This window comes from Pseudomonas sp. A34-9 (assembly GCF_029543085.1).
In the GTDB taxonomy this organism is placed as follows: domain Bacteria; phylum Pseudomonadota; class Gammaproteobacteria; order Pseudomonadales; family Pseudomonadaceae; genus Aquipseudomonas.
Window position 1 is genome coordinate 890,172 of the sequence record NZ_CP119967.1, and the last position, 57,038, is coordinate 947,209.

Consider the following 57,038-nt stretch of genomic DNA (forward strand, 5'->3'; position numbering starts at 1 on the left):
CGAGTCCGTCAACGATTCCGCAGCGTTCGATGAGGTCATCGGGCAGTGGCTTGAGACAGCACCGACTACCGGTGATTTCAGCAGCGGCAATCAGCTGCATCGCGAAGATTTCGACCATCCGGCACTTAACCGGCAACTGTTCAAGTTGCTCGGGCATTTCGGCGCGCACAGTCGAATCTACGTCAGCGCGGGATTGGCACCCTAGCCCTCGCGGCAGGACAACAAAACAATAAAAAACAGGGAAGGAGGAACACATGATCAACACTCGATTGCGCCTGACCGGCGCGGCGCTCCCCGGTGTCGGCCTGGCCGGGCTGCTGCAACTGTGCGCAGTCGATGGCGCGTATGCGGTGGAGTTCAGCGTGCCGGACAAACAGGTCACCGGCTCGTTCGACACGACCTTGTCCTACGGTCGTTTGTGGCGGGTGCAGGGCCGCGACAAAAGCAACGACGACGTCAACACCAACGACGGCAATCGCAACTTCGACACCGGGCTGGTTTCCGAGGTGTACAAGATCACCTCCGAGCTTGAAGCCAACTATCAGAACTACGGTGTATTTGTGCGCGGCACCGCGTTCTACGACACGCAACTGATGGACAAACGCAACGACTACTACGACAACAACAGCCCGTCGCAACCGAGCCAGAGCTACCCGCAGGACGACCATTTCACCGGCCAGACCCGCGACATCGCCGGCAGCCGCATCGAGATGCTCGACGCTTATGTGCATGGCAGTTGGGACGTCGCGCAGATGCCGGTGACGGCCCGCGTCGGTCGGCAAGTGTTCAACTGGGGCGAGGGGATTTTCTATCGCGGCGGGATCAACACCACCAACCCGGTGGACGCCGCCAAGTACCGCTTGCCCGGCGCCGAAGTGAAAGAAGTGCTGGTGCCGGTCGAGGCACTGAGCTTCAACATCGGCCTGACCGATTCGCTGACCATGGAAAGTTTCTACCAGACCAACTGGAAGGAAACCCGCATCGACCCGGTTGGCACCTTCTATTCGCAGACGGACCTGTTCGCCGACGGCGGCAACACCGGCTACAACAATTTCAGCGGTACAGCGCTCGATACGCCAGTGCCGGGGTTTGGCAATGTCATCGGTTTGTACAGCGCATTGGGTAATAACCCATTGCTGAGCTCCGCCCTGCAAACCACTGGCCTGTATGCCAACGGCGTGACGCCAGCCTACGGCAACACCCTCAAAGTGGCGAGCGTCGGCAAGGACTACAACGCACGCAACGATGGCCAGTTCGGCTTCGCCTTTCGCTACATCGCTGAACAGCTCAACAGCACCGAGTTCGGTTTGTACATGGTCAATTACCACGCCAAGGAACCGACCATCGCTGCCGATCTCGGCGGCTACCAAGGCATCGACATGGATGCGCTGACCAACCTGCTGGCGGGCGTCGCCGGCAGTCAGGCCGGGGCGTTGGCCAACGGTCTGGCCACGGCTGATGTGATGGGCAATATCCAGGCGCATCGGCGTTATGCCGAAGACATCCGCATGTACGGTTTCAGCTTCAACACCACGTTGGGTGAGGCGTCGGTGTTTGGTGAAATTGCTTATCGGCCGAACCTGCCGATCGGTGTGGCGGCGACCAACGATCTGATCGGTGACCTGGCCAACGGTGCAGCGGCGGCAGTGACCGGCAAGTCGATCAACGTCGGCGGGCAGATGGTCAATCTGAATAGCGAGATCAACAACGCCGAGCGCGTGGAAGCGTTCAATACGTCGCTCGGCACCATCTACAACTTTGGCCCGACAGCGTCGTTCGACTCGCTGTTCGGCATCTTCGAACTGGCTTCCGAGCATCTGCGCGGCAGTAGCCTGCAATACACCGCGTATGACGGCAGTCGTCGCTACTACGCCGGCACCGGTAACTATTCCTATGTCTCCGGCGGTGATCGCGACGATCAGGTCAACCGCAATTCCTACAGCTACACGGCAATGCTCAACGGCACCTGGAACGACGTGTACGCCGGGGTCAACGTCTCGCCGTACATCGTTTACAAGGACGACTTCGAAGGCAACAGCTATCAGGCCGGCAACACCATCGAAGGGCGCAAGGCCTACACGCTGGGGATCAAGGCCAACTACCAGAACAAGCTCGAAGCCGAACTGCAATACACCGAGTTCTACGGCGGCGGGCAGAACAACGGCATCCGCGACCGCGACAACGTCGGTTTCAACCTCAAGTATTTCCTTTGAGTTTCATACGAGATTTCTGCAACACCTCATCCCCCCTGTGGGAGCGAGCCTGCTCGCGAAGAGGCCAACCCATTCAACATTGATGTCGACTGACACACCGCTTTCGTCGGAACGCCGCCCGGAGAAAGCTCGCTCCCACAGGTTTCGCATTCTGGAGAAAATCATGTTGCACACTTCACGATTGACCAAGACCACGCTGGCGCTCGTCATGGGGCTGGCGGCCAGTAGCGTTTTCGCCGCCATCACCCCGCAACAAGCCGAACAACTGAAAACCACCCTGACCCCCATGGGCGCCGAGCGCGCCGGCAACGCCGCCGGCACCATCCCCGCATGGACCGGCGGCATCACTCAAGCCCCGGCCGGCTACAAACCGGGCCAGCATCACCCCGATCCGTACGCCGCCGACAAACCGCTGTTCACCATCACCAAAGCCAATCTCGACCAGTACAAGGCCCACCTCAGCCCCGGTCAGATTGCTCTGTTCAACAGCTACCCCGACACCTTCCAGATGCCGATCTACCCGTCCCGCCGCTCCGGCTCGGTGCCGCAGTGGCTGTACGACAACACCCTGAAAAACGCCACCTCGGCCAAGCTGCTCGAAGGCGGCAGCGGCTTCTCCGATGCCTACGGCGGCGTTCCATTCCCGGTGCCCAAGGACGGCGTTGAAGTGCTGTGGAACCACATCACTCGCTACCGCGGCATCTACGTCGTGCGCCGCGCCTCCGAAGCGCCAGTCCAGCGTAACGGCAGTTTCGCGCTGGTGACCTCGCAGCAGGAAGGCCTGTTCAACTACTACCGCCCGGGCGGCCAGTTCACCGATCTGAAAAACATCCTGTTCTACTACCTCGCCTTCGTGAAAAGCCCGGCACGACTGGCCGGCGGTGCCGCCCTCGTGCACGAAACCCTCGACCAACTCAAGGACGCACGTCAGGCCTGGATCTACGACGCCGGCCAACGCCGCGTACGCCGTGCACCGAACCTCGCCTACGACACGCCCATCGCCTCATCCGATGGCCTGCGCACCGCCGACGACACCGACCTGTTCAACGGCTCGCCGGATCGCTACGACTGGAAGCTCAAGGGCAAACAGGAAATCTACATCCCCTACAACAACTACAAAGTCGCCAGCCCCGACGTTAAATACGCACAACTGCTGACCCCGGGCCACCTCAACCCGCAATACACCCGCTATGAGCTGCACCGCGTGTGGGTGGTGGAAGGCAACCTGAAACCGGGCTCGCGGCACATCTACTCCAAGCGCGTGCTGTTTCTCGATGAAGACAGCTGGGGCGCCGCACTGGTCGATCAATACGATGGGCGAGGGGAGCTGTGGCGGGTGTCGATGGCCTACCTGAAAAACTTCTACGACCTGCCGACGACGTGGAGTGCGCTGGACGTTTTCCACGACTTGCAGGCGCGCCGCTACTACGTGCAGAACCTGGATAACGAAGAAGCGGAGACGGTGGACTTCGCGCAACCGGTGCCGGAGGATGCGTACTTCATGCCGTCGGCGTTGCGGCAGCGGGGGACTCGGTAAACGACGGGAATCAGCTCCCTTTCTCCCTCACCCTTTCGAGAGTGGGCGGGGTGAGGGAGTAGCTCTTGGGGGAGCCAGCGCGCCGATGATTCAGTCATCAATTTACTGCGCAATAAAGTGTGACGAAGTAGCTGCTGAACCCAGAACAGCATCCGAGATAGATTTCGTCCTCGAATAAGATTGAAGGCGAAAACATGCAGCGCAATATGCCCGAATCAACGGAACCCAACGCCTCCAGAGCTGATATCACACCGATGCTTGGTGAGCTCGGCGATCAGGTAACAAATTTTCAAAACCTGTTATCTGCCTGTCATGACCCGATAAAGAGCGATGCTGACTTGCAAGGACGAATGGCGCTGATTGATGAGCTTTACTCGCATGCTGACAGTGAAGATCACGCAGCGGCACGATTTGCAGAGTTGGTGGCTGATCGTGTGTATGAGTACGAAGCTGAAACCGTTTTGATTCCTTATCCCTCTCCGTCGGAGATGACAGAGCAGCTGCGTATCGCTGCCGCCCAAAACTGCCATTCCATGGAAGACGGAGCGCGGCAGATTCTGGAGGACGCGTTGGCTACCGTTGATCGAGCCGGCGGGTTAGGTACTCGGATACGCAATCGATTCGGCGCCATGGGTGGCGTCGAACTTGATCTGCCATCACGTTCGGAAAACTTTAGCGGCTGATAAACACCGCTCACAAAAAGCCCGCCGCCACACTAAAACCAGTGTGGCGGTGGGCTGTTTACAGGGTGCAAAAAAATTGCGAGTGCACCGCACTCGCCACCTCCCGCATCAATCAGTCGGTACGACCTTGTCCAGCGCACGGTTAACGGCCATTTCGGCGATCATCACGATCTGGGCAATGCCTTGCAGGGTCTTGCGGTGGCTGCCCTCGACGAGTGCTACATGATTGTTGAGCATGACGGTGGCGGAGCTGAGGGATTCGCTGGCGTCCACCAGCAGGGATTCGGTGTCGGCTTCGGGATGAGCCTGATAGAGAGTGTTGGGTTTGTAGGGCGCGGCCATGATGTGGGCGCTAAGTGGGCCCAGGTGATAATCGAGGGCGCGTTCGGCGGCTTCGTTGAAGCGTTTCGAGCCGGGGCATTCGTAGGGGGATGCCGGATCCGGGATGATTGTGGGTTCGGTGAGCGGTGGGTTTGGCGTTACCTTGAACATTGGTGCTTACCTCTGATGAGGCCGCGTCCTTTTTACCGCTAAGCAAAAGGGAGGCAGCTGTGCGCAAGTTAGCGGTCCGGTAGCACCCACCCGGCGCATCCGAAGATGCCATGCGCACAGCCACCATCAAGTGCAGGCGAGTGCCTGACTGGATCGTACTTGTACAACCGTGAAATGCTTGCCGAGCCGCTAAGCTCAATCACTGGAAATCAGTGACGCAATCAAATTACGCAGCCAGCCCAAGGCGCACAAGCCGGCGGATTCTGGCGTAGCCGTAGGCAACGGCGCAAGGTTTTGTGGGCTTCGGGACGTATCACGGCGTGTCCTTAAACACCCATGACCAACCGTGTGTAATAGCGATCCAGAACTCGTCATCCAATTCCTGAAGATGGTCATTTCAGGACAAAAAAGAAGGGCAGCTTTTCAGCTGCCCTTCTTTGTACATCGGCTTTCGTGTGCAGGGTTTACACGCGGAAATGGCTCACCATTATCTCCGATGCCCCATCGTCTCGGGGTTCAAAGGTTTCCCGGAGCGATTTCCTTTATGTTCCGAATCTGTATTCATTGGGTGTGGACACTTTGTGGACGCTAGTTCTCCTTGGGGTCATTGAGCTTCCCAAGCTGAAAGCGAGGGTTCGATTCGCTTCACTCGCTCCACAATCTTCAAGGCCTACAGCGGTATCGAGGTAGCGTCAGACAAGACTGGTGACAGTTACTCAATTTGCGCGGAAGCGCCGGTCAGTATCCCCTCCCCAGCAACACCCCTGTTTTTGGTTGACCCACGGGGAAAAGCAAATTTTGGTAATGTCCTTTCTTGTCACTCTAAAAAGCCAGCAAAATCAAGTGCTTACAGGTACTCTTTAACAGTAATAATTGAGTAATAGATAAGTTAGAAAATTACTCATTCGTCTAAACACTTCTAAATTTTCGAGGGCGCCCAGCGTGTGAAAGCTTGATCGTTAGCCTTTTGCACCGATGACCTATCCTACGAAGATCGCAGAATGTAAATTATGCTGTTATTCGGCATGGATAACGGTAGGTACAAAAAGATTATGGAAATTTGGAACAGCGACTCACTGGAGGGTTTCTCCAGCAAATTCGGTATCATTTTGGGTGAAGGCGAAGACCTTCCAAAACAAATAAATGAACTCGAAATAATAAGGGGTGAAAACTTCAGCATCCAAATGGTTGCGCGATCGCACGCTAATGATCGTCCCGAAAGAAAGCAAATTCCTCTCGGCCTCGTTTATCGCTTAGACAATAGCGTCGCTATATCCGGCTATGTGGGGTCTGGAATAATACGAAGCTATTCTCAAACAAATGTTAGCATAAAGACTCTTAGCCCAAATCAAGATACAGCCACTGCAGCAACATATAGCATCGCAGAAATTGAGTATGCAAGCTCCGACTCTGAAGTAAACTATACAATTGATCAAGTTGCAAACCTACCGGAACACTATATTTGGTGTCATCGTTCTGAAAGTAAAAAACAGGCGAGCATGAAATTACTTTCCCGGGACAGCCTGAGATAAACATAAAAACCTCCCTACCAAGCAACACCAGCTTAACCACAGCGTGCGCTAGATTTAATTTCGACGAACACGCCGTTATTATTTGTTCAGTTAAAGACTCATTCATTCCTCTTGCAAACCGACCTGGATACATTTATTACAGTGGTCATCCAGACAAAGCAACCAGAGAAAAAATTCGGGCAAGTCTATCTTTCGCATTCGGATTGCCCTTAGTTTATTTCGGTTCTAAATTCTTCACAGAACAAGGAGGGGTTATAGGTTTCGAGGCGGTGACCCCTTCAACCATCAGCGGTAGAGCATGGGATATAGTGTCTCAGCCATTCTCGCCCATCACTTCCAATGGTACGAATTTATTAGATAGCTCACTCCTTCAAAAGATGGTCGCGGGATTTTACAAAAACTATGAGCTTCTTGATCTGCAGAAATTTATTTTTCGGCTATGGTATGCAGAAGTTTCGCCACCTTACATGAAGGCTGCTTATTACGGTGCAATGATAGAAACAATTCAAAAGCGAGAAATTGAAAGAAGCAATTCAAAGATTAGTCACACTATTGTCGAAAAAGCCCAGTATAGGCGTTCAATGAAAGTACTGGCGAAGTACCTTCAGAAGCAAGGTATCCCTCCTGAAGCGAAGGATCTTTTTCTTAAAAAAATACAGAATGGAAATATGGCGCCGCAACGAACTTTGGCGGAGCGTTTCTATAGTTCGCTTGGGCTTACACTTGGGGTTCTTGAAAATGGTGCGTGGGATAAACGCAATAATGCTGCGCACGGAAATGAAGAGTTATCTGTAATCGAAAGTATTCGTTCCACAAAAATACTTAGAATCATCCTCGGCAGGGTTATTATTAAGCTAACTGAGGGGAGCGAAAAATACATTGATTACTATACATTTGGTCATCCTGTGAGGGATCTGCGCGAACCAATCGTAGAAAGTGACTGACAACAGAATGGGCGAAGAATTCGCGAGGTTCCATGGAAATGATAGGCAATCGGTGTGAACCCCAAACCCTTGTATAAAGAAGGGTTCCAACCTTTAGGCTGAATGAAGATTCTTTCAAATAGTAGGATGCTACTTAGTAAATATTCAGTTTTTCGTGTTTTTTCAGTTCGCGTTAGCAAAGCTGGGCATGTAGCTCATATGGCTATTGGTTCCTGCTTTCTGCCGCTTTTGAAACTAAGTTGCAAAACCTTGCAAAAGGCTTCACAGATTGAAATTATCACCCCTGCACTGTCCCCTTGACGGGCCTGCTTGCCCAAACGGTTTGTATCACTGATGCGATTGCAAAAAACGAGGAGGTGAAGCCGCCGGCGGGAGGGGGACAAGTGCTTTCCGCTTTCTGATCGGCTCACGAGCGTCGCGTTTTTTTTGGATTTTTTGGTGCTTGCGAAAGTGATGGCAATACGATAGCTTTTGCGCTCGGCTTATGGGCAGATTTTTGGATCGCGGATCGCGATCAGTGGTAACAATGTCCGAAAGACTGCTCCTATGAGGCTCCTCTCTGCTTCAGAGTCCCTCCAAGTTTGCGAAGGAGTGCCCATAAGCCACCCTTTTTACTCAGCTTAGTGCCCAATATGAGAAAAATCGACGCTCTTCGAGCTGTACGGACAAAGCCTGAGCTTGCTCGGCTTTTAGGCGTAAGGGCATCTGAGCTCACATACGTCTTATATGTGCTGAAACCAGCTACGCAATATGTCTCCTTCAAGATCCCTAAAAAAAGTGGTGGTGAGCGTACTATTCACTCACCATCGGATCGACTAAAGGTTATACAGTCTTCCTTATCAGATCTCCTTCTGGATTGTATCGACGACATAAATAAATCAAAACCCGGAAAGCCACATCTGGATCGCTTTGTTAAAGGAAAAAAAGAAAAGCTGCTAGATAGTAAGAAACCAAAGCCTTTAGCATATTTATTCACGCCTACGCTTTCGCACGGATTTGTCCGGAATCGATCAATTATTACCAATGCAATGATGCATCTGCATAGGAAGAACGTTCTTAATGTGGATCTGCAAAACTTTTTTGACAGTTTCAATTTTGGGCGGGTCAGAGGGTTTTTCATATCAAATAGACATTTTCAGCTAGATCCGAATGTTGCAACTGTAATTGCCCAGATTTCTTGTTATGATAATAAGCTCCCGCAGGGAAGTCCTAGCTCTCCTGTGATAACCAATCTTATTACTCATGCTCTGGATATTAGTCTTGCAAAGTTGGCATTCGAGTATTCTTGTACGTACTCTAGATATGCCGATGACATTACATTTTCGACGCGGGAGAAAATTTTCCCCTCTCAGATTATGAGCGAGGAGAGCGGAAGTTATACCGCCGGAAGCCAATTGACGCACGAGATCGCCAAGGCGGGTTTTAGTCTGAATTCGAAAAAAACTCGTATTCAGTATAATTCTTCTCGTCAAGACGTAACTGGGCTTGTGGTCAATAAGAAGCCAAATGTCAAGTGTGAGTATTGGCGTACAGTAAGATCTCAATGCCATCTATTATTTAAAAGCGGTGGCTTTGTTGCTAAAGTTAACGATGAGATAGTTGCTGGTAATATTAATGAGCTGGAAGGTAGGTTGAATTTTATTGATCAGGTCGATTACTATAATCGTCTTCGTCAAAAGCCTGCGCTAAATCCGGAGTACGCGCTGTCAAAACATGGTATGAATACTCGCGAGTTGCTTAGCGGTAGAGAAGCTACGTTTAGCAGGTTTTTGTACTATCGTGCGTTTTATGGAAATGAAAAGCCGACTATTCTCTGCGAGGGTAAAACAGATAATGTTTATCTGAAGTCGGCGATTAATGTGCTTGTGTCTAATTATCCAAAATTAGCTAAGCCGAAGACAGCTACTACCGCTTATCAGTTGCTGGTTTCTTTTTATAATTATACGGAACGTACCAGGTTTTTGCTTCAGCTGTATGGTGGAACTTCATATCTTAAGTCGTTCATTGAGAACTTTGATTCTCAATGTGGTTATTATAAAGCTCCTAAACCACAGCATCCAGTTGTTATTGTTTTGGATAATGATACCGGGTTTGGAGAAATTAATGGTTTGTTAGCCAGAAAGAAAGCGGAGGCATTCAGTGCTACATCCGGTAAGGATGAGTATCGGAAAGCTGATTTTATACACGTTATTAGAAATCTGTATGTTGTATTAACTCCTCGTGACGCAGTAGGCGCCGACACGGCGATCGAAAATCTTTTCACTCAGGCAACGCTAGATGAAGAGGTCGGTGGAAAGAAATTCAAACCAGCTAACAATATTGATACAGACACTCAGTACGGTAAGGAAGTTTTTGCCAAAAAAGTAGTCTTGGCGAAAAAAGGCAGTATAGACTTTTCAGGTTTCAAAATTCTACTTGACCGAATTGTTCAGTGTTTAGATCACTACGACAAAATAAAATAGCTAGAGCGATTTTTATAATTTCACTGTTTTTGTATTTTTATACACTTGTTTCTTGTTCTTCGTTGGATCATCCGAATCCTTGACCCACTAAACCAGCTATTATCCGGCACGATCGCTCGGCCATTCGGCCATAACTGTTTGAACAACTTCCCACTGGTCACGGTTTCCACCCGCGCATTGATCGGGTCAGGCCGCTTGCCCTTTGCCCAGAACGGCGACCATCCCCAGCGCACCTTATCGATGCTAAGACCACCCTCGACGGGCCGGATGATTTCTACCCGAGTGATCGGCGCGTAGTTGTATCGATCAATGGCCCACAGGTCGTATCCGTTGATTACCAACTGCTGAGGGGCGAGTTCCTTTAGGTAGTGGTCCATTGACTCGTAGATCGAATAACGTCCGCACATAGTGTCTGAATCGTTTGTTTGGCCACAGGAGCTCGTTGGACGGAGGCGGCTGGTCTCAGTCGTAATCAAGTACGCGATGGGCGAGTGTTTTTCGCACGTACCAAATTATCCAGAAATCGCACGGTGCCGATCTCTGCACTGCTTGAGAAGCGATTGATTCGAGCTCTGCCATTCACGGCAGACGGCAAGACATATAAGTCGTTTGGGTGTATCGCAGAGGAGCTGGATTTGAAGTTGCCGAAAGGTCAAATGACCCACGTACTACGACATACGTTTGCAAGTCATTACATGCTGAATGGCGGCGATATTCTGACTCTGCAACGGGGGCGGGGACATGCGACTTTGGAGATGACGATGCGCTATGCGCATTTCAGTCCTGGGCATCTTGCGCAGGTTGTCAATTTGAACCCAATTGCTGGCGAGTGTGGACAGCTTGTGGACGGATGGGATGAGGAAGGGAAGCGATTGAGTGCTTGATGAATGAGCTACAAGCCTCTGCTTTTGAGGCTTGTAGCTGATTTTTGAAGTGTTTTAGGGTTAGACGCGGAAGTGACTAACCATCTGCTGCAACTGACCACCCAAGCGTGCCAGTTCAACACTCGACGCTGCGGTCTCATCACTCGCCGCCGCCGTCTGCTCAGATACATCGCGTACGTTGATGATGCTGCGGCTGATCTCTTCCGCCACGGCGCTCTGCTGCTCGGCAGCGGCGGCGATCTGCTGGTTCATTGACTGGATGTTCGACACCGTGCGGGTGATGCTTTCCAGCGACAGGCCAGCCTTGCGGGTCAGGGCCACGCTGCTGTCGGTCAGGGCGCGGCTGTTGCTCATCACGGCCGAGACTTGCTGGGTGCCGTTCTGCAGACCGGCGACCAGGCCTTCGATTTCCTCGGTGGATTTCTGTGTGCGCTGAGCCAGACCACGAACTTCATCAGCAACCACGGCAAACCCACGACCGGCTTCACCGGCACGGGCCGCTTCAATCGCGGCGTTGAGCGCGAGCAGGTTGGTCTGTTCGGCCACGGCCTTGATCACGTCCATCACGCTGCCGATCTTATCGCTTTCCTGTTGCAGCACGCTCATGGCTTCGGTCGAACGCACCACTTCGCTGGCCAGACGTTCGATCTGCGCGATGGCTTCGTTTACGACTTTGTCGCCTTCGCGGGCTTCGCCGTCAGCGGCGGCAGCGGCTTGCGAGGCTTCTTCGGCATTGCGCGCGACTTCCTGCACGGTGGCAGTCATCTCGTGCATGGCGGTGGCGACCTGATCGGTCTCGACTTTCTGGCTGTTCACACCGGCGCTGGTCTGCTCGGTGACGGCCGACAGTTCCTCAGCAGCGCTAGCAATCTGGGTAACGCCGTCGCGGATGCCGCTGATCAAGTCGCGCAAGGTCACGCCCATGCGCGCGATGCCTTGTTGCAGTACGCCGAGTTCATCGCGGCGGGTGACAGTGACGTTCTGGGTCAGGTCGCCGCTGGCGATGCGCTCGACCACGGCCAGGGTTTCTTGCAGCGGACGGGTGATCTGACGGGTGATGATCACCGCCGCAATGATGCCCACCAGCAGCGCCAGCAAGGTGCTGATCAACTGGAATGTCCGCGCCTGGGCGCTTTCAGCGTCACGACGATCGAGCTGGATCTGATACAGCTGCTCGCTCAGGGCGACGATGGTCGTGCCCTGATCGGTCATTTCCTTACGGGCCTGCACGGCGTCGGTGTTGGCGTTTTTATACGCCATCAACGCACTGCGGTAGTTGACCAATGCGCTTTCCAACTGACGCAAGGCGTCTTGCTGAGTGGTAGCGAAATGCACGTTCAGTGGCTTGAGGCTGGCGATGGCCGCGTCGAGTTGGCCGACAGCCTTCTGCTCGGTTTCGGCGTTGGTGGTGGCGGTGTAGCCGCGCACTTCGTAGCGCGCGAGGATGAACGCTTCCTTGGCGGCAGTGATCGCCTGGAACTGTTCGAAACGCTGCTCGCTCATGTCCATTTGCTGCACGCGTTTGCTGATCGATTCGATCAGGTTGTACGCGGTCTCTGCATTCACGCTCATGGTGTCGCGGGCGCTGTTGCCGGTGCGGTAGGCGTTGCGCATTTTGTTCAGCGACGTCTGGTATTCAGCGATGGTCGCGGCCTGCTCCTTGAGCAGTTTGACGTTTTCCGGGCTCTTGAAGCTATTGATCAGCTTCTGTTGTTGCGCGGCGAAGCTTTCCAGGGTGGTCTGCACATTCTGTGCAGCGGTTTCATCGCCATTGGTCAGCATGTATTGCAGGCGCACCACGCGCAGCTTGGTCAGACCGGCATTGAGCTGGGTGATGTCGCTCATCCAGTTGCTGCGATCGATCAGGCCGCCGAGGCTGGTCCAGCCTGTCAGGGCCAGCACGCAGGTCAGGGCCAGCACCAGGCCGAAGCCCAGGCCCAGTTTCATGTTCACGCTGATGTTGCCGAACCAGCTATTCATCAAAAATCCTCCAGAAACGTTGGGTTTCTTGTCGTCGGTTAGGCTGGAAGATTGTTGTTTTTTTGAGCCAGCAAGGGTGTTAGCAGGTTTGTATCGGCCGCAAATCCGAGAGCTGAAAGGATTTTGTCCTACGGAATTTGTAACAACGGATCCCAAGACTTTTTTCACATGGGTTTCACTGGCTGCCCACGCCCGCCTCTGTACCTTCACCGCATCGAATGAACCCGTGATGCAGAGTGACGAGGCGGTTTTTGTGGAATTGAGACTGAGTCTGTTCGGCGTCAAACGCTCGATCGATCTGAGCTTTTTGGCGCGGTTTCGCAACACCTGGGTGGTGTTGGCGGCATCGGTATTGGTGATCCCCCTGACCCTGTGGTTGCTGGCGCCGGCGGCAGTGCCGGACCTGGCCCACGGCAATGTCGCCGGTGCGCAAGCGTTGACGACCGGTTGGGCCAAGGGCGAGATGATCGTGCTGGTGCGTCATGTCGAGCGCTGCGATCACTCCAAAGCCGCGTGCCTGAGTGGCAATGACGGCATCACCGATCGCTCGCGCGGTGTTGCGGTGGCGGTCGGTGCCCGGTTCGAGCAACTGGGCCTGAACAACGCCGACATCTACAACAGCCCGTCGATGCGCACGGTGCAGACCGCCGGCTACATGTTCAACCATGCCGCCAGCGGCGACGACTGGCTGATCAACTGCCGGGGCCGCATGTTGCAGGATGCGCTGGCCCACAAGGTTGCCGGTCGCAATCTGGTCCTGGTGACCCACAGCGAATGCATGGCGCAAATCGAGAAAGACGTCAAAGTGCCGACCTCGGACATGGGTTACGGCTCGTCATTGTTTGTTTCCGCTGCCAGCCCGGCGGCTCCCAAGATGCTCGGCTTTATTGAAGCCTCCGACTGGCGCACGGTGAATACCCGATGAAATCCCGCTTCTACGCTTATAACTTCGGCATTCCATTGGCCTGCGCGGTGCTGGTGTTCCTGATGTTCGACATGACCAAAATCGACATCGCCTTCAGCAACCTGCTGTTCGATCCGCTGACGCAGTCCTTCCCGCTCGACAAGATTCATTTCTTTGAAAAACTCACCCACAAATGGGCGCGGATCATTCCGAACTGGACGGCAGAAATCGCCCTGATCGGCGCGCTGCTATCGGTGTTCTGGCCATTGGTCAATCCGCACAAACGGCCGCGCCTCGGTGCGCTGCTGGAGCGCAGCAAAGTCGCGCCAGTGCTGCGATTTGCCGCCGATCACCGTAGGGATTTTCTGTTTGTGGTGGTCGCGTTTGCGGTTTGCACCGGAGTGATTCACTTCCTCAAATCCCACACCAGCGTTTACTGCCCGATCGAGACCACGCTGTACGGCGGGAAAATGGCCCACATTGAGTGGTACAGCAACTTCCAACTGTTCCATGAAGCTGGCAGTGGCCGGTGCTGGCCGGGTGGCCATGCGTCGGGCGGCTTCACCATGCTGGCGCTGTATTTCGTGGCGCGGCGCTATCAATGGCGTTTTTCCAGTGCAATCTTGTGGGGCTCGCTGCTGCTGGGGTTCGTTTATGGCACTACTCGTGTCCTGCAAGGCTGGCACTACATGTCCCACACCTTCTGGGCCGGAATCTTCGTGTGGCTGGCGTGTTTGCTGACGGCGTTGGCCTTTTACGGACGCGCGCGGCTGGATCTGCCCGTGCTGAGCAAGCGCACACAGAAAGCTTTCAGTGCTCAGCCAGAGGTTTCTCTCTGAACCCGTCAGGATGAAATGAAAAAACCGCCAATCATCGGCGGTTTTTTTTATGCGGCTGCGCAGGCCTCAATAGCCGACGAAGTAATACGCCTGACGCCCGACCATCATCGTTTTAAGCACTTTCAAGGGAGGCGCGGGTTGGCTGTCGCCGGCCATCACCACGACATGGGATGGCGAGGCCGCGAGGAAATCGCGCAACTGCACTTCGGTATCCAGCCCTTTGAGTACTTGCTGGGTGTAGAAGACCGTGGCGCCACCGACCCGCTCGTTGGCCTGAAACAGCGCGACTTGATGCCCGGCGGTTTGCAGCGTCTGGATCTCTGCGCTCAATGGCAGGAACGAAAGCTTCTTGTCGGCGTGGGGCAGTGCCCATTGCGCGGCGGCGAGGTAACTGCCGATCACCAGCGTGAGTACGGCCATTGCCAGTGTCTGTCGATGACGGGCGATTCTGCCGACGAATCCATTGCCTGATTCGTACTGCTTCAAGCGCTCGAACAACACCCCCGCATACTCCGCCGCGATCACCGCCGCGGCCGGCGTCATCGACATCAGATACACCGTGCGTTTGCTCGACGCCAACGTCAGCATGATGAACTGCGCAACGATCCACAGGCTGAAAAACAGCAAGTAACGGTTGGCCTTCAATTGGCTACGGAAATGCCAGAGCCCCAAGTACACCAGAATATTCCACGGCAGGAAGGCTTCCGGCAGTTTGGCCAGGTAGTAATAGAACGGTTCATAGTGCCCTGCCTCGACGAACGATCCGCTGAAGCGTCCGACGCTGTTGGTCAATAGCACTTCTCTGACGGCTTGTGCGCCGCCGTGCTGGAAGAGGATGACGAGCCAGATCAGCAGCGGAATCAAACCGACCAGGGTCAGTAAGCCCGGTCGCAGCCAATCGGCGATTTTCAGGCGCCGGTCCATCAGGTTGTCAGCCAGCAGATAGGCAAAAATCACCACCCCCGGCATGGCCAGCCCCAGCACACCCTTGCTCAACGTGGCGATGGCAATCCCGACGACAAACAACAGCGAGTTGCCAAGTGTCGATGCCCGTTGCGCCTGGAAAAAGGCCAGCAGCGCCGTGGTCACGCCGAGGGCGAGCAACGCATCCTCACCGACCCCGCGCACATTGCTCCAGTAACTGGCCATGGTCGCGAGCAGAATGCCTGCGGTCCAGGCAATCATTTTTGGCCGTTCGAAACGCCGCAACATGCCGTACAGCAGCATCACGCTGAGCAACCCGGCCACCGCTGAGGCCAGCCGCACGGCCCACGGTGAAACACCGAACACGCGCATCGCGCCAGCATCCAGCCACAGACTCAACGGTGGTTTTTCCAGAAACGGTTCGCCGAACAGACGAGGCGTGACCCAGTCATCGTCCAGATGCATCTCCATGGCGATGCCGGCGACGCGGGCCTCGGTGGAGCCTTGCAATTGATGGTTGCCCAGCGCGAAGAAAAACAGCAGGGCGGCAAGCAGAAACAGCGAAGTGACGGCACGCGACATAGGGTTCAGGCAACCGGAAGGGGCGGGAGGCCTGAGCATACGACGGCAATCCTTAACGAATTGTGAAACTCACGCCAATGGTTTCGACCAGCGCTTCTCCGGTGTTTCGAACCTTGAATTGACCAGGGCCGTCAGCACGTGATCCTGCCAGCGTCCGGCAATGTTCAGATACGCTTTGGCGTAGCCCTCGCGCTCGAAGCCCAGGCGCTCAAGCAAGCGAGCGCTGCGCTCATTGCCTGGAATGTAGTTGGCCATGATCCGGTGCAGGTTCTGGGAGTCGAACATGTAAGCAATGCCAGCCTCCAGGGCTTCGTGCATCAAGCCTTGCCCCTGTCGGGAGGCGTCGATGTGATAGCCCAGATAGCACGCCTGAAAGGCCCCGCGAATAATGCCGCTGAAGTTGCACGCGCCGATCATTTGCTGGCCATCCGGCGTCAGCAGGGCGAAATGCATGGCCAGCCCGGCTTCGAATGCACTGGCTTGCACATCGAGGCGGCGGCGAATCTGCGCGCTGGAAAAATATTCGGTGGTGCGGATCGGCGACCAGGGCGCGAGGTGGCGCTGGTTACGCAGGTAGAACTCGCTTTCAAGGTCGGCCTGATCCGGAGCGAGTATCGCGAGCGACAAGCGTTGGCAGGGCAGGGTCAACAGCGGCATCGGGCGCTCCGGAATGGGGGATCTTCCGGCAGCGTCGCGCAATCAGCCGGGTCACGGCAAGTCGTGGCGCAGAAGGGGCTTTGTTTCAGGCAAAAAAAAGCCCGCAGGAGCGCGGGCGAACCGTAGTTTCTTGAATGAGCGAGCGGACTGTACAAGGGTTGGCCACGCAGCTGCAGTGAAGAAAAATTCATCTCGATGGGCGGCTCCAATGCAGTCCGATGCGCAACCGAACGCCGGGTTTTCGCCGATCAATGGCGGGTTTCAGGCCCGGTAGTGTTCTGCGGTTTCTGCGGATCAAGATTGTCCCGTGCCCGACAGACGAGGATCTCGGCCAGTGCGCTCAATTGCTTCATGGCCACCGCCACATGGCGTTTGGAACCGTCGAACTCATCGGCAAAATTTGCGCTGATGGCCGTCAGAGAATCAAGGATCTCGCTGGCGTGGGTAAGCAGGGTCAGTGTGTCGACATCGTCGCGCACCCTGATGAGCTGATTGAGGGGAACGGCACGCCGCCGCTTCATCGCCTCGGTGCGTGCGTGGGGGGGCGACTGGGGTTGAGTACTGGTCGTCGGCGCATCGGAAGGTGCCGAACCAACCAGCGAAAGTCGGGTGATTTTCTTCATGACGTAGCTCCGTGGAGTGAACATTCACTTCAATTGCGGCTGCCAAACCGTCCGCTGGTTGGCAGTGGTCGTGGAGCGTAACGCCCTCAGGAACTGTTCACCAGTTCATCAAAGTCGACGCGTGTTGCGGGAATTTTCCTAGGACGTTCGATGTAGGGTATTGAGCCTGGGTGTTGGCAACGTCGGATATTCGATCCTTCAGGGAACGTTTTACATAATTCTCACCTGAGTTTTGCCATGATTGTTGCCGTTATCTCATTGGCCCGAGCGAGTGATTCCGTCATGAATGTGAGCGTTCTCTACGCTTTGGTTGCGGCAGCGTTGTTTGGCGCCAGTACGCCACTCGCCAAGCTGTTGGGGGTACAGATTTCACCGATTCTATTGGCCGGGTTGCTCTACCTGGGCAGCGGGCTGGGTTTGACCGTCCTGCGTTTTGCCCGCGATCGAGGCTGGCAGCGTTCCGGACTCGGCACCGGCGAATGGCCGTGGCTGCTCGGAGCCATCGGCTTCGGCGGTGTGCTGGCGCCGGTGGCATTGATGTTCGGTTTGACCAGAACATCCGGCGCGAGCGCGTCACTGATGCTCAATCTGGAGTCAGTGCTCACGGCGCTGCTGGCGTGGCTAGTGTTCAAGGAAAACGCCGATCGGCGAATCGTGATCGGCATGCTCGCCATCGTGGCCGGTGGTGTGGTGTTGTCATGGCCGGAAGAAGCCGTATCGGCGCAAGACTGGACAGGGTCGCTGGCCGTCGCCTTCGCCTGCTTTTGCTGGGCCATCGACAACAACCTGACACGTAAGGTCTCGGCCTCGGATGCCCTGTTTATCGCGGGCAGCAAAGGTCTTGTGGCGGGGGTGGTCAACTGCGGCCTCGCCTTGTTCATCGGCAAACAACTGCCCGCAGCCGCCTCGCTGGTGCCCATCCTGCTGGTCGGGTTTCTCGGTTACGGCGTCAGCCTGGTGATGTTAGTCCTCGCCCTGCGCGGGCTGGGCAGTGCGCGCACTGGCGCGTACTTTTCCACTGCGCCGTTTCTCGGCGCAGGTATCTCGATTCTGCTGCTGGGTGAATCGGTATCGCTGATGTTCCTGCTCGCTGCCGCATTAATGGCCGTGGGGGTATGGATTCATCTGATGGAGAACCATATCCACGAGCATCAGCACGAACGGCTCGAGCACGATCATCGCCACACACACGATGAGCATCACCAGCATACGCACGGGTTTGACTGGGATGGAACGGAGCCGCACAGCCATCCGCATGTGCATACGCCGATGCGGCATCGGCATGCGCATTTTCCGGATATTCATCACCGGCATGAGCACTGATCGAATGTCAGAGATCTGGCGAATGATGTCGCTGTGATATCATTTTTTTGTCAGTTTCTTCAGTCTTTCATTTGAGTCATTTCATGAAACCTTTTTTCCTGCTGCCCCTTGTGACCCTCTTTTCTGCTGTCAGCGTTGCCGCTGCACCTTCACCGGTGGCGTCGTTTGCCGCTTGTGACGATCACTCACTGGCCGTTGTGCAATCACCTTTGATCAAGGATCTGGTGCCGAACTCTATCGAGAATGGCCAGATCAAATTGTCCGGCGGCACCAAGAGCGACATGGGCCAGCGCTGGATGTTTGCCAAACCGGTCGAGATCGATGGCATGTCATTGACCGGCTTTTACGCCGAAGACATGGACCTGATGGGCACGCGCATCATCAGTTGGGGCTTCTACGCCAAGCAGACGCCGAATGAACTCCACACCCAACTGGAAAAAGCGGGCGGACCACGCCTGGACAAGTCGCAGGGCCTCTACGCTCGCGCGGAAATCTGGTCCCATGGCAAATCCAGCTGGCAGCCGGAAGATCCTGCTGCCACTGCCGGTAAGCTGGTGACAGACAGTGCCGAGCGTGTGTTTTTGATCGAGCCGGCTCCGGAAGAGCTGAGCTCTGGGAGTAAGGGGATGTTTACCTGCTCGATTCAGGGCAAGGTTAATGAGGCGATGCTTAAGTCCAGTCGTCCGGATTTGGTTGGGGTTGCTCGTTGATTGTTGAGGAGTGCCGGTATGGAAAAGGACGACATTAGGTCGTCCTTTTTTGTGGGTGGGCAGGGCATCGCTGGGGTTATCGAGCCTATCGATTGCAGGCTGCGGTCTTGTGTGTCCGGTTTGGCTGATGCCCAGATGCAACAAAGCCCGCACTTGGCGGGCTTTGTTGTTGAGAGTTGGTGGAGCCGGGGGGATTTGAACCCCCGTCCGCCAGTACTCCGCTGTCGGTACTACATGCGTAGCCGTGTCTATTAAGTTAACCCTCAGCGACCCGACGGGCAGGGTGCTTTGGGCGAGTTGTGTAAGTTTTAGCCGCTTCGTCCACAACGTACTGCACGGCGATTCTGTTCTATATGACAATCATTTTGGGTTTACAGACATCCCCTGATGATTGCTGGACCCGAAGGTACCAGGAGCATTGTCAGCTGCAATTAAGCAGCGAGAGCAACACCGTATTGGTCGTCATTGGCAACTATAAGTAGTTGCAACAGTGGATTTACGACTTCTGTTACCAAGTCGGCATGCACCTAAAGTTTCGCAACCGGCGTCGAATCCTAAACGGCCCCGAACTCATTGCTCAGTACATCTGTTTGAGCAACAAGCCTGCGCAGTGTACGCCAATCGGCCCGCAAGGCCAACCCGAAGGTTGGCCGGGACGCTGATCAGTTGTTGGTGCCGGTGGATTTGCGCAGTTCCACGATGGTTTGCGAGGTTTCCGCAATGCAATCGTCGATTTTGTCTTGAGCCTTCAGCGCCTTGGCCTTGGCCACGCTGGTTTCAGCGCGCTGGCTCAGTTCCGGGTTCGATGACAGCTGCCCCTTGCCATTCTCAATGGTCTGAATATTGGCATCACACAGGTCGGCAGGCTTGCCGTCAGCAAACGAAGCGGACGCCATCATCGATGCAGTAACGAACAGACCTAACAGTACAGAACGTTTCATGTGTATCTCCTTGAACCGAGTGGGTCCAGACTTCGCTGGCCGTCAGGACGGGCAACCGAATGGATGAAAAACCCCGATCAGTCGGGGTTATTCTGTGGACTACAGTCGAACTCAAGGGTTCTATTTTTCTTCAGCAGGCCTTCGCCCGGGTCACGCGGTCCACCAGATAGACCAGACCGTGATAGTCAATCCCGCCATGTTGCGTCAGTCCGATCTCACAGGTGCGGCTGGTGGAAATCCCCTCGCTGCAATGCTGCACAGCATCCTTGAGCGTGCGCAGCGAGTGGCTGTTCAGCTCTGGTGTGGTGAAGCCCTTGTCGCCGGCAAACCCGCAGCAGTGAATGCCTTCCGGAATCACCACGTTGTTGCTGCACTTGCGCGCCAGATCGATCAACGCCTGACTTTCGCCCAGATGTTGCGTGCTGCAAGTCACGTGCACGGCAATCGGTGCGTCTTGTGGTGTGAAGTCCAGTCGATCGAGAAGGTGCGTACGGATGAAGCGCACCGGGTCGTACAGATCCAGACGGGTTTTTCCTACGTCCTGCACCAGTCGCAACGTGCACGGGCTGGTGTCGCAATAGATCGGATCGAGCCCGCCGCGACTGGCATGCAGCAATGCGCTGATCAGCTCCTGACGTTTGTGTTCGGCCTGTTCGGCGTAGCCTTTGGAGGCGAAGGGCTGACCGCAGCAGAGGTTGTCCTGATTGTCCGGGAACACCACTTGGTAACCGGCCTTTTCCAGCAGCCCACGGGTTTTGTCGTACAGCGACATCTGCTCTTTATCACCTGCCGCCGGCCCCATGACCCGCGACACACAAGCCGCCAGATAGACCACGCGCGGACGTTCATCCGACACGCTGGGGCTGAAGCGAATGGCCTTCTCCGGTTGCGGCATCGCGCTCGTCCACAACGGCACCTGGCCTTTGGACAGGCGCGTAATCGTTGCCGAAAGCTTCGCCAGACGTGGCGCACCGAGCATCATTCGCGCACCGTTGGCCACATGCAGGGTGAAGCGTGCGCCTTGCAGGGTCTTGGCGAAATTTCCTTCAATCCAGTCAGCGGTTTTCTGATGCGTCGCGTGTCGGCCACGCAGCTTTTTCACCAGCTCACCGGTGTTTATACCTACAGGGCAACGCTGTGCGCACAGACCAGTGGCGGCGCAGGTTTCGATGCCTTGGTATTCGTAGGCTTTTTCCAGTTCGGTGGTGTCGATGCCCGCACGTTTCTTCGCCTGAATATCGCGCCAGATGACGATGCGCTGGCGCGGGCTCAGGGTCAGGCCTTTCGATGGGCAGACCGGTTCGCAGAAGCCGCATTCAATGCACTTATCCACAATCTCGTCAGCCGCCGGCAGCGGTTTCAGATGTTTGAGGTGGATCTGCGGGTCTTCGCTGAGCACCACGTCCGGGTTGAGAATGCCATTCGGGTCGAGCAGACGTTTGAGCTGCCACATCAGTTGATAGGCGTCGCTGCCCCATTCCAGTTCCACGAATGGCGCCATGTTGCGCCCGGTTCCGTGTTCGGCTTTCAGCGAACCACCGAACTCCACTGCCACCAGCTGAGCGACGTCGTCCATGAACGCTTGATAGCGTGCGACTTCTTCCGGGTTGTTGAAGCCTTGGGTGAAAACGAAGTGCAGATTGCCTTCCAGCGCGTGTCCGAAAAGGATCGCTTCGTCGTAGGCATGTTTGTCGAACAGTTCGATCAAGCGATTGACGCCGATGGCCAGTTGTTCGACCGGAAAGGTCACGTCTTCGATGATCACCGTGGTGCCGGTTTTGCGTACGGCGCCGACGGCGGGAAAGGTGTCCTTGCGGATCGCCCAGAGCTTGGCGTTTTCGGCAGGGTCTTCGGTGAAGTCGACCTGTTTCTCCACCGGGAAACCGCTGAGCGACGCCATGATCTGCGCCAGTTGTTCCTGTAGCAAAGTGGAAGACGCGGCGCGGGATTCGATCAGCAGCGCGCAGGCATTGTTCGACAGCTGTTGTACGAAAGCGGGCATGCCGGGTTTGTCCTGCACCGAACGCAAACTGCGGCGATCCAGCAGTTCCACGGCGGATACCGGTTGGCTTTTCAGCACGGTGACTGCGTTGCAGCAGGTTTCCACATCCGGGAATACGATTAGCGCCGACGCCTTGTTCGGGTGGTCGATCACCGTGTCGTACGTCACCGCGCTGATGAAGCCGAGCGTGCCTTCGGAGCCGACCAGCAAATGGCTCAAGATATCCACAGGCTCATAGAAATCCACCAAGGCGTTGAGTGACAGGCCGGTGGTATTTTTCAGACGGTATTTGTGGCGGATTCGTGCAGCCAGTTCGGCATTGGCGCGGGTCTCGCGGCCCAATGTCGCCAAGCGTTCGAGCAGATCGCCGTGGCTGGTGTGGAATGCCGCGACACTGGCAGCGTCCTCGGTATCCAGGCGCGTGCCATCGGCCAGCACAAGGCGAATCCCGGCCAGTGTGTGATAGGTGTTTTGCGCGGTACCGCAGCACATGCCGCTGGCGTTGTTGGCGACGATGCCGCCGATCTTGCAGGCGTTGATCGACGCCGGATCCGGGCCGATCTTGCGCCCGAACGGTGCCAGCCACGCGTTGGCCTGTGCGCCGATCACTCCCGGTTGCAGACGGATTTGCCTGCCTTGGCCACGAATCTCGCGAGCGTTCCAGTTATCCCCCAGCACGATCAAAACCGAATCGCTGATCGCCTGGCCGGAGAGACTGGTGCCCGCGGCACGGAAGGTCACCGGGACATGGTCGCGCTGAGCCAGTTTCAGCAGCGCCACCACTTCATCTTCGGACTCGACGCGGATGACCAGTTGCGGAATCAGCCGATAAAAACTGGCGTCGGTGCCAAAGGCCAAAGTCGATAACGGATCATCAAAACGGCGTTCGGCCGGAATCAGTTGTTGCGTATCTCGCAGGAAATTCACTGGAAGCGTCATTGGTCCTCCAGGATCAGAACTACGAGGTCTTTCGGGCCGTGGGCGCCGTAGGCCAGCACTTGTTCAATGTCAGCGGTTTTCGACGGGCCGGAGACCAGTAGAGCGTTGGTCGGCATGCCTTGCGCCCACTCGAATTCCTGTTGCACCTGATAGAAGTTGTCACGGATTTCGCTGGCCTTGAGCAGGGCGAAATGCACAGGCGGCACCAGACTCATCAGCCGTGGTTCTTCACGGTTTGGCCAGAGGATCAGACTGCCGGTGGCGGCGATGGCACCGAGGGTACCGGTGAGGCTGGCCGGGGTGTCGTTGAACAGTTCGGCTTTCCATTCTTCCATCGGCCGGTCGTAGGATTTCAGTGTCGGCAGGTCAGGATTGTTCGCCCAGTGCTGTGTGATTTTCTGCCCGTGCGCTGTCGTGGGCGCGATCAACAGGCTCGGCAACTGGCGGTCACGCAGCAATTGCGCAAGCAGCGCCGGCCATTCTGCGTCCGAGGTCAGGTGGATTTCGGTGTGCACCGCTTCCATCAGTTTGCGCAGTTGCGGAATGCGCTGTTCGGCAGTGTAGGTGTAAGGCTGCGTCACCAGATCGACATCGAAGTCGTCGGCAATCGGCGTGGCGCCAGTCAGACTATTGCGCAGCTTGGCGAGGATATTTTGCTTGGCGCTCATCAGCGATCTCCCTGTTTGGCCAGATGCTCGCGGGCCATATCGTGCAACGAACGAGCGGCGGGTTTCGGCGCGCTGTGATTTTGCGTCCACGGGCCGACTTTGCTCGGCGTCAGTGCACGCAAGCGCGTGGCGAAGAAACCGAACAATCGATACAAGATTGGCGAGCTGTTGAGCCTGGCCCAGGCGTTCCAGATAAAGCGTTCTTTGCGCGAATATTTGCTGCCCTGACCACGCATCACTTGATGTGGAGAGTCCGGGGCTTTGACGTTCTCTTCGCGCAGGCGCCGCAGGATCGCCGGGATCGGAATTTTTACCGGACACACTTCGCCGCAGGCACCGCACAGCGACGAAGCGCTCGGATGATCCGGGACTTTCGCCAGGCCAACCATGTGCGGGGTGATGATTTTGCCGATCGGTCCCGGATACACCTCGCCATAGGTGTGGCCACCGACGCGGGTGTAGACCGGGCAATGATTCATGCAGGCGCCGCAGCGAATGCAGTTCAGGGTCTGGCGCAATTCACTGTCGGCAAAGGCCTGGCTGCGACCGTTGTCGAGCAGGACCAGATGCACTTCCTGCGGGCCGTCGAGTTCGTGTTCCTTGCGCGGGCCGGAGATCATGTTGACGTAAGTGGTGATCGGAATGCCCAGCGCCGAACGCGTCAGCAGTGACAGCAACGGCACCACGTCACGCAGGTTTTCCACGACTTTTTCGATACCGGTGACGGCGATGTGCACCGGCGGCACGGTGGTGGTCATGCGCCCGTTGCCTTCGTTTTCCACCAGCAGCAGGGTGCCAGTTTCGGCTACGGCGAAGTTGACACCGGAGACGCCGATGTCCGCTTCGAAGAATTTCTGCCGCAGGACTCTGCGACCGATCTGAATGAGTTGGTCAACGTCCTTGGTGTATTCCACGCCAAGTTTGTCGTGGAACAAGGACGCGACCTGACCGGCATTCTTGTGGATCGCCGGCATAATGATGTGTGAAGGCTTCTCGTGGTCGAGCTGGACGATGTATTCCCCCATGTCGGACTCCAGACATTCAATGTCTCGAGCCTCGAGGAAATGGTTCATCTCCATCTCTTCGCTGACCATCGATTTGCCCTTGATCACTTGCCGCGCCTCGTGAGCGCGGATGATCGATAAGACGATGCCATTGGCCTCGTCCACCGTTTCCGCCCAGTGCACTGTCACACCGTTGCGGGTCAGGTTCTGTTCCAACTGCTCGAGCAGGTCGGGCAACTTGGAGAGCGCGCGGGCCTTGATCGAATTGCCCAGTGCGCGCAAATGTTCTCTTTCGTGGGCATCGCTGAAAGCGGCTGCCCGCTTGGCCATCAGTGAATCCATGGCCGTGCGGAAGTTGTTCCGCAGTTGCTGATCACCCAGGGCATTGTGTGCCCGGGTGCGGAAATCTTCTTCTACGGCGACCGTAGGAATAATCGCGGAAGTGCTCATTGCGCACCTCCGGTTCGTTGCCACAGAAAGCTGGCGAGATGTTGCCCGCGTAGCGTTTCTTTTTGTTTCTCCAATGCGCCGTTGATGTTCATCAAACAGCCACAGTCGGCACTCAACACCTGATGCGCGCCGGAATCCTTCAACGCTTTGGTCTTGTCAGCCACCATCGCGCCGGAGATGTCTGGCATACGGACGCTGAATGTTCCGCCGAAGCCACAGCATTCGCTTTCGTGGTCATGGTTGACCCGTTCCACGTTGCTCAACTGCGCCAACAACTCGCGACCGTGCAGGTGGGTGTTCATTTCGCGGCGTGCCGAACACGAGGTGTGCAGCGCGACTTTGACCGGTTCGCCGCTGTCCTTGAGCTGCACTTTGCAGACGAACAGCAGAAACTCGGCCAGTTCATAGGTGCGGGCCGCGAGGGCCTGAACCTGTTGCAACGTTTCCGGCTCGTCCTTGAACAGGTCGGCGTAATGCTCGCGCAACATGCCGGCGCAGGAACCCGACGGCACCACCACCGGATAATCCCCGGCGAACAGCGCCAGTTGCGAGCGCGCCACCGTCCGCGCCTGCTCGGTGTAACCCGAGGTGTAGGCCGGTTGCCCGCAGCAACTTTGCCCTTGCGGATACTCGACCCGAATCCCTTCGCGCTCCAGCAAGTGGATCGCGTCCATCCCGGCTTCGGGGTAGAACAGGTCGACCACGCACGTACCGAACAGGTAGACCCGCGACGGTTTCTCGCTGGGGTATTGCCGAGGTTCGGGCAGTGGCGGTGCCACACGGGTCGCGTTCGGCACGGCGTTGTAGAAAAGCTCGCTCATCAGGCGTGTCTCCGGGTGGGCCCGGTTATCCGTCTGTTGCGGCTGCTGAATATAGAGAGAGTTGCTTTCAGCAGCCTTACAGACCGGGTTGTGAATTGCTGACGCCGGAATCACGAACCGGCGTCGGTTTTTTCCATGTCGCTTGTAGGCTTCTTATTGGTTTAGTGCACCAGCATGCCGGTGAACCAGTAGGCCTGAGCCAGTGTGATCAGACCGACAATCGTTGCAAAGAATAGGCTGTGCTTGAGGGTGAAGCGGAACAGGTCCGATTCCTTGCCCACCAGTCCGGTCGCGGCGCAGGCCACGGCGATCGATTGTGGCGAGATCATCTTGCCGGTCACGCCGCCGCTGGTGTTCGCCGCCACGAGCAAGGTGTCGTTGACGCCGATCTGGTGCGCGGTGGTCGCTTGCAGTGAGCTGAACAGCGCGTTGGACGAAGTATCCGAGCCGGTGAGGAACACGCCGAGCCAGCCAAGGAACGGCGAGAAAAACGGGAACGCCGCGCCAGTCGCTGCCAATACCAGAGCCATGGTCGAAGACATGCCGGAGTAGTTGGTGACGAAGGCGAACGCCAGCACCATGCCGATCGACAGAATCGGCCAGCGCAGTTCGTAGAAGGTTTCTTTCAAAGTGGTCAGACCAGTTTTGAAATTGATCTTCAGCACCAGCATCGAGATTAGCGCGGAGAAGAAAATAGCCGTGCCGGTCGCGGAAATCGGGTCGAGTTTGAACACTGCTGGAATGGCGGTCGGAGTGGCCACGATCGGTGCGGTTTTGATCACCAGTTGATCAAGGTGCGGAATCGCGAAATTGAACACCCAGCTGTACATCGAGCCGCCGGCGGCGAACATCGCTTTGAAAGGCTTCAGCGTCCAGATGGTCACCAGCACGGTGAGGATCAGGAATGGCGACCACGCTTTGAAAATTTCCCCGAGGCTGTAAGGCGAAGCTACGGTGGTGCGTTTCTGACCGAAACCGCCGACGCTGGCGGTGATCGCTGCGCTCGACGTGGCACCGGCGATTTGCGCGCCGGCGGTGCGTTTTGGCTGCCAGACTTTCAGGAACAGGGTCAGGGAAATTAGGCTGGCCAGGGCCGAAGTGATGTCCGGCAGCTCTGGGCCGATGAAGTTCGAGGTGAAGTATTGGGTCACGGCGAAACTCAGGCCGGCCACCAGTGCAGCGGGCCAGGTTTCACGCACGCCGCGCAGGCCATCCATCATGAACACCAGCCAGAACGGCACGAACAGCGACAGCAGCGGCAGTTGGCGACCGGTCATGGCGCCGATCTTGAACGCGTCAATCCCGGTGACTTGACCGGCAACAATGATCGGAATGCCCAGTGCGCCGAACGCAACCGGTGCGGTGTTGGCGATCAGGCACAGGCCGGCGGCGTACAGCGGGTTGAAACCCAGGCCGACAAGAAGTGCGGCCGTAATTGCCACGGGTGCGCCGAAACCGGCGGCACCTTCCAGAAACGCACCGAAGCAGAAACCGATCAGCAGTACTTGCAGGCGCTGGTCGTCAGTAATCGATAACACCGAGCTGCGGATGACCTCGAACTGACCACTTTTGACCGTCAGCTTGTAGAGGAACACCGCCGCGACAATGATCCAGGCAATCGGCCACAGACCGTAGGCGAAGCCATACCCGGCGGCGGCAAAGGCCATGTCGACCGGCATCTGGAACGCGAAGATTGCTACGGCAATCGACAAGGCGAGGGTGATGCTCCCGGCCACGTGGCCTTTGAGGCGGAACACCGCCAGCGCGAGGAAAAAGAACACGATGGGGATGACGGCCGCGAGTGCGGACACGCCGAGACTGCCGAGCGGGCTGTAGAGCTGTTGCCAGGTTTGCATATGGGGTGGCCCCTAATTGTTGTTGGTCAGGCACTGTCAGCGTTCTTGGATAATTGGTAAGACCAATTTACAATCGCTGTTGGCTAGGGTAAAAGCCTTGATGTCGGTGTGTCAATTTGCCGCCCTAAAACTTTTGTCGAACAAGCGGTGCAGATCGCATCTGATCCGGTTTCGGCAAGTGGCGTCTGGTAGGTGTCGGCAAGGCGCCGATAGGCCAGAATAGAGAGCCCGGCGAGCGGTCGGGATCGTGGAGAAATGAGTTATGGGGTTTGATCAGATACGTCAGCGCCGTTTGTCTGACGACATTGTCGAGCGACTTGAGGGGATGATCCTCGAGGGCACGCTGAAGTCCGGTGAACGGCTACCGGCGGAGCGCACGCTGGCTGAACAATTTGGCGTATCACGGCCGTCGCTGCGCGAAGCGATTCAGAAACTCGCGGCGAAAGGGCTGCTGGTCAGTCGCCAGGGTGGCGGCAATTATGTGGTGGAAAGTCTGGGCTCGACGTTCAGTGATCCGCTGCTGCAGTTGCTCGAAAGCAATCCTGAAGCACAGCGCGACTTGCTCGAGTTTCGGCACACTTTGGAGGCATCGTGCGCCTATTACGCAGCATTGCGCGCGACGGATGTTGATCGCGAGCGGCTGACGGCGGCGTTCGAAGAGTTGCAGGATTGTTATTCACGCCATGACGAAGTCAGTCGGGCGGAGGAGGGCGCGGCGGACGCGAAATTCCATCTGGCCATTGCCGAGGCCAGTCATAACGCGGTGTTGTTGCACACTATTCGTGGGCTGTTTGATCTGCTCAAACGCAATGTGGTCACCAACATCGGCGGCATGTACAAGCAGCGCACGGAAACCCGCGACATGCTGATCACCCAGCATCGGGAATTGTATCTGGCGATTATCGAAGGGCGCGCGGAGCAGGCGCGTGAGGTTTCCAGCCGACACATTTTGTATGTGCAGGAAGTACTGGAAGAGGTGCGGCAGGAAGTTCAGCGCATGGCCCGGGCGGAGCGGCGCAAGGGGATGTAGCGTTTTAAGTGCAAAAAGATCGCAGCCTTCGGCAGCTCCTGCACAGGAATTTGCGTTTTCCTGTAGGAGCTGCCGCAGGCGGCGATCTTTTAGTCTTCCTTGCCTTTGTTGCGCACTGCACGCTGCAGTTCACGACCGGCGTCGCGCTCGCGCTCGGTATCACGCTTGTCGTATTCCTTCTTGCCCTTGCCCAGAGCGATCTCGCACTTGACCATGTGCTTGCTCCAGTACCAGGACAGGCAGACGCAGGCGTAACCCTTTTGCTGCACGGCGGCGGCAAGTTTTTCCAGCTCGCGGCGGTTGAGCAGCAATTTGCGCGTGCGCACCGGGTCGGCAATGACGTGGGTGCTTGCGGTCATCAGAGGCGTGATGTGGCTGCCGAGCAACCACGCTTCGCCATCCTTGAGCAGGACATAGCTGTCGACCAGCTGTAGCTTGCTTGCCCGCAGACTTTTTACTTCCCAGCCGGCCAGGACCAGACCAGCCTCGAACTTATGCTCGATGAAGTAATCGTGTCGCGCCTTTTTGTTCTGCGCGATGGTCCCTGTTGGGTGTTTCTTCTGTTTAGCCATAGGGGCGGCATTATATGGAGATAAACGGCTGTCGGCTACGGTGATGCTGCGTGCTTGAGCAGGTTGAGTGAATCCCGGACAATGCGGCCTCTTTTTCTAACGCTTGGGCGTGATAAACGATGTCGACAGACAAGGTTTCTGTCCACGGCAGTTGGGCTAGCCGCTGGGTTTTCATACTCGCCGCGACCGGTTCGGCCGTGGGACTGGGTAGCATCTGGAAATTCCCCTACATGGTCGGGGTGTACGGCGGCGGCGCCTTTGTGCTGATGTTTCTGGCGTGCATTGCACTGATCGGCATCCCGGTCATGCTCGCTGAAACCCTGATTGGCCGGCGCGCGCGGCAAAGTCCGGCGAACGCCTTGAAGGTACTGGCGCTGGAAGCCGGGCACTCGGGCAAGTGGTCGTGGGGCGCGTTCGCCGGGATGATCACGGCGTTGCTGATCCTGTCTTTTTATAGTGTGGTCGGCGGCTGGTCGCTGGACTACATCGTCGACATGGGCCGCGGTGACTTCCAGGGCGCGACGGCGGATCAGGTAGGTGCTTATTTCGGCAATGTCATCTCCAATCCATGGCGCCTGACACTTTGGCACACGATTTTTATGCTGCTGTCAGCCTATGTGATCGCCAAAGGCGTGGTTGCCGGGCTTGAGCGCAGCTTGCGCATCATGATGCCGCTGCTGTTCGTGATGATCCTGGTATTGCTGGGTTACAGCATGACCACCGGGCATTTCATGGAAGGCGTGCATTTCATGTTCGACTTCCACCCGGAAAAAGTCCTCGACGGTTTGTTGCCGGCGATGGGGCATGCGTTCTTCTCGCTGAGCGTCGGTGTCGGCTCGATCATGATCTACGGCGCTTACATGCCGAAGAGTTCGTCGTTGTCCGGCACGGTTGTCGGCGTGGCACTGCTCGATACCTTTGTGTCGCTGGTCGCCGGTCTGGCCCTGTTTCCGATTGTGTTTGCCGGAGGCCTGAATCCTAGCGAAGGGCCTGGACTGATGTTCGTCAGCCTGCCATTTGCCTTTGGTAACGTAGCTTTCGGGCAGCTAATGGGCGTGGTGTTCTTTGTGCTGGTGGCGATTGCGGCATGGAGTTCGGCGATTTCGCTGCTGGAGCCGATGGTTGCCTATCTGGTTGAACGCACGAAAGTCAGTCGCGCGTGGGTGACTTTCTGGCTGGCGTTCATCTGCTGGTTCGTCGGTCTGGGCACGGTGTTCTCCTTCAATATCTGGAAGGAAGCCAAATTTTTCGTGAACGAAGGCGGGATGTTCCATCTCTACCAATGGGGCGCGCAGAGCGGTCTGGACTTCTTTGGCGTGATCGATTTCTTCACCTCGCGGATCATGTTGCCGCTCGGTGGCCTGTGTTTTGTGCTGTTTGCCGGATGGGTGATGGGGCGTGAAGCGGTACGCGACGAGTTGTCGATCCGCAATCCGGCACTGTTCGCCCTGTCTTTGTTTTTGATGCGCTACGTGGCGCCCATCGGCATTCTTGTAGTGTTTGCCGCTCAGCTCTGGAAGTAACGCTCACATGACGACACATATTCAACGATCAGCGCTGCTGCCGTACCCGGCGCAATTCCTCTACGACCTGGTCAACGACGTGGCGCGTTACCCGGAATTTTTGCCGTGGTGCTCGGCCGCTGAAGTGCTGGAAAGCTCGCCGGAGCATATGCGCGCCAGCGTGGGCGTGGCCAAGGGCGGCCTCAGCCAGCATTTTGTGACGCGCAATACGCTGGTGCCGGGGCAGTCGATCGAGATGAACCTGGAAGAAGGCCCGTTCAATCAACTGCACGGCGTCTGGGTGTTCAAGGCATTGAATGAAAAGGCCTGCAAGATCAGTCTCGATCTGTCGTTCGATTACGCCGGGCCGCTGGTGCGTGCCACGTTGGGGCCGCTGTTCAATCAGGCTGCCAATACGCTGGTGGACGCGTTCTGCCAGCGTGCCAAGCAGATGCATGGTTGATCCTGTGATCGAGATAGAAGTCGTGTACGCGGCCGTGGATCGTCAGGTTTTGCGCTCAGTCAGCGTAAGTGACGGCGCAACGGTGCGGGCGGCGGTGCTGGCATCGGGTATCGGTAGCGAGTTCCCTGAGCTGAATCTGGCGCAATGCCCGCTGGGCATCTTTGGCAAAGTGGTTGCTGACCCGGATTCTCGGGTTATTCAGGCAGGGGAGCGCATCGAGATTTACCGCCCCTTGCTTGCCGATCCAAAAGAGGTTCGACGGTTGCGTGCGGCCAAGGCTGCCGAAGCCAAGGCCCGAAACGTGTAAATAGCCAAATCGCAGACAATAAAAAACCCGGTATTTCCGGGTTTTTTATTGTCTCGCCAATTATTGCGGCGAGGTGTCCAGCGGCTCTGGTGTTGGAACCGGAACGGTTTCTACACCATCGACGTCCTTCTGGATTTGATCCAGCAAGGAACCTGGCTTGACCGGTTTTTCCGGTTTTGGCTTCTCGGCGTTTTCAGCAGGAGCGGACACGGTGGTGCCACTGTCCTTGCCGAGAATGGCTTCGTCACGGCTTACGCCCGGCATAAAGTCACCGGACAGGCTGACAAGCTGGTCGTTTGAGTTGAAAATAACGCTGATGCGTTCCTGTTGGCGTTCACCGCCACCCGGTTGCAGGCTGTACAGATAATCCCAGCGATCGGCATGGAACGTGTCGACAAGCAGAGGGTTACCCATGATAAACCGTACTTGCGGCCGGGTCATTCCCGGGCGTAACTGGTCTATCATGTCCTGCGTGACGACATTGCCCTGCTGGATGTCGATTTTGTAAACCCCGGGGAATGAACAACCGGCGAGTGCGAGCAGTCCCACAAAGGTGAAACTGGTTAGCAAGAGCTTGGTGTTTTGCATCGGTGGGCGACTTCCACTATCTTGGCTGGGACAACGTAAACGCCGATCATACCCGCATTAAGAGAAGCTGCGAAGCAGCATCGCGAGAAAGCTGACCATGGTTGAAAATAGCGAACTACGCAAAGCCGGCCTTAAAGTGACCCTGCCACGGGTCAAGATCCTGCAAATGCTCGACTCCACCGAGCAGCGTCACATGAGCGCCGAGGACGTCTACAAGGCGTTGATGGAAGCTGGCGAGGACGTCGGTCTGGCCACGGTTTACCGTGTTCTGACCCAGTTCGAAGCGGCTGGCCTCGTGGTCCGTCACAACTTCGACGGCGGCCACGCGGTTTTTGAGTTGGCCGACAGTGGTCACCACGACCACATGGTTAACGTGGAAACCGGTGAGGTTGTCGAATTCGTCAGCCCGGAAATCGAAAAGCTCCAGAAGGCAATTGCCGAAGAGCACGGTGTCGAGTTGGTGGATCACAACCTGGTGCTGTACATCCGCAAGAAAAAGTAAGCATGTCGCGCGAATTTCACATTCGCGAAACGAACGAAGGCGACCCAAGGGTCGCCTTCGTGCTTTCTGTCGTTGTTAAACCTTGGCGGTGACGACCATTTTTTTCGCGTGGGCCAGGGATTCCTTGGTCAGGTCAATACCACCGAGCATGCGTGCCACTTCTTCTATACGGTCGCTCTTGCTCAGTTTGGAGACCGCGGTGTGCGTGGCCTGTTCGCCGCGTACCTTGTGCACGAACAAATGCTGGTGACCCTGTGCTGCCACCTGCGGCAAGTGCGTCACGGTCAATACCTGGCCGCGATCGCCAAGACGGCGCAACAGTTGGCCGACAATTTCTGCGGTCGGGCCACCAATGCCTACGTCCACTTCGTCGAACACCAGTGTTGGAACGCGGGACGTCTGTGCGGTGATGACCTGAATCGCCAGGCTGATACGTGAAAGCTCACCGCCGGAAGCGACTTTTGCCAGCGCCTTCAGCGGTTGGCCCGGATTGGCGCTGACCAGCAATTCGACCTGCTCCAGGCCGTTGGGCAGCAATTCGTCGCTGCTGTTGGCCTTCAATTCGATCGTGAATCGGCCACCCGGCATGCCCAGCCGCTGAATCTCCTGCTCCACCGCACTGGCGAGGCTGCCGGCAGCCTGATGACGCAAATCGCTCAGTTCCCGCGCTTTCTCTTGATAGTGACGGGCATACGAGGCCAGTTCTTCACCCAGACGTTCGATGGATTCGTCATTGGCATTGAGGGTTTCGATCTCATCCAGCAGTTTCTGCTGCATTTCACCGACTTCGGTGGGTTGAATCCGATGCTTGCGTGCCAGGGTGTAGATGGCGTCCAGACGCTCCTCGAGATATTGCAGACGGGCCGGATCGGCATCGAAGTTGTCGAGGAAACGATTGAGTTCGCCTACGGCCTCTTCGACCTGGATCTGCGCGCTGGTCAGCAGGCTGCTGGCTTCGCCCAGTGCGCCGACGGAGTTATTCACGCTCGACAGGCGGTTGAGGCTGGCGGTCAGCGCGTTCAATACATTGCCGGAATCGCTTTCGCTGCATTGCTCGACCACTTGCCGGCAGATGCCCAGCAGGGTTTCGGCGTTGGTCAGGTTTTTGTGTTCCTGCTCCAGTTGCTCCAGCTCGTTATCACCGAGGCCGAGGTTTTCCAGCTCTTCGAGTTGATAGCTCAGCAATTGGTGGCGCGCGCGTTGTTCATCGCCGGAATTGGAGAGGCGCTCGAGTTCCTGGCGAGTCTGCCGCCAGCGCTGGGCGGCGAGCTGAACCTGGCGAGCCAGATCGGTAGCGCCGGCGTACTCGTCCAGCAGGCGACGATGGGTATCGGTTTTCAGCAGGGACTGGTGTTCATGCTGGCTGTGGATATCGATCAACAACTCGCCTAGCGACTTGAGGTCACCGAGTGGGCAAGGGGTGCCGTTGATGTAGCCGCGCGAACGACCCTCGGATGTGATTACCCGGCGCAGGATGCACGGGCCATCAGTCTCAAGATCACGCTCGGCCAGCCATGCGCTGGCTTCAGGAATGTCAGCCAGATCGAAGGTCGCGAGAATATCGGCCTTGTCGGCGCCGGGACGAACCACGCCGCTGTCGGCGCGATCACCGAGCGTCAGCCCCAGCGCGTCGAGCATGATCGATTTGCCAGCGCCGGTTTCACCCGTGATCACGCTCATCCCGCGATCGAGTTCGAGATCGAGATGTTCAACGATGGCGTAGTTATGTACGGACAGGTGCACCAGCATAAAGGCCGCTCCCAAGCTAAAGGTCTGGTTATTTATACAGTGTTTTGTTTCGCGCTGACAATGCCCTCCCTTAGCTCGATTTGCTTGAACCGCAAATCTGCTTAGCGCATCGAGGAATGAGGATTCGACACTTTTTTGTAGGGTTAATGTTTGAAGGCCCTTGAAGCCTGATTTTGCGGCCCCATATATCGGGGCAGAAGCGCGAGTCAGGCTCGCGGACGAAATTGAAAGGAGAATTCTATGGCTGACGAACAGACAGTAGATACGCAAAACCCAGAAGCCAATCAGGCGCCCGAAGGTTCGGGTGATGACCTGGCGACCCGTGTACAAGTGCTCGAAGAGCAATTGGCCGCCGCGCAGGATCAGTCTCTGCGTGTTGCTGCCGATCTGCAGAACGTCCGTCGCCGTGCCGAGCAGGACGTCGAGAAGGCGCACAAGTTTGCCCTGGAAAAATTTGCCGGCGACCTGTTACCGATCGTCGACAGCCTGGAACGCGGCCTCGAGCTGTCGAACCCGGACGACGAAAGCATCCGTCCGATGCGCGAAGGCATCGAGCTGACGCTGAAAATGTTCCACGACACCCTCAAGCGTTACCAGCTGGAAGCAATCGATCCGCATGGCGAACCGTTCAACGCCGTTCAGCATCAGGCGATGGCCATGCAGGAAAGCGCCGACGTAGAACCGAACAGCGTTCTGAAGGTGTTCCAGAAGGGCTACCAGCTCAACGGTCGCTTGTTGCGTCCGGCGATGGTTGTGGTCAGCAAGGCGCCGGCGCCAATTTCGCCTTCGATTGACGAGAAGGCTTGAAATTAGCCGCAAGGCCCCCATTTAGAAGTCAAGCGTTTAAGTGCTACCGCAGTCAGCCACCACTGCTGCGGCATCCAAATCCAAAGTTTCGGGAGAGTTAACATGGGCAAAATTATCGGTATCGACCTGGGGACTACCAACTCCTGCGTCTCCGTGCTGGAAAACGGCAAAGCAAAAGTTATTGAAAACGCTGAAGGCGCGCGTACCACGCCGTCGATCATCGCTTACGCCAACGATGGCGAAATCCTGGTAGGTCAGTCGGCCAAGCGTCAGGCTGTGACCAACCCGCACAACACCCTGTACGCAGTAAAGCGTCTGATCGGTCGTCGTTTCGACGAAGAAGTTGTGCAGAAAGACATTCAGATGGTCCCTTACAAGATCGTCAAGGCTGACAACAACGACGCCTGGGTTGAAGTGAACGGCCAGAAAATGGCCCCGCCACAAATCTCGGCTGAAATTCTGAAGAAGATGAAGAAGACCGCCGAAGACTACCTCGGCGAGACCGTGACTGAAGCGGTGATCACCGTTCCGGCCTACTTCAACGACAGCCAGCGTCAGGCGACCAAAGACGCCGGCCGCATCGCCGGTCTGGACGTAAAACGTATCATCAACGAACCTACCGCAGCTGCACTGGCTTACGGTATGGACAAGGCCAAGGGCGATCACACCGTGATCGTTTATGACCTGGGTGGCGGTACCTTCGACGTTTCCGTGATCGAGATTGCTGAAGTTGATGGCGAGCACCAGTTCGAAGTACTGGCCACCAACGGTGACACGTTCCTCGGCGGTGAAGACTTTGACATTCGTCTGATCGACTACCTCGTTGACGAATTCAAGAAAGAAAGCGGCATGAACCTCAAAGGTGATCCGCTGGCCATGCAGCGTCTGAAAGAAGCCGCTGAGAAAGCCAAGATCGAGCTGTCTTCCGCTCAGTCGACCGACGTCAACCTGCCGTACATCACTGCAGACGCGACCGGTCCTAAGCACCTGAACGTGAAAATCTCGCGTGCCAAGCTCGAAGCACTGGTTGAAGACCTGGTTCAGCGCACCATCGAGCCTTGCCGTATCGCCATGAAAGACGCAGGTCTGGACGTTGGCGCGATCAACGACGTGATCCTGGTCGGTGGTCAGACCCGTATGCCGTTGGTGCAGAAGCTGGTAACCGATTTCTTCGGTAAAGAAGCTCGCAAAGACGTTAACCCGGACGAAGCCGTTGCCATGGGTGCCGCGATTCAGGGCGCTGTTCTGGCCGGTGACGTGAAAGACGTTCTGCTGCTCGACGTCAGCCCGCTGACCCTGGGTATCGAAACCATGGGTGGCGTGATGACCGCGCTGATCGAGAAAAACACCACGATTCCTACCAAGAAATCGCAAGTGTTCTCGACTGCCGACGACAACCAGGGCGCTGTGACCATTCACGTGCTGCAGGGCGAGCGTAAGCAAGCCACTCAGAACAAGTCCCTGGGCAAGTTCGACCTGGCCGACATTCCACCTGCTCCACGTGGCGTGCCGCAGATCGAAGTAACCTTCGACATCGACGCTAACGGCATCCTGCACGTTGGTGCGAAAGACAAGGCGACCGGCAAGACCCAGTCGATCGTGATCAAGGCCAACTCCGGTCTGTCCGACGAAGAAATCGAGCGCATGGTGCGTGACGCCGAAGCCAACGCTGAGGAAGACCGCAAGTTCGAAGAGCTGGCCGCTGCCCGTAACCAGGGTGATGCACTGGTTCACTCGACTCGCAAGATGATTGCTGACGCGGGCGACAAGGTTACCGCTGAAGAGAAGACTGCGATCGAAGCGGCTGTGGTTGCTCTGGAAGCTGCCGTCAAAGGCGACGACAAGGCTGCCATCGAAGCCAAGGTCGAGGAGCTGTCGAAAGTCTCCGCTCCGGTTGCTCAGAAGATGTACGCCGAACAGGCTCAGCCTGCTGAAGGCGCGGCACCGCACGACGAGAAAGCTGAAAAGGCTGACGATGTTGTCGATGCCGAGTTCGAAGAAGTCAAAGACCACAAGTAAGTTGTTGGTCGGCCGGTTGACTGCCTTCAGGCAGTGACTGGTAGGATGTCGCCGCGCGGGAGCTAGCTCCCGCGTTGGCGTATCTGGAATACGCGAATTTTTACAGCATGCGACAAGCCTTGCGTGTTGGCGGTATGGCCGGGAATGCTCCTGCTTTTCGTGCCGAAAGTACCGCAAGAAACAAAGACCAGGATCGTTGAATTGACGTGAGTTGGGTCCGGGCCTGTATTGGGGCTCAGCGAGTTTGGCGATCCTCAGGAGGGGTTTGTCGAACGTCCTCAAGAGTGCGGAAAACTTATGGCAAAGCGTGACTATTACGAAGTGTTGGGTGTTGAGCGCGGCTCAAGCGAGGCGGACCTGAAGAAGGCCTACCGTCGTCTGGCAATGAAGCACCACCCGGACCGTAATCCCGATGACAAAGCATCGGAAGAACTGTTCAAAGAGGCCAACGAGGCCTATGAAGTGCTGTCCGACTCGAGCAAGCGTGCGGCCTACGACCAGTATGGTCATGCCGGCGTTGACCCGAGCATGGGTGGCGGTGGCGCCGGTTTCGGTGGTCAGAACTTCTCGGACATCTTTGGTGATGTCTTCAGTGATTTCTTCGGCGGCGGACGCGGCGGTTCCCGTGGCGGCGCTCAGCGTGGCAGCGACTTGCGCTACACCCTGGAGCTGAACCTGGAAGAAGCGGTGCGCGGCACGACCGTGAATATCCGTGTTCCGACATTGGTCAACTGCAAACCTTGCGATGGCTCGGGCGCGAAGAAAGGCTCGTCGCCATCGACGTGCCCGACCTGCGGCGGCATCGGCCAGGTGCGCATGCAGCAAGGCTTCTTCTCGGTGCAGCAAACCTGCCCGCGCTGCCATGGCCAAGGCAAGATCATTTCCGACCCGTGCGATTCCTGCCACGGTGACGGTCGTGTCGAAGAGTACAAAACCCTCTCGGTCAAAGTGCCGGCCGGCGTTGATACCGGTGACCGCATTCGTCTGTCCGGCGAAGGCGAGGCGGGTACGCAGGGCGGTCCGACTGGCGATCTGTACGTGGTCATCAATGTCCGCGAGCACGACATCTTCCAGCGCGATGGCAAACATCTGTTCTGCGAAGTGCCGATCAGCTTCGTCGATGCGGCATTGGGCGGCGAGCTGGAAATTCCGACCCTCGACGGTCGCGTCAAACTGAAAATCCCTGAAGGCACCCAGACCGGCAAGCAGTTCCGTGTGCGCGGCAAAGGTGTGGCGCCGGTGCGTGGCGGTGGTGCGGGCGATCTGATGTGCCGCGTTGCGGTGGAGACGCCGGTCAATCTGAACCGTCGTCAGCGCGAACTGCTGGAAGAGTTCCGCAGTTCGCTGGCCGACGACAACAGTCATTCGCCGAAAACCACCGGTTGGTTCGACGGTGTGAAGCGCTTCTTCGGCGATCTGTAAGGAGTCGGCATGCGACGTATAGCTGTGATGGGCGCTGCTGGGCGCATGGGTAAGATTCTGGTCGAAGCCGTGCAGCAGCGCGCGCCGTTGACCGGTTTGACCGCTGCGGTGGTTCGTCCTGGCAGCACGCTGATCGGCGTCGATGCCGGTGAGCTGGCCTCGCTGGGTCGCATCGGTGTGCCGCTGTCCGGGCATATCGAGGCGGTGGCTGAAGAGTTCGACGTCTTGATCGACTTCACGCTGCCGGAAGTGATGCTGAAAAATCTGGCGTTCTGCCGCAAGGCAGGCAAGGCCATGGTCATCGGCACCACTGGGCTGGACGCTGCGCAGAAGCAGTTGCTGGTCGAGGCGGGCAAGGATATTCCTATCGTCTTCGCGGCCAACTTCAGTGTCGGCGTCAATCTGTCGCTGAAGTTGCTCGATATGGCAGCGCGCGTGCTGGGTGATGACGCGGACATCGAAATCATCGAAGCCCATCACCGTCACAAGATCGATGCGCCGTCGGGTACGGCGTTGCGCATGGGTGAAGTGATCGCCAGTGCGCTGGATCGTGATCTGCAGAAAGTCGCGGTCTACGGTCGTGAAGGGCACACGGGTGCCCGTGAGCGCGAAACCATTGGCTTCGCCACGGTGCGCGGTGGTGATGTGGTGGGTGATCACACCGTGCTGTTCGCCTGCGAAGGTGAGCGTCTGGAGATCACGCACAAGGCGTCAAGTCGTATGACGTTCGCCAAGGGTGCGGTGCGTGCTGCGCTGTGGCTGGACGGTCGCGAGCCGGGTCTGTACGACATGCAGGACGTGCTCGACCTGCGTTGATTTATTGCTGAATCCGGCGCAAACGCCCTGTTTGCGCTGGTTTTTCTCCGCTTGGCGACGGCCTGTCGCATTCTCCGGCCTTTTAGGCTCTTTAGCGGTGGACCAAAAAAGCCTTTTTCTGTAAGCTACAGCTTTAGTGTGTCCACTAAAAGCGCGCAGAATAATTCAGTGAAGAAGCGGGGTGACGTGTCCATACGTCACTCCGCTTTTTTACAACCTGCGATCGCCCTTTCATGCGTTATTTACGGGAGGTCTTCTTGACTAAGCCAGCCATACTTGCCCTTGCTGATGGCAGCATTTTTCGCGGCGAAGCCATTGGTGCCGACGGTCAAACCGTTGGTGAGGTGGTGTTCAACACCGCAATGACCGGCTATCAGGAAATCCTTACCGATCCTTCCTACGCCCAACAGATCGTTACCCTGACTTACCCGCACATCGGCAACACCGGCACCACGCCGGAAGATGCCGAGTCCGATCGCGTCTGGTCCGCTGGCCTGGTCATCCGTGACCTGCCGCTGGTAGCGAGCAACTGGCGTAACACGATGTCCCTGTCCGACTACCTGAAAGCCAACAACGTTGTGGCAATCGCCGGTATCGACACCCGCCGCCTGACCCGCATCCTGCGTGAAAAAGGCGCTCAGAACGGCTGCATCATGGCCGGCGACAATATCTCCGAAGAAGCGGCAATCGCCGCTGCGCAAGGCTTCCCGGGTCTGAAGGGCATGGATCTGGCGAAAGTCGTCAGCACCAAGACTCAATACGAATGGCGCTCGACTGTCTGGGATCTGAAGACCGACAGCCACGCGACCATCGACGCTTCCGAGCTGCCTTACCACGTGGTTGCCTACGACTACGGCGTCAAGGTCAACATCCTGCGCATGCTGGTCGAGCGCGGCTGCCGCGTCACCGTGGTGCCGGCTCAGACCCCGGCCGCTGATGTGCTGGCGCTGAAGCCGGATGGCGTGTTCCTGTCCAACGGCCCTGGTGATCCGGAGCCATGCGACTACGCGATCAAGGCGATCAAGGAAGTGCTGGAAACCGAAATTCCGGTATTCGGCATCTGCCTCGGTCACCAACTGCTGGCTCTGGCCTCTGGCGCCAAGACCCTGAAAATGGGCCATGGCCACCACGGTGCCAACCACCCGGTGCAGGATCTGGACACTGGCGTCGTGATGATCACCAGCCAGAACCACGGTTTCGCGGTCGACGAAGAAACCCTGCCAGCCAACGTGCGTGCGATTCACAAATCGCTGTTCGACGGCACCCTGCAAGGCATCGAGCGTACCGACAAGAGCGCGTTCAGCTTCCAGGGTCACCCTGAAGCGAGCCCGGGCCCGAACGATGTTGCGCCACTGTTCGACCGCTTCATCAACGAGATGGCCAAGCGACGCTAAGCGTTCGCCTTGAGACTGTAGAGAGAAGCCCCTCGAGGGCGGCCCCGACACCGGCGGCCCCTTCGAGACTTCAGAAATCGATCAAGACGGCTTGCCGACTGACCTGCGGATTTGAGTGACAAACCCATGCCAAAACGTACAGACATTAAAAGCATCCTGATTCTCGGCGCTGGCCCGATCGTTATCGGCCAGGCCTGCGAATTCGACTACTCCGGCGCCCAGGCCTGCAAAGCCCTGCGCGAAGAGGGTTACCGCGTCATCCTGGTGAACTCCAACCCGGCCACGATCATGACCGATCCGGACATGGCCGACGCCACCTACATCGAGCCGATCAAGTGGCAGACCGTTGCCAAGATCATCGAAAAAGAGCGTCCGGATGCAGTGCTGCCAACCATGGGCGGCCAGACTGCTCTGAACTGCGCCCTGGACCTGGAGCGCGAAGGCGTTCTGGAGAAGTTCGGTGTAGAAATGATCGGCGCCAACGCCGACACCATCGACAAGGCCGAGGACCGTTCGCGTTTCGACAAGGCGATGAAATCCATCGGCCTGGCGTGCCCGCGTTCCGGTATCGCCCACAGCATGGAAGAGGCCAACGCGGTCCTCGAAACCCTGGGCTTCCCGTGCATCATCCGTCCGTCTTTCACCATGGGCGGCACCGGTGGCGGTATCGCTTACAACCGTGAAGAGTTCGAAGAAATCTGCGCCCGTGGTCTGGACCTGTCGCCGACCAAAGAGCTGTTGATCGACGAATCGCTGATCGGTTGGAAAGAATATGAAATGGAAGTTGTCCGCGACAAAAAGGACAACTGCATCATCGTCTGCTCGATCGAAAACTTCGACCCGATGGGCGTGCACACCGGTGACTCGATCACCGTGGCTCCAGCACAAACCCTGACCGACAAGGAATACCAGATCCTGCGTAACGCCTCCCTGGCAGTTCTGCGCGAGATCGGCGTCGAGACCGGTGGTTCCAACGTTCAATTCGGTATCTGCCCGAACACTGGCCGCATGGTCGTGATCGAAATGAACCCGCGTGTATCGCGTTCCTCGGCCCTCGCTTCGAAAGCCACCGGTTTCCCGATCGCCAAAGTCGCGGCCAAACTAGCTGTGGGCTACACCCTCGACGAACTGTCGAACGACATCACCGGCGGCAAGACCCCGGCGTCCTTCGAGCCGTCGATCGACTACGTCGTCACCAAGCTGCCGCGTTTCGCTTTCGAGAAATTCGCCAAGGCCGACGCACGCCTGACCACTCAAATGAAGTCGGTCGGTGAAGTCATGGCCATCGGCCGTACCTTCCAGGAATCCCTGCAGAAAGCCCTGCGCGGTCTGGAAGTCGGCGTTTGCGGTCTGGACGAGAAGCTCGACCTGAGCAACCCGGAAAGCATGAGCGTGCTCAAGCGTGAGCTGACCGTGCCGGGCGCCGAGCGCATCTGGTACGTGGCTGACGCTTTCCGCGCCGGCCTGTCGGTCGAAGACATCTTCGGCATGAACATGATCGATCCGTGGTTCCTGGTGCAGATCGAAGATCTGATCAAGGAAGAAGAGAAGGTCAAGACCCTCGGTCTGTCCGCTATCGACCGCGACCTGATGTTCAAGCTCAAGCGCAAAGGCTTCTCCGATCAGCGCCTGGCCAAGCTGCTGGGTGTGACCGAGAAGAACCTGCGTACGCACCGTCAGAAGCTGGAAGTGTTCCCGGTCTACAAGCGCGTTGACACCTGCGCCGCCGAGTTCGCTACCGACACCGCTTACCTCTACTCGACCTACGAGGAAGAGTGCGAAGCCGCGCCGTCCGGTCGCGACAAGATCATGATTCTGGGTGGCGGTCCAAACCGTATCGGCCAGGGCATCGAGTTCGACTACTGCTGCGTACACGCTGCTCTCGCTCTGCGCGAAGACGGCTACGAAACCATCATGGTCAACTGCAACCCGGAAACCGTTTCCACCGACTATGACACTTCCGACCGTCTGTACTTCGAGCCGGTAACCCTGGAAGACGTTCTGGAAATCTGCCGCGTCGAGAAACCGAAAGGTGTGATCGTCCAGTACGGCGGCCAGACTCCGCTGAAACTGGCGCGTGCCCTGGAAGCCGCCGGCGTGCCAATCATCGGCACCAGCCCTGACGCCATCGACCGTGCCGAAGACCGTGAGCGCTTCCAGCAAATGGTTGAGCGTCTGAACCTGCGTCAGCCGCCAAACGCCACCGTGCGTAGCGAAGACGAAGCGGTTCGTGCTGCCGCGAAAATCGGTTATCCGCTGGTTGTGCGCCCGTCCTATGTACTGGGCGGCCGTGCGATGGAAATCGTTTACAAGGAAGACGAGCTCAAGCGTTACCTGCGTGACGCGGTGCAAGTGTCCAACGACAGCCCAGTGCTGCTCGATCACTTCCTCAACTGCGCCATCGAAATGGACGTGGATGCGGTCTGCGACGGCAAAGACGTCGTCATCGGCGCAATCATGCAGCACATCGAACAGGCTGGCGTTCACTCCGGTGACTCCGCGTGCTCGCTGCCGCCGTACTCGCTGCCTGCGCATATCCAGGACGAGATGCGCGAACAGGTCAAGAAAATGGCTCTGGAACTGGGCGTTGTCGGCCTGATGAACGTACAGTTGGCGCTGCAAGGCGAAGACATCTACGTCATCGAAGTCAACCCGCGCGCTTCCCGTACCGTACCGTTCGTATCGAAGTGCATCGGTGTCTCCCTGGCCATGATCGCTGCTCGCGTGATGGCCGGTAAGACCCTGAAAGAAATCGGCTTCACCAAAGAAATCATCCCGAACTTCTACAGCGTGAAAGAGGCGGTGTTCCCGTTCGCCAAGTTCCCGGGCGTTGACCCGATCCTCGGCCCAGAGATGAAGTCGACTGGTGAAGTGATGGGCGTCGGCGACACCTTCGGTGAAGCATTCGCCAAAGCCCAGATGGGCGCCAGCGAAGTGCTGCCGACCGGCGGTACTGCGTTCATCAGCGTGCGCGATGACGACAAGCCACTGGTTGCAGGCGTAGCCCGCGATCTGATCAACTTGGGCTTCGAAGTGGTTGCCACTGCCGGTACTGCCAAGCTGATCGAAGCCGCAGGCCTGAAAGTGCGCCGTGTGAACAAGGTGACCGAGGGTCGTCCGCACGTGGTCGACATGATCAAGAATGACGAAGTCACTCTGATCATCAACACCACCGAAGGTCGTCAGTCGATCGCTGATTCCTACTCCATTCGTCGTAATGCCTTGCAGCACAAGATTTATTGCACCACCACCATTGCTGCTGGCGAAGCTATCTGTGAAGCGCTGAAGTTCGGTCCTGAAAAAACCGTGCGCCGCTTGCAGGATCTACACGCAGGATTGAAGGCATGATCAAATACCCAATGACCGTCCAGGGCGCTAAAGCCCTGGAAGAAGAACACGCTCACCTGACCAAGGTCGTCCGTCCGAAGCTCAGCCAGGACATCGGTACGGCCCGCGAGTTGGGTGACTTGAAAGAAAACGCGGAATACCATGCCGCCCGCGAACAGCAGGGCATGGTCGAGGCGCGGATTCGTGACATCGAAGGCCGGATTCAGAATCAGGTCATCATCGATGTCACTACCATCCCGCATACCGGCAAAGTGATTTTCGGTACCACCGTCGAAATCGCCAACGTCGAGACTGACGAAAGCGTCACTTACCACATCGTGGGTGAGGATGAGGCTGACTTCAAACTCGGCAAGATTTCGGTCGGCTCGCCTTTGGCCCGAGCCCTGATCGGCAAGGAAGAAGGCGATGTGGTCGCCGTAAAAACGCCAAGCGGCGTGATCGAGTACGAGATTGTCGAAGTCCGTCACATCTGAAAAAGGGCGCCCGCTGCATGCGGGCGCCATGCTTTGGCAGCTGACTCAGATGCTTTGGGTCGGCGGTCTATGGCTGATTCATCTCGGTTTGCAGCCGGCGCTGGGCCAGATTGGCCTGGCGCCGTTGCTGATCGATGAAGTGGCCAGCGCGTTTGAAGTGCTGGTGGTGGGGTTTTCTGCCGCATGCGTTATTTTTCAGGCTTTGGTGCTGGTACAGGCCGAGGGCCTTGCCAGTCTATGGCGAGATTTTCGCGGGCAGGTTCTGTTGATGGCGATGTACGCGTGTGCAATGTTTGTCGCAGTGCGTGTCGGCTGGCCGGATGCGCAGCGCTGGCAGGTATTCAGTTATCTGGTGCTGGGGTTTTCCGGGCTGGTGCTGGTGATGCAGCCTGTGCCGGGATGGAGTGGCAGGGTGCGCCAGGCACACCCTTGACCCTTTTCATCACTTGAAGCGATGAACGTTCGACAGCTGCTTGTTGACGCTGAAGTTCTTGCGGTAAATCAGTGCCATCTTGCCGATGACCTGCACCAGGTCCGCTTTGCCAACCTTGCACAGCTCTGCGATGTGCGCCAGGCGCGATTCGCGATCGAGGATGTTGAGCTTGATCTTGATCAGCTCGTGATCCGCCAGGGCGCGTTCAAGTTCGGCTAAAACACCCTCAGTCAAACCGTTGTCAGCCACCGTCAAAACGGGTTTCAGGTGGTGGCCAATGGATTTGTACTGTTTCTTCTGCTCTGGAGTGAGCGGCATAATCTGACCCTTTCGTCTGGATTCTGTAAAATGGCGGCCATTTTACCCGAGGGCTCGTGGATCCGCCCAATTAATCACGACCCTAATCATCGAGGTGCCCAATGGCGCGTTCCAAGACAAGCCTTGGCTGGCTGAAAAGACATGTCAATGATCCTTATGTGAAGCAAGCACAGAAGGATGGTTACCGCTCGCGTGCGAGTTACAAGCTTCTGGAGATCCAGGAGAAATACAAGCTGATCCGTCCCGGCATGAGCGTTGTCGACCTTGGCGCGGCCCCCGGTGGCTGGTCGCAGGTCACTAGCCGGCTGATCGGTGGTCAGGGGCGTTTGATCGCTTCGGACATCCTGGAAATGGACAGCATTCCGGACGTGACCTTCATTCAGGGCGACTTCACCGAGGACGAAGTGCTCGGGCGGATTCTTGAAGCCGTGGGTAATTCGCAGGTGGACCTTGTGATTTCCGATATGGCCCCCAATATGAGTGGTACGCCTGAAGTGGATATGCCCAAAGCCATGTTCCTTTGCGAGTTGGCGCTTGATCTGGCGGAACGGATACTCAAGCCGGGTGGTAATTTCGTGATCAAGATTTTCCAGGGTGAAGGGTTTGATGTTTACCTGAAGGATGCTCGTCGGAAATTCGACAAGATCCAGATGATCAAGCCAGACTCCTCTCGTGGCAGTTCCCGCGAGCAATACATGTTGGCTTGGGGTTACCGCGGCCGTAGCGAGTAAAACGAGGTTTTTTGGTGGGGTGATAGGTTTTTCGTATTTCGCCCCGCGTGCATAAGCGAATATTGTGTAGAAAGTGTTTCACAAAGGGTTACAGACGGCGCCTGCCAGAGTCGTAGGTAATGTAGTAAGTTAGGCCGGTGAATATCATGCGAAGCGCGCGCCAGTAGCGGAGCTTGCTTCAGAGGGTAGTTAATTGAACGATATGGCAAAGAATCTGATCCTGTGGTTGATCATCGCGGCTGTCCTGGTGACGGTGATGAACAACTTCTCCAGCCCTAACGAGCCGCAGACCCTCAACTATTCCGACTTCATCCAGCAGGTCAAGGATGGCAAGGTCGAGCGCGTAGCCGTTGATGGTTATGTAATTACCGGCAAGCGCAACGATGGCGACAGCTTCAAGACCATTCGTCCGGCAATCCAGGACAATGGCCTGATCGGCGATCTGGTCGACAACCACGTTGTGGTTGAAGGCAAGCAGCCTGAGCAGCAAAGCATCTGGACCCAGTTGCTGGTAGCCAGCTTCCCGATCCTTGTAATCATCGCGGTGTTCATGTTCTTCATGCGCCAGATGCAGGGCGGCGCCGGCGGCAAGGGCGGACCGATGAGCTTCGGCAAGAGCAAGGCACGCCTGCTCTCCGAAGATCAGGTGAAAACCACTTTGGCTGACGTTGCCGGTTGCGACGAAGCCAAGGAAGAAGTCGGCGAGCTCGTTGAGTTCCTGCGTGATCCGGGCAAGTTCCAGCGTCTGGGTGGTCGCATTCCTCGTGGCGTGCTGATGGTCGGCCCTCCGGGTACCGGTAAAACCTTGCTGGCCAAGGCGATTGCCGGCGAAGCCAAGGTTCCGTTCTTCACCATTTCCGGTTCTGACTTCGTCGAGATGTTCGTCGGTGTCGGTGCCAGCCGCGTTCGTGACATGTTCGAACAGGCCAAGAAGCACGCCCCATGCATTATCTTCATTGACGAAATCGACGCCGTCGGTCGCCATCGTGGTGCCGGCATGGGTGGCGGTCACGACGAGCGCGAGCAGACTCTCAACCAGTTGCTGGTTGAGATGGACGGCTTCGAAATGAACGATGGCATCATTGTTATCGCTGCGACCAACCGTCCTGACGTACTCGACCCTGCGCTGCTGCGTCCGGGCCGTTTCGACCGTCAGGTTGTGGTTGGTCTGCCGGATATCCGTGGTCGCGAGCAGATTCTCAAGGTTCACATGCGCAAGGTGCCAATGGGTGACGACGTCGCTCCGGCCGTCATCGCGCGTGGCACTCCGGGCTTCTCCGGTGCTGACCTGGCCAACCTGGTCAACGAAGCGTCGCTGTTCGCTGCACGTAGCGGCAAGCGCATCGTCGAGATGAAAGAGTTCGAATTGGCCAAAGACAAGATCATGATGGGCGCCGAGCGCAAATCGATGGTCATGTCCGAGAAAGAAAAGCAGAACACCGCTTATCACGAAGCGGGCCACGCCATCGTTGGTCGCGTCGTGCCTGAGCATGATCCGGTGTACAAGGTATCGATCATCCCGCGCGGTCGTGCGCTGGGTGTGACCATGTTCCTGCCGGAAGAAGATCGCTACAGCCTGTCCAAGCGCGCACTGATCAGTCAGATCTGTTCGCTGTACGGCGGTCGTATCGCTGAAGAAATGACCTTGGGCTTCGACGGTGTGACCACCGGCGCCTCCAACGACATCATGCGTGCCAGTCAGATTGCGCGGAACATGGTCACCAAGTGGGGTCTGTCGGAAAAACTCGGTCCGTTGATGTACGCCGAAGAAGAGGGTGAAGTATTCCTCGGTCGTGGCGGTGGTGGCCAGGCTGCCAGCTTCTCCGGTGAGACAGCCAAGCTGATCGACTCCGAGGTGCGCAGCATTATTGATCAGTGCTACGGCACGGCCAAACAGATCCTCACGGATAACCGTGACAAGCTCGACGCCATGGCTGATGCCCTCATGAAGTATGAAACGATCGATGCTGAACAGATCGACGACATCATGGCAGGTCGTACACCTCGCGAGCCTCGCGACTGGTCGGGTGGTACCGGTACTCCGCCACCACCAGTGGTTCGGGACGAGCGTCCGGAAACACCGATTGGCGGTCCGGCTGCTGACGTTTAAGGTTTGAAATGACTTCTGTACAGTCCCTGACCCGGTTGCCTTGCGGCAACCGGGTTCTTGATTTGGCCCAGACGCATGTCATGGGCATTCTCAATGTCACCCCTGATTCTTTCTCCGACGGCGGCCAATACAGTCAGCTGGATGCGGCCTTGCGTCACGCCGAAGCCATGGTTGCAGCCGGTGCGACGCTGATTGATGTCGGTGGCGAATCCACGCGTCCTGGCGCGCGAGCAGTGTCTCCGCTTGAAGAGCTCGAGCGCGTCGCGCCGATCGTCGAGCTGATCAATCGCGAGCTTGATGTGATCATCTCGGTGGATACGTCTACACCTGCTGTCATGCGCGAAACTGCGCGTTTGGGTGCCGGGTTGATCAACGACGTGCGCTCGCTGCAGCGCGATGGTGCACTGGATGCAGCGGCGGCTACCGGTTTGCCGGTGTGTCTCATGCATATGCTCGGCGAGCCCGGTGACATGCAGGACAATCCGCAGTATCAGGATGTCACGCGCGAAGTCGGCGAGTTTCTCGCTGAGCGTATGGCGCAATGTGCGGCGGCAGGTATTCCTGCCGAGCGGATCATTCTCGATCCGGGTTTCGGTTTCGCCAAAACCCTGCAGCACAATCTAAGCTTGTTCAAGCACATGGAAGCCCTGCATGCGTTGGGCAGGCCTCTGCTTGTCGGTGTTTCTCGAAAGAGCATGATCGGGCAGGCCTTGAATCGTCCTGTCGGCGAGCGACTGCATGGCGGCCTGGCGCTGGCGGCGCTGGCGTCGGTAAAAGGTGCGCGCATATTGCGCGTCCATGATGTTGCAGAAACGGTAGACGTGGTGCGGATGATCGCGGCCGTGGAATCAGCCGAATAAGAATGATGGAGCACTTATGAGCAAAAAATACTTTGGTACTGACGGCATTCGTGGTCGAGTCGGTGAATACCCGATTACTCCTGACTTCATGCTCAAGCTCGGCTGGGCGGCCGGCATGGCCTTTCGCAAGATGGGCGCCTGCAAGGTGCTGGTCGGCAAGGACACGCGGATTTCCGGTTATATGTTCGAATCGGCACTTGAGGCTGGTCTGACATCGGCGGGAGCCGATGTGATGCTGCTGGGTCCTATGCCGACGCCGGCCATCGCTTATCTGTCGCGCACGTTCCAGGCTGAGGCCGGTATCGTGATCAGTGCTTCGCACAACCCGCATGACGATAACGGCATCAAATTTTTCTCCGGAAAGGGCACAAAGCTTCCGGATGAGCTGGAGTTGATGATCGAAGAGTTGCTCGACACCCCGATGACCGTGGTCGAATCGAGCAAGATCGGCAAAGTGTCGCGAATCAACGATGCGTCAGGTCGCTACATTGAGTTCTGCAAGAGCAGTGTGCCAACCGGCACCAGTTTTTCCGGCCTCAAAATCGTCATCGACTGTGCGCATGGTGCGACCTACAAAGTGGCTCCGAGTGTCTTCCGGGAGCTGGGTGCAGAAGTCGTCGTACTGTCGGCCCAGCCTAACGGTCTGAACATCAACGAGAATTGCGGCTCGACCCATATGGGGCAGTTGCAGGCGGCGGTGCTTGCAGAGCATGCCGATCTGGGTATCGCTTTTGATGGCGACGGCGATCGGGTTTTGATGGTCGATCACACTGGTGCCATCGTTGATGGCGACGAATTGTTGTTCATCATCGCCCGTGATCTGCACGAGCGGGGCAAATTGCAGGGCGGCGTCGTCGGTACCCTGATGAGTAATCTGGGGCTGGAACTCGCGCTGGCGGATCTTTCGATTCCATTCATTCGCGCCAATGTCGGTGACCGCTACGTGATCGCCGAGTTGCTTGAGCGCAATTGGCTGGTCGGTGGCGAGAATTCGGGGCATATCGTTTGCTTCAATCACACAACCACCGGTGATGCGATCATCGCGGCTTTGCAAGTGCTGATGGCACTGAAGACCCGTAATGAAGGGCTGGCGCAAACACGTCAGGCTTTGCGCAAGTGTCCTCAGGTGCTGATCAATGTGCGTTTCGGTGGTGGCGAGAGTCCGCTGGAGCACCCGGCTGTCAAGGAAGCCAGTGCACGTGTAACTCAGGCAATGGCGGGGCGCGGTCGCGTGCTTTTGCGCAAGTCCGGGACAGAGCCTCTGGTGCGGGTAATGGTCGAAGGCGAGGATGAAACCCAGGTTCGCAACTACGCCGAAGAGTTGGCAAAACTGGTAACTGAAGTTTCTGCCTGATACGGCTTGCAAGCCATGATTGTGTTGGGTAACATCTGCGCCCACTTTGACCGACGAGGTACAGCATGCGTCGCCCTATGGTAGCTGGTAACTGGAAGATGCACGGTACCCGCGCCAGCGTCGCTGAGCTGATCAACGGCCTTCGTCATCTGGCCTTGCCAAGCGGTGTTGATGTCGCGGTATTCCCGCCTTGCTTGTATATCAATCAAGTGATTGATGGCTTGAAAGGAAAGTCGATTTCGGTCGGCGCGCAGAATTCTGCGGTGGAATCCATGCAAGGTGCATTGACCGGTGAAATTGCTCCGAGTCAGTTAGTGGATGCAGGTTGTTCCCTGGTACTTGTCGGTCACTCCGAACGCCGCCAGATAATGGGCGAGCGAGACGGTATGCTGAATCGCAAGTTCGCAGCGGCACAGGCATGTGGCTTGATTCCGGTGTTGTGCGTAGGGGAGACTCTCGAACAGCGCGAAGCCGGAAAAACTCTTGAGGTTGTCGGGCGTCAGCTGGGCAGCATCATCGAGGAGCTGGGTGTAGGTGCCTTTGCCAAGGCAGTCATTGCTTACGAGCCTGTCTGGGCCATTGGTACCGGACTGACTGCAACGCCGCAACAGGCTCAGGATGTGCATAAAGCCATTCGCGAGCAGTTGGCGGCAGAGAATTCTGAAGTCGCACGAGGTGTGCGGCTTCTATACGGCGGCAGCGTGAAGGCGGCCAATGCGGTCGAACTGTTCGGCATGCCGGATATCGATGGGGGGCTCATTGGTGGAGCTTCCCTGAATGCAGATGAGTTCGGTGCGATCTGTCGCGCCGCGGGAAACTGAAAAAATGCTGGAAACAGTCGTAGTCGTTTTTCATCTGCTGGGTGCATTGGGCGTAGTTGCTCTGGTTTTGCTGCAGCAGGGTAAGGGTGCGGACGCTGGCGCGTCTTTCGGAGCAGGTGCTTCAAATACTGTGTTCGGAAGCCAAGGTTCCTCTACCTTTCTTAGTAAGTTTACTGCTATACTTGCCGCCGGTTTCTTCATAACCAGCTTGGGGTTAGGTTACTTTGCTAAAGAGAAGGCTCATCAGCTGACTCAGGCAGGTCTCCCAAATCCAGCAGTGTTGGAAGTACCTAAGCAACAACAACCGGCTTCTGATGATGTCCCGGTGCTTCAAGAGCAAAAGTCGGCTACTCCAGCGACTGACGTACCTCCAGCTCAAGAGCAGAAGTAAGAAGGGTTTCAAACGTAGTTTTGCCGAGGTGGTGGAATTGGTAGACACGCAACCTTGAGGTGGTTGTGCCCATAGGGTGTAGGGGTTCGAGTCCCCTTCTCGGTACCAATTAGTCAGGAGAGCCCGCTGTTGCGGGCTTTCTTGCAGGTGGAAGGTTACATTGACCCTATAAGGGATCGGTCGTATACTTCCGCCCCAGCTTTGTCGCGGGGTGGAGCAGTCTGGTAGCTCGTCGGGCTCATAACCCGAAGGTCGTCGGTTCAAATCCGGCCCCCGCAACCAGTTTAAGGAGCCCCTTTTAAGGGGCTTTTTGTTAGCTGGACACTTTCAACGCCGCTGTTCGACGGCGTTTCAAGGATGGGCGTTTAGCCCATTTTTTTATTTTGCAAAGCATGCACATATCATGCACTAGGGGGTTCAGGTGTCGAGCAAGCTAGAAGAGTTGCAGGCCTTGCTGGCCCCGGTGGTCGTGGCCCTGGGCTATGAATGCTGGGGTATCGAGTTTTCGGCTCAGGGTCGTCACTCGATGTTGCGCGTTTATATCGATAAAGAGGGCGGCGTGCTGGTGGACGATTGCGCCATTGTCAGCCGTCAGATCAGCGGTGTACTGGATGTTGAAGATCCTATCTCCGTTGAATACACCCTCGAAGTTTCCTCGCCTGGCATGGAGCGCCCACTGTTCACTCTTGAGCAGTTTGCAAAATTTGCCGGTGATCAAGTGAAGATCAAGCTGCGCTCGCCTTTTGAAGGTCGACGCAACTTTCAGGGCCTTCTGCGCGGTGTAGAAGAACAGGATGTCGTGGTGCAGGTAGATGACCATGAGTTCCTGTTGCCGATCGATATGATCGACAAGGCCAACATTATTCCCAGTTTTGACTGAGACGCGGATCCCGCGGATCCAATGGCTTGCGAAAGGCGAGGCGTACGATGAGCAAAGAAGTACTGCTGGTTGTTGAGTCGGTATCCAATGAAAAGGGCGTACCGGCAAGCGTAATTTTTGAAGCGCTGGAGCTGGCTCTGGCCACTGCTACCAAAAAGCGTTTTGAAGACGAAGTTGACCTGCGTGTGGAAATTAACCGCCACACCGGTTCTTACGAAACTTTCCGTCGCTGGACGGTCGTCGAAGAGAATGATCTCGACGATCCGGCCATCGAAACCTGGCCAACCAAGGTTGCCGAAACGCATCCTGGTGCCAAGGTTGGCGACGTCGTTGAAGAAAAGATCGAATCCATTGAGTTCGGCCGCATCGCTGCACAGACTGCAAAGCAAGTCATCGTGCAGAAAGTTCGCGAAGCCGAGCGCGCTCAAGTGGTCGATGCTTACCGCGAGCGCCTGGGAGAAATCATCTCCGGCACCGTGAAAAAAGTCACCCGCGACAACGTGATTGTCGATCTGGGTAACAACGCTGAAGCGTTGTTGGCCCGTGAAGACATCATTTCTCGCGAAACTTTCCGTGTCGGCGTGCGTCTGCGTGCGCTGCTCAAGGAAATCCGCACCGAGAACCGCGGCCCGCAGCTGATCCTGTCGCGTACCGCGCCGGAAATGCTGATCGAGCTGTTCCGCATCGAAGTGCCGGAAATTGCCGAAGGCCTGATCGAAGTCATGGCAGCGTCCCGTGATCCGGGTTCGCGCGCCAAGATCGCCGTCCGCTCCAAGGACAAACGCATCGACCCGCAGGGCGCTTGCATCGGTATGCGCGGTTCGCGCGTCCAGGCAGTGTCGGGTGAGTTGGGCGGTGAGCGTGTTGATATCGTCCTCTGGGATGACAACCCGGCTCAGTTCGTGATCAACGCCATGTCCCCGGCTGAGGTTGCGGCAATTATCGTTGACGAAGATGCCCACGCAATGGACATCGCCGTTGGCGCAGACAATCTGGCTCAGGCCATCGGTCGCGGTGGTCAGAACGTGCGTCTGGCCAGCCAGTTGACCGGCTGGACCCTGAACGTGATGACCGAATCGGACATCCAGGCTAAGCAACAAGCAGAAACCGGCGACATCCTGCGCAACTTCATCGACGAGCTGGAAGTCGACGAAGATCTGGCACAGGTGCTGGTAGATGAAGGCTTCACCAGCCTGGAAGAGATTGCCTACGTACCGTTGGAAGAAATGCTCAACATCGACGGCTTTGACGAAGATACCGTCAACGAGCTTCGCGCTCGTGCCAAGGATCGTTTGTTGACCAAAGCCATCGCTACTGAGGAAAAGCTGGCAGACGCCCATCCGGCCGAAGACCTGCTCTCGCTTGAGGGTATGGACAAGGATTTGGCGATGGAACTGGCGGTGCGCGGCGTAATTACCCGCGAAGACCTGGCCGAGCAGTCTATTGACGACCTGCTCGACATCGACGGCATTGACGATGATCGTGCCGGCAAGTTGATCATGGCCGCCCGAGCCCACTGGTTCGAGTAATTAGGCGCGGCCTGAGGAGAGAAGTGCATGACGCAAGTCACGGTGAAACAACTGGCCGATGAGGTCAAAACACCGGTAGAGCGCCTGTTGCAGCAGATGCGTGAGGCAGGTCTGCCGCACACCGCCGCCGAAGAAAATGTGACTGACAGTGAGAAGCAGTCCCTGCTGACTCACTTGAAAAGCAGCCACAAGGCGAAAGTGGAAGAACCACGCAAGATCACGCTGCAGCGTAAAACCACCAGCACCCTGCGTGTGGCTGGTAGCAAAAGCATCAGCGTAGAAGTTCGCAAAAAGAAAGTTTTCGTACAGCGTAGCCCGGAAGAAATCGAAGCCGAACGCAAGCGTGAACTGGATGAGCGTCGCGCAGTAGAAAATGCTGCTCGTCAGAAGGCTGAAGAAGAAGCCAAGCAGCGTGCCGAAGAAGAAGCGCGCCGCCAGCCTGCTGCTGCGCAGACCGCTACCAGCGACGCCGTTGCGGCGCCGGCTGCAGCTGCCGAACCAGTTCGCGAAAGCGCGCCGGTGGTTGCCGCGGCTCCAGCTCCGTCTGCTGATGTTCGCAACAAGCAGAACGAACAGCGCCGTCCTGACAAGCCGCGTGCCGACGACAACAATCGTCGCAGCGGTGGTGGTGATGGCGAGCGCAAAAACGCTCCGCATCGCGCATCGGTCAAAGAAAAAGCGCCGGCTCCACGTGTGGCGCCACGCACTACCGACGAAGAAAGCGATGGCTTCCGTCGCGGTGGTCGCGGCAAGGCCAAGCTGAAGAAGCGCAACGCCCACGGTTTCCAGAGCCCAACCGGCCCTGTCGTGCGTGATGTGCAGATCGGCGAGACCATCACTGTTGGCGATCTCGCCAATCAGATGTCGGTCAAGGCTGCTGAAATCATCAAGTTCATGTTCAAACTGGGTACTCCAGCGACCATCAACCAGGTGCTTGATCAGGAAACTGCTCAGCTTGTGGCTGAAGAACTGGGCCACAAAGTGACCCTGGTCAGCGACACCGCCCTGGAAGATTCCCTGGCCGAGTCCCTGAAGTTTGAAGGTGAGTCGTTCTCCCGTGCGCCAGTCGTGACCGTAATGGGCCACGTTGACCACGGTAAAACGTCCCTGCTCGACTACATCCGTCGTGCCAAGGTAGCTGCTGGCGAAGCCGGTGGTATCACCCAGCACATCGGTGCATACCACGTTGAAACCGAACGCGGCATGGTCACCTTCCTCGATACCCCGGGTCACGCCGCGTTTACCGCAATGCGTGCTCGTGGTGCCAAGGCGACCGACATCGTGATCCTGGTGGTTGCAGCGGACGACGGCGTGATGCCGCAGACCATTGAAGCTGTTCAGCACGCAGTAGCGGCTGGCGTTCCACTGGTTGTAGCAGTGAACAAAATCGACAAGCCGGGCGCTGATCTCGATCGCATCCGTAGCGAACTGTCGGTTCACGGCGTGACTTCCGAAGAGTGGGGCGGTGATACGCCGTTCGTACCGGTGTCGGCGAAAGTCGGTACTGGCGTGGACGAGCTGCTTGAAGCCGTTCTGCTGCAAGCTGAAGTTCTCGAGCTGAAAGCAACACCATCGGCTCCTGGCCGTGGCGTTGTGGTTGAATCGCGTCTCGACAAAGGTCGTGGCCCGGTTGCAACCGTTCTGGTTCAAGACGGTACCCTGCGCCAAGGCGACATGGTCCTGGTCGGTTCGAACTATGGCCGTGTGCGTGCCATGCTCGACGAGAACGGCAAGCCAATCAAGGAAGCCGGTCCTTCCATCCCTGTCGAGATCCTCGGCCTGGACGGTACCCCGGACGCTGGCGACGAGATGAGCGTGGTTGCCGACGAGAAGAAAGCCCGTGAAGTGGCTCTGTTCCGTCAAGGCAAGTTCCGCGAAGTCAAACTGGCTCGCGCGCATGCTGGCAAGCTGGAAAACATCTTCGAAAACATGGGTCAGGCCGAGAAGAAGACGCTCAACATCGTCCTCAAATCCGACGTCCGTGGTTCGCTGGAAGCGTTGAACGGTGCCTTGAATGGCCTGGGCAACGACGAAGTACAAGTGCGCGTAGTCGGCGGCGGTGTCGGTGGTATCACTGAATCCGACGCTAACCTGGCACTGGCTTCCAACGCTGTACTGTTCGGCTTCAACGTGCGTGCCGATGCTGGCGCACGGAAGATCGTCGAGCAGGAAGGTCTGGACATGCGTTACTACAACGTGATCTACGACATCATCGAAGACGTCAAGAAAGCCCTGACCGGCATGCTCGGCAGTGATGTTCGCGAGAACATCCTGGGTGTGGCCGAAGTGCGCGACGTGTTCCGTTCGCCGAAGTTTGGCGCGATCGCTGGCTGCATGGTGATCGAAGGTGTTGTGCACCGTAACCGTCCGATCCGTGTACTGCGTGAAGACATCGTTATCTTCGAAGGCGAGCTGGAATCCCTGCGCCGCTTCAAGGATGACGCTTCCGAAGTACGTGCCGGCATGGAATGCGGTATCGGCGTGAAGAGCTACAACGACGTCAAAGTCGGCGACAAGATCGAAGTCTTCGAGAAGGTTCAGGTTGCTCGCAGCCTCTAACTCGCGCACTTCAGGAGCCGTGATGGTCGGCCGCACTCAACAGTGTGGCGCATCACCCGGACTCTAAACGCAACGCCCGGTCTGGCTTTT

The 57,038-nt window shown here is 57.0% G+C and carries 49 protein-coding genes, 2 tRNA genes, 1 other RNA gene and 1 pseudogene (1 of these 53 only partly in view); 36 read left to right on the top strand and 17 right to left on the bottom strand.

Annotated elements, in window-relative coordinates:
* From P3G59_RS03750 to P3G59_RS03765, 4 genes are all read left to right on the top strand, one after another.
* Positions 1-205 carry the 3' portion of a phospholipase gene (locus P3G59_RS03750; RefSeq protein ID WP_277760515.1) on the top strand. Its footprint begins 1,085 nt before the window's first position, so 205 of the gene's 1,290 nt are visible here — the last part of the coding sequence; the start codon falls outside the window, past its left edge; its stop codon occupies positions 203-205.
* Between the two features lie 49 nt (positions 206-254).
* Positions 255-2,213, top strand: coding sequence for a DUF1302 domain-containing protein (locus P3G59_RS03755; RefSeq protein ID WP_277760516.1), 1,959 nt, complete (start codon positions 255-257; stop codon positions 2,211-2,213).
* 163 nt (positions 2,214-2,376) lie between these two features.
* Positions 2,377-3,750: a DUF1329 domain-containing protein gene (locus P3G59_RS03760; protein ID WP_277760517.1), complete on the top strand. Its 1,374-nt coding sequence runs from the start codon at positions 2,377-2,379 to the stop codon at positions 3,748-3,750.
* Positions 3,751-4,238: 488 nt separating this feature from the next.
* Positions 4,239-4,433 (top strand): plasmid stabilization protein, encoded by a 195-nt coding sequence (locus P3G59_RS03765; protein ID WP_277762110.1) that lies wholly within the window; start codon positions 4,239-4,241, stop codon positions 4,431-4,433.
* A 108-nt stretch (positions 4,434-4,541) separates the two neighbouring features.
* On the opposite strand, the gene P3G59_RS03770 is transcribed toward P3G59_RS03765, so the two are convergent.
* A complete protein-coding gene (locus P3G59_RS03770) occupies positions 4,542-4,925 on the bottom strand; it encodes a hypothetical protein (RefSeq protein ID WP_277760518.1) in 384 nt (127 codons plus the stop codon).
* 1,010 nt (positions 4,926-5,935) lie between these two features.
* Between P3G59_RS03770 and P3G59_RS03775 the strand changes: the two genes are divergently transcribed.
* The 3 genes from P3G59_RS03775 to P3G59_RS03785 all read left to right on the top strand — a co-directional run bounded on the left by P3G59_RS03775 (position 5,936) and on the right by P3G59_RS03785 (position 9,863).
* Positions 5,936-6,457: a hypothetical protein gene (locus P3G59_RS03775; RefSeq protein WP_277760519.1), complete on the top strand. Its 522-nt coding sequence runs from the start codon at positions 5,936-5,938 to the stop codon at positions 6,455-6,457.
* 269 nt (positions 6,458-6,726) lie between these two features.
* Positions 6,727-7,401, top strand: a complete 675-nt coding sequence (locus P3G59_RS03780) for a hypothetical protein (RefSeq protein WP_277760520.1) — start codon at positions 6,727-6,729, stop codon at positions 7,399-7,401.
* Positions 7,402-8,033: 632 nt separating this feature from the next.
* The gene (locus P3G59_RS03785; RefSeq protein WP_277760521.1) at positions 8,034-9,863 is read left to right on the top strand and encodes a retron Ec67 family RNA-directed DNA polymerase/endonuclease; all 1,830 of its coding nucleotides are present in this window, start codon (positions 8,034-8,036) and stop codon (positions 9,861-9,863) included.
* Between the two features lie 39 nt (positions 9,864-9,902).
* On the opposite strand, the pseudogene P3G59_RS03790 reads toward P3G59_RS03785, so the two are convergent.
* A pseudogene (locus P3G59_RS03790) lies at positions 9,903-10,270 on the bottom strand (SOS response-associated peptidase family protein); the annotation flags it as partial.
* Positions 10,271-10,288: 18 nt separating this feature from the next.
* Here P3G59_RS03790 and P3G59_RS03795 point away from each other — a divergent pair.
* Complete coding sequence (locus P3G59_RS03795) at positions 10,289-10,747, top strand: tyrosine-type recombinase/integrase (RefSeq protein WP_347276969.1); 459 nt, start codon at positions 10,289-10,291, stop codon at positions 10,745-10,747.
* A 60-nt stretch (positions 10,748-10,807) separates the two neighbouring features.
* Here the strand turns inward: P3G59_RS03795 and P3G59_RS03800 are convergent, their stop codons facing one another.
* Positions 10,808-12,727 carry a methyl-accepting chemotaxis protein gene (locus P3G59_RS03800; RefSeq protein WP_277760522.1) on the bottom strand — a complete coding sequence of 640 codons (1,920 nt, stop codon included), beginning with the start codon at positions 12,725-12,727 and terminating at the stop codon, positions 10,808-10,810.
* Positions 12,728-12,980: 253 nt separating this feature from the next.
* Between P3G59_RS03800 and P3G59_RS03805 the strand changes: the two genes are divergently transcribed.
* Together P3G59_RS03805 and P3G59_RS03810 are read left to right on the top strand one after the other, a co-directional pair.
* On the top strand, positions 12,981-13,652 hold the full coding sequence (locus P3G59_RS03805; protein ID WP_277760523.1) for a histidine phosphatase family protein: 672 nt from the start codon (positions 12,981-12,983) through the stop codon (positions 13,650-13,652).
* Entirely contained in the window at positions 13,649-14,470 is an 822-nt protein-coding gene (locus P3G59_RS03810) for a phosphatase PAP2 family protein (protein ID WP_277760524.1), read from the top strand. Before P3G59_RS03805 ends, P3G59_RS03810 begins: the two co-directional genes overlap by 4 nt.
* A 66-nt stretch (positions 14,471-14,536) precedes the next feature.
* Here P3G59_RS03810 and P3G59_RS03815 read toward each other — a convergent pair whose 3' ends face one another.
* From P3G59_RS03815 to P3G59_RS03825, 3 genes are all read right to left on the bottom strand, one after another.
* A complete protein-coding gene (locus tag P3G59_RS03815) occupies positions 14,537-16,015 on the bottom strand; it encodes a glycosyltransferase family 39 protein (RefSeq protein WP_277760525.1) in 1,479 nt (492 codons plus the stop codon).
* Between the two features lie 30 nt (positions 16,016-16,045).
* On the bottom strand, positions 16,046-16,633 hold the full coding sequence (gene rimJ / locus P3G59_RS03820) for a ribosomal protein S5-alanine N-acetyltransferase (protein ID WP_277760526.1): 588 nt from the start codon (positions 16,631-16,633) through the stop codon (positions 16,046-16,048).
* 248 nt (positions 16,634-16,881) lie between these two features.
* Entirely contained in the window at positions 16,882-17,256 is a 375-nt protein-coding gene (locus tag P3G59_RS03825) for a hypothetical protein (RefSeq protein ID WP_277760527.1), read from the bottom strand.
* A 282-nt stretch (positions 17,257-17,538) separates the two neighbouring features.
* Here P3G59_RS03825 and P3G59_RS03830 point away from each other — a divergent pair, with 282 nt between their 5' ends.
* Together P3G59_RS03830 and P3G59_RS03835 are read left to right on the top strand one after the other, a co-directional pair.
* Positions 17,539-18,579, top strand: a complete 1,041-nt coding sequence (locus P3G59_RS03830; protein ID WP_277760528.1) for an EamA family transporter — start codon at positions 17,539-17,541, stop codon at positions 18,577-18,579.
* Positions 18,580-18,662: 83 nt separating this feature from the next.
* Positions 18,663-19,289, top strand: coding sequence for a hypothetical protein (locus P3G59_RS03835; protein ID WP_277760529.1), 627 nt, complete (start codon positions 18,663-18,665; stop codon positions 19,287-19,289).
* A gap of 177 nt (positions 19,290-19,466) precedes the next feature.
* Here the strand turns inward: P3G59_RS03835 and ssrA are convergent.
* The 7 genes from ssrA to P3G59_RS03870 all read right to left on the bottom strand — a co-directional run bounded on the left by ssrA (position 19,467) and on the right by P3G59_RS03870 (position 27,970).
* Positions 19,467-19,855, bottom strand: a transfer-messenger RNA (tmRNA) gene (ssrA, locus tag P3G59_RS03840).
* A gap of 96 nt (positions 19,856-19,951) precedes the next feature.
* Positions 19,952-20,230, bottom strand: a complete 279-nt coding sequence (locus P3G59_RS03845; protein ID WP_277760530.1) for a hypothetical protein — start codon at positions 20,228-20,230, stop codon at positions 19,952-19,954.
* 130 nt (positions 20,231-20,360) lie between these two features.
* Positions 20,361-23,171 (bottom strand): FAD-binding and (Fe-S)-binding domain-containing protein, encoded by a 2,811-nt coding sequence (locus tag P3G59_RS03850; protein ID WP_277760531.1) that lies wholly within the window; start codon positions 23,169-23,171, stop codon positions 20,361-20,363.
* Entirely contained in the window at positions 23,168-23,839 is a 672-nt protein-coding gene (locus P3G59_RS03855; RefSeq protein WP_277760532.1) for a lactate utilization protein, read from the bottom strand. Before P3G59_RS03855 ends, P3G59_RS03850 begins: the two co-directional genes overlap by 4 nt.
* On the bottom strand, positions 23,839-25,293 hold the full coding sequence (locus tag P3G59_RS03860) for a LutB/LldF family L-lactate oxidation iron-sulfur protein (protein WP_277760533.1): 1,455 nt from the start codon (positions 25,291-25,293) through the stop codon (positions 23,839-23,841). Before P3G59_RS03860 ends, P3G59_RS03855 begins: the two co-directional genes overlap by 1 nt.
* Positions 25,290-26,114: a (Fe-S)-binding protein gene (locus tag P3G59_RS03865; protein ID WP_277760534.1), complete on the bottom strand. Its 825-nt coding sequence runs from the start codon at positions 26,112-26,114 to the stop codon at positions 25,290-25,292. Before P3G59_RS03865 ends, P3G59_RS03860 begins: the two co-directional genes overlap by 4 nt.
* Before the next feature lie 161 nt (positions 26,115-26,275).
* Positions 26,276-27,970, bottom strand: a complete 1,695-nt coding sequence (locus P3G59_RS03870; RefSeq protein WP_277760535.1) for a lactate permease LctP family transporter — start codon at positions 27,968-27,970, stop codon at positions 26,276-26,278.
* Between the two features lie 262 nt (positions 27,971-28,232).
* Between P3G59_RS03870 and P3G59_RS03875 the strand changes: the two genes are divergently transcribed.
* A complete protein-coding gene (locus P3G59_RS03875) occupies positions 28,233-29,000 on the top strand; it encodes an FCD domain-containing protein (RefSeq protein WP_007915207.1) in 768 nt (255 codons plus the stop codon).
* Positions 29,001-29,089: 89 nt separating this feature from the next.
* On the opposite strand, the gene smpB is transcribed toward P3G59_RS03875, so the two are convergent.
* A complete protein-coding gene (gene smpB / locus P3G59_RS03880; RefSeq protein ID WP_007915208.1) occupies positions 29,090-29,572 on the bottom strand; it encodes an SsrA-binding protein SmpB in 483 nt (160 codons plus the stop codon).
* Positions 29,573-29,691: 119 nt separating this feature from the next.
* Here smpB and P3G59_RS03885 point away from each other — a divergent pair, with 119 nt between their 5' ends.
* The 3 genes from P3G59_RS03885 to P3G59_RS03895 are packed head-to-tail and all read left to right on the top strand — an operon-like array spanning position 29,692 to position 31,844.
* The gene (locus P3G59_RS03885) at positions 29,692-31,095 is read left to right on the top strand and encodes a sodium-dependent transporter (protein ID WP_141127800.1); all 1,404 of its coding nucleotides are present in this window, start codon (positions 29,692-29,694) and stop codon (positions 31,093-31,095) included.
* Between the two features lie 7 nt (positions 31,096-31,102).
* Entirely contained in the window at positions 31,103-31,537 is a 435-nt protein-coding gene (locus P3G59_RS03890; RefSeq protein ID WP_007915213.1) for a type II toxin-antitoxin system RatA family toxin, read from the top strand.
* Positions 31,530-31,844: an RnfH family protein gene (locus P3G59_RS03895; protein ID WP_277760536.1), complete on the top strand. Its 315-nt coding sequence runs from the start codon at positions 31,530-31,532 to the stop codon at positions 31,842-31,844. The genes P3G59_RS03890 and P3G59_RS03895 overlap by 8 nt, the downstream gene beginning before the upstream one ends.
* 60 nt (positions 31,845-31,904) lie before the next feature.
* Here the strand turns inward: P3G59_RS03895 and P3G59_RS03900 are convergent, their stop codons facing one another.
* Positions 31,905-32,432, bottom strand: a complete 528-nt coding sequence (locus P3G59_RS03900; protein WP_277760537.1) for an outer membrane protein assembly factor BamE — start codon at positions 32,430-32,432, stop codon at positions 31,905-31,907.
* A 97-nt stretch (positions 32,433-32,529) separates the two neighbouring features.
* On the opposite strand from P3G59_RS03900, the gene fur reads away from it, so the two are divergent.
* Positions 32,530-32,934 carry a ferric iron uptake transcriptional regulator gene (gene fur / locus P3G59_RS03905; protein WP_007915216.1) on the top strand — a complete coding sequence of 135 codons (405 nt, stop codon included), beginning with the start codon at positions 32,530-32,532 and terminating at the stop codon, positions 32,932-32,934.
* A 75-nt stretch (positions 32,935-33,009) separates the two neighbouring features.
* Here fur and recN read toward each other — a convergent pair whose 3' ends face one another.
* Complete coding sequence (gene recN, locus P3G59_RS03910; protein ID WP_277760538.1) at positions 33,010-34,683, bottom strand: DNA repair protein RecN; 1,674 nt, start codon at positions 34,681-34,683, stop codon at positions 33,010-33,012.
* Between the two features lie 240 nt (positions 34,684-34,923).
* Here recN and grpE point away from each other — a divergent pair, with 240 nt between their 5' ends.
* From grpE to P3G59_RS03950, 8 genes are all read left to right on the top strand, one after another.
* Positions 34,924-35,490: a nucleotide exchange factor GrpE gene (grpE, locus tag P3G59_RS03915; RefSeq protein WP_007915219.1), complete on the top strand. Its 567-nt coding sequence runs from the start codon at positions 34,924-34,926 to the stop codon at positions 35,488-35,490.
* A gap of 102 nt (positions 35,491-35,592) precedes the next feature.
* The gene (dnaK, locus tag P3G59_RS03920) at positions 35,593-37,509 is read left to right on the top strand and encodes a molecular chaperone DnaK (RefSeq protein ID WP_277760539.1); all 1,917 of its coding nucleotides are present in this window, start codon (positions 35,593-35,595) and stop codon (positions 37,507-37,509) included.
* A 297-nt stretch (positions 37,510-37,806) separates the two neighbouring features.
* The gene (gene dnaJ / locus P3G59_RS03925; protein WP_007953765.1) at positions 37,807-38,931 is read left to right on the top strand and encodes a molecular chaperone DnaJ; all 1,125 of its coding nucleotides are present in this window, start codon (positions 37,807-37,809) and stop codon (positions 38,929-38,931) included.
* 9 nt (positions 38,932-38,940) lie between these two features.
* The gene (dapB, locus tag P3G59_RS03930; RefSeq protein ID WP_038357479.1) at positions 38,941-39,747 is read left to right on the top strand and encodes a 4-hydroxy-tetrahydrodipicolinate reductase; all 807 of its coding nucleotides are present in this window, start codon (positions 38,941-38,943) and stop codon (positions 39,745-39,747) included.
* A 257-nt stretch (positions 39,748-40,004) separates the two neighbouring features.
* Positions 40,005-41,141 (top strand): glutamine-hydrolyzing carbamoyl-phosphate synthase small subunit, encoded by a 1,137-nt coding sequence (gene carA / locus P3G59_RS03935; protein ID WP_007915228.1) that lies wholly within the window; start codon positions 40,005-40,007, stop codon positions 41,139-41,141.
* Between the two features lie 126 nt (positions 41,142-41,267).
* A complete protein-coding gene (gene carB, locus P3G59_RS03940; protein ID WP_007915231.1) occupies positions 41,268-44,489 on the top strand; it encodes a carbamoyl-phosphate synthase large subunit in 3,222 nt (1,073 codons plus the stop codon).
* A complete protein-coding gene (greA, locus tag P3G59_RS03945; RefSeq protein WP_003221530.1) occupies positions 44,486-44,962 on the top strand; it encodes a transcription elongation factor GreA in 477 nt (158 codons plus the stop codon). The genes carB and greA overlap by 4 nt, the downstream gene beginning before the upstream one ends.
* A 28-nt stretch (positions 44,963-44,990) precedes the next feature.
* Complete coding sequence (locus P3G59_RS03950; RefSeq protein WP_007915233.1) at positions 44,991-45,395, top strand: hypothetical protein; 405 nt, start codon at positions 44,991-44,993, stop codon at positions 45,393-45,395.
* Positions 45,396-45,404: 9 nt separating this feature from the next.
* On the opposite strand, the gene P3G59_RS03955 is transcribed toward P3G59_RS03950, so the two are convergent.
* A complete protein-coding gene (locus tag P3G59_RS03955; RefSeq protein ID WP_007915235.1) occupies positions 45,405-45,713 on the bottom strand; it encodes a YhbY family RNA-binding protein in 309 nt (102 codons plus the stop codon).
* A 101-nt stretch (positions 45,714-45,814) separates the two neighbouring features.
* Between P3G59_RS03955 and rlmE the strand changes: the two genes are divergently transcribed.
* The 11 genes from rlmE (at position 45,815) to infB (ending at position 56,948) form a co-directional block, all read left to right on the top strand.
* On the top strand, positions 45,815-46,444 hold the full coding sequence (gene rlmE, locus P3G59_RS03960) for a 23S rRNA (uridine(2552)-2'-O)-methyltransferase RlmE (protein ID WP_277760540.1): 630 nt from the start codon (positions 45,815-45,817) through the stop codon (positions 46,442-46,444).
* Positions 46,445-46,646: 202 nt separating this feature from the next.
* Positions 46,647-48,554 (top strand): ATP-dependent zinc metalloprotease FtsH, encoded by a 1,908-nt coding sequence (gene ftsH, locus P3G59_RS03965; RefSeq protein ID WP_016986501.1) that lies wholly within the window; start codon positions 46,647-46,649, stop codon positions 48,552-48,554.
* 8 nt (positions 48,555-48,562) lie between these two features.
* On the top strand, positions 48,563-49,414 hold the full coding sequence (gene folP / locus P3G59_RS03970) for a dihydropteroate synthase (protein ID WP_277760541.1): 852 nt from the start codon (positions 48,563-48,565) through the stop codon (positions 49,412-49,414).
* A gap of 16 nt (positions 49,415-49,430) precedes the next feature.
* Positions 49,431-50,768, top strand: a complete 1,338-nt coding sequence (gene glmM / locus P3G59_RS03975) for a phosphoglucosamine mutase (RefSeq protein ID WP_064119464.1) — start codon at positions 49,431-49,433, stop codon at positions 50,766-50,768.
* A gap of 65 nt (positions 50,769-50,833) precedes the next feature.
* A complete protein-coding gene (gene tpiA, locus P3G59_RS03980) occupies positions 50,834-51,589 on the top strand; it encodes a triose-phosphate isomerase (RefSeq protein WP_103303202.1) in 756 nt (251 codons plus the stop codon).
* 4 nt (positions 51,590-51,593) lie between these two features.
* Positions 51,594-51,980 carry a preprotein translocase subunit SecG gene (gene secG, locus P3G59_RS03985; RefSeq protein ID WP_016986497.1) on the top strand — a complete coding sequence of 129 codons (387 nt, stop codon included), beginning with the start codon at positions 51,594-51,596 and terminating at the stop codon, positions 51,978-51,980.
* A gap of 22 nt (positions 51,981-52,002) precedes the next feature.
* A tRNA-Leu gene (locus P3G59_RS03990) sits at positions 52,003-52,088 on the top strand.
* Positions 52,089-52,185: 97 nt separating this feature from the next.
* A tRNA-Met gene (locus P3G59_RS03995) sits at positions 52,186-52,262 on the top strand.
* A 139-nt stretch (positions 52,263-52,401) separates the two neighbouring features.
* The gene (rimP, locus tag P3G59_RS04000; RefSeq protein ID WP_277760542.1) at positions 52,402-52,860 is read left to right on the top strand and encodes a ribosome maturation factor RimP; all 459 of its coding nucleotides are present in this window, start codon (positions 52,402-52,404) and stop codon (positions 52,858-52,860) included.
* 47 nt (positions 52,861-52,907) lie between these two features.
* Positions 52,908-54,389 (top strand): transcription termination factor NusA, encoded by a 1,482-nt coding sequence (gene nusA, locus P3G59_RS04005; protein ID WP_007915252.1) that lies wholly within the window; start codon positions 52,908-52,910, stop codon positions 54,387-54,389.
* 27 nt (positions 54,390-54,416) lie between these two features.
* Entirely contained in the window at positions 54,417-56,948 is a 2,532-nt protein-coding gene (gene infB / locus P3G59_RS04010; RefSeq protein ID WP_007915253.1) for a translation initiation factor IF-2, read from the top strand.
* Positions 56,949-57,038: the final 90 nt, after the last annotated feature.

Excerpts from the sequence above, each read along its gene's own strand:
- P3G59_RS03755 (WP_277760516.1), top strand. The coding sequence starts at position 255 with ATGATCAACACTCGATTGCGCCTGACCGGCGCGGCGCTCCCCGGTGTC.
- P3G59_RS03760 (WP_277760517.1), top strand. The coding sequence starts at position 2,377 with ATGTTGCACACTTCACGATTGACCAAGACCACGCTGGCGCTCGTCATG.
- P3G59_RS03765 (WP_277762110.1), top strand. The coding sequence starts at position 4,239 with ATGACAGAGCAGCTGCGTATCGCTGCCGCCCAAAACTGCCATTCCATG.
- P3G59_RS03770 (WP_277760518.1), bottom strand. The coding sequence starts at position 4,925 with ATGTTCAAGGTAACGCCAAACCCACCGCTCACCGAACCCACAATCATC.
- P3G59_RS03775 (WP_277760519.1), top strand. The coding sequence starts at position 5,936 with ATGCTGTTATTCGGCATGGATAACGGTAGGTACAAAAAGATTATGGAA.
- P3G59_RS03785 (WP_277760521.1), top strand. The coding sequence starts at position 8,034 with ATGAGAAAAATCGACGCTCTTCGAGCTGTACGGACAAAGCCTGAGCTT.
- P3G59_RS03800 (WP_277760522.1), bottom strand. The coding sequence starts at position 12,727 with ATGAATAGCTGGTTCGGCAACATCAGCGTGAACATGAAACTGGGCCTG.
- P3G59_RS03810 (WP_277760524.1), top strand. The coding sequence starts at position 13,649 with ATGAAATCCCGCTTCTACGCTTATAACTTCGGCATTCCATTGGCCTGC.
- P3G59_RS03815 (WP_277760525.1), bottom strand. The coding sequence starts at position 16,015 with ATGCTCAGGCCTCCCGCCCCTTCCGGTTGCCTGAACCCTATGTCGCGT.
- rimJ (WP_277760526.1), bottom strand. The coding sequence starts at position 16,633 with ATGCCGCTGTTGACCCTGCCCTGCCAACGCTTGTCGCTCGCGATACTC.
- P3G59_RS03825 (WP_277760527.1), bottom strand. The coding sequence starts at position 17,256 with ATGAAGAAAATCACCCGACTTTCGCTGGTTGGTTCGGCACCTTCCGAT.
- P3G59_RS03830 (WP_277760528.1), top strand. The coding sequence starts at position 17,539 with ATGAATGTGAGCGTTCTCTACGCTTTGGTTGCGGCAGCGTTGTTTGGC.
- P3G59_RS03835 (WP_277760529.1), top strand. The coding sequence starts at position 18,663 with ATGAAACCTTTTTTCCTGCTGCCCCTTGTGACCCTCTTTTCTGCTGTC.
- P3G59_RS03845 (WP_277760530.1), bottom strand. The coding sequence starts at position 20,230 with ATGAAACGTTCTGTACTGTTAGGTCTGTTCGTTACTGCATCGATGATG.
- P3G59_RS03850 (WP_277760531.1), bottom strand. The coding sequence starts at position 23,171 with ATGACGCTTCCAGTGAATTTCCTGCGAGATACGCAACAACTGATTCCG.
- P3G59_RS03855 (WP_277760532.1), bottom strand. The coding sequence starts at position 23,839 with ATGAGCGCCAAGCAAAATATCCTCGCCAAGCTGCGCAATAGTCTGACT.
- P3G59_RS03860 (WP_277760533.1), bottom strand. The coding sequence starts at position 25,293 with ATGAGCACTTCCGCGATTATTCCTACGGTCGCCGTAGAAGAAGATTTC.
- P3G59_RS03865 (WP_277760534.1), bottom strand. The coding sequence starts at position 26,114 with ATGAGCGAGCTTTTCTACAACGCCGTGCCGAACGCGACCCGTGTGGCA.
- P3G59_RS03870 (WP_277760535.1), bottom strand. The coding sequence starts at position 27,970 with ATGCAAACCTGGCAACAGCTCTACAGCCCGCTCGGCAGTCTCGGCGTG.
- P3G59_RS03875 (WP_007915207.1), top strand. The coding sequence starts at position 28,233 with ATGGGGTTTGATCAGATACGTCAGCGCCGTTTGTCTGACGACATTGTC.
- smpB (WP_007915208.1), bottom strand. The coding sequence starts at position 29,572 with ATGGCTAAACAGAAGAAACACCCAACAGGGACCATCGCGCAGAACAAA.
- P3G59_RS03885 (WP_141127800.1), top strand. The coding sequence starts at position 29,692 with ATGTCGACAGACAAGGTTTCTGTCCACGGCAGTTGGGCTAGCCGCTGG.
- P3G59_RS03890 (WP_007915213.1), top strand. The coding sequence starts at position 31,103 with ATGACGACACATATTCAACGATCAGCGCTGCTGCCGTACCCGGCGCAA.
- P3G59_RS03895 (WP_277760536.1), top strand. The coding sequence starts at position 31,530 with ATGGTTGATCCTGTGATCGAGATAGAAGTCGTGTACGCGGCCGTGGAT.
- P3G59_RS03900 (WP_277760537.1), bottom strand. The coding sequence starts at position 32,432 with ATGCAAAACACCAAGCTCTTGCTAACCAGTTTCACCTTTGTGGGACTG.
- fur (WP_007915216.1), top strand. The coding sequence starts at position 32,530 with ATGGTTGAAAATAGCGAACTACGCAAAGCCGGCCTTAAAGTGACCCTG.
- recN (WP_277760538.1), bottom strand. The coding sequence starts at position 34,683 with ATGCTGGTGCACCTGTCCGTACATAACTACGCCATCGTTGAACATCTC.
- grpE (WP_007915219.1), top strand. The coding sequence starts at position 34,924 with ATGGCTGACGAACAGACAGTAGATACGCAAAACCCAGAAGCCAATCAG.
- dnaK (WP_277760539.1), top strand. The coding sequence starts at position 35,593 with ATGGGCAAAATTATCGGTATCGACCTGGGGACTACCAACTCCTGCGTC.
- dnaJ (WP_007953765.1), top strand. The coding sequence starts at position 37,807 with ATGGCAAAGCGTGACTATTACGAAGTGTTGGGTGTTGAGCGCGGCTCA.
- dapB (WP_038357479.1), top strand. The coding sequence starts at position 38,941 with ATGCGACGTATAGCTGTGATGGGCGCTGCTGGGCGCATGGGTAAGATT.
- carB (WP_007915231.1), top strand. The coding sequence starts at position 41,268 with ATGCCAAAACGTACAGACATTAAAAGCATCCTGATTCTCGGCGCTGGC.
- greA (WP_003221530.1), top strand. The coding sequence starts at position 44,486 with ATGATCAAATACCCAATGACCGTCCAGGGCGCTAAAGCCCTGGAAGAA.
- P3G59_RS03950 (WP_007915233.1), top strand. The coding sequence starts at position 44,991 with ATGCTTTGGCAGCTGACTCAGATGCTTTGGGTCGGCGGTCTATGGCTG.
- P3G59_RS03955 (WP_007915235.1), bottom strand. The coding sequence starts at position 45,713 with ATGCCGCTCACTCCAGAGCAGAAGAAACAGTACAAATCCATTGGCCAC.
- rlmE (WP_277760540.1), top strand. The coding sequence starts at position 45,815 with ATGGCGCGTTCCAAGACAAGCCTTGGCTGGCTGAAAAGACATGTCAAT.
- ftsH (WP_016986501.1), top strand. The coding sequence starts at position 46,647 with ATGGCAAAGAATCTGATCCTGTGGTTGATCATCGCGGCTGTCCTGGTG.
- folP (WP_277760541.1), top strand. The coding sequence starts at position 48,563 with ATGACTTCTGTACAGTCCCTGACCCGGTTGCCTTGCGGCAACCGGGTT.
- glmM (WP_064119464.1), top strand. The coding sequence starts at position 49,431 with ATGAGCAAAAAATACTTTGGTACTGACGGCATTCGTGGTCGAGTCGGT.
- tpiA (WP_103303202.1), top strand. The coding sequence starts at position 50,834 with ATGCGTCGCCCTATGGTAGCTGGTAACTGGAAGATGCACGGTACCCGC.
- secG (WP_016986497.1), top strand. The coding sequence starts at position 51,594 with ATGCTGGAAACAGTCGTAGTCGTTTTTCATCTGCTGGGTGCATTGGGC.
- nusA (WP_007915252.1), top strand. The coding sequence starts at position 52,908 with ATGAGCAAAGAAGTACTGCTGGTTGTTGAGTCGGTATCCAATGAAAAG.
- infB (WP_007915253.1), top strand. The coding sequence starts at position 54,417 with ATGACGCAAGTCACGGTGAAACAACTGGCCGATGAGGTCAAAACACCG.